Annotated in this window: 46 protein-coding genes (1 of these 46 running past the window's edge); 19 read left to right on the forward strand and 27 right to left on the reverse strand. The window is 52.2% G+C overall.

Annotation, left to right across the window (positions count from 1 at the left end; translation table 11 throughout):
• Together tsaB and tsaE are read right to left on the reverse strand one after the other, a co-directional pair.
• A partial coding sequence (gene tsaB, locus PBA01S_RS03250) for a tRNA (adenosine(37)-N6)-threonylcarbamoyltransferase complex dimerization subunit type 1 TsaB (RefSeq protein WP_127575325.1) occupies positions 1 to 397 on the reverse strand: 397 nt, incomplete at its 3' end.
• Positions 394 to 894: a tRNA (adenosine(37)-N6)-threonylcarbamoyltransferase complex ATPase subunit type 1 TsaE gene (tsaE, locus tag PBA01S_RS03255; RefSeq protein ID WP_127575353.1), complete on the reverse strand. Its 501-nt coding sequence runs from the start codon at positions 892 to 894 to the stop codon at positions 394 to 396. The genes tsaE and tsaB, both read right to left, overlap by 4 nt.
• A 696-nt stretch (positions 895 to 1,590) precedes the next feature.
• Here tsaE and ku point away from each other — a divergent pair.
• Positions 1,591 to 2,568, forward strand: coding sequence for a non-homologous end joining protein Ku (gene ku / locus PBA01S_RS03260; protein ID WP_085278424.1), 978 nt, complete (start codon positions 1,591 to 1,593; stop codon positions 2,566 to 2,568).
• Positions 2,569 to 2,617: 49 nt separating this feature from the next.
• On the opposite strand, the gene PBA01S_RS03265 is transcribed toward ku, so the two are convergent.
• Positions 2,618 to 3,565 (reverse strand): ATP-dependent DNA ligase, encoded by a 948-nt coding sequence (locus PBA01S_RS03265; RefSeq protein WP_016313193.1) that lies wholly within the window; start codon positions 3,563 to 3,565, stop codon positions 2,618 to 2,620.
• Between the two features lie 212 nt (positions 3,566 to 3,777).
• On the opposite strand from PBA01S_RS03265, the gene ligD reads away from it, so the two are divergent.
• Entirely contained in the window at positions 3,778 to 4,677 is a 900-nt protein-coding gene (gene ligD, locus PBA01S_RS03270) for a non-homologous end-joining DNA ligase (RefSeq protein WP_016313194.1), read from the forward strand.
• Between the two features lie 34 nt (positions 4,678 to 4,711).
• Here the strand turns inward: ligD and cls are convergent, their stop codons facing one another.
• Entirely contained in the window at positions 4,712 to 6,142 is a 1,431-nt protein-coding gene (gene cls / locus PBA01S_RS03275; protein ID WP_127575326.1) for a cardiolipin synthase, read from the reverse strand.
• A gap of 181 nt (positions 6,143 to 6,323) precedes the next feature.
• On the opposite strand from cls, the gene PBA01S_RS03280 reads away from it, so the two are divergent.
• Positions 6,324 to 7,322: a M23 family metallopeptidase gene (locus PBA01S_RS03280; protein WP_016313196.1), complete on the forward strand. Its 999-nt coding sequence runs from the start codon at positions 6,324 to 6,326 to the stop codon at positions 7,320 to 7,322.
• A gap of 32 nt (positions 7,323 to 7,354) precedes the next feature.
• The gene (locus PBA01S_RS03285) at positions 7,355 to 7,768 is read left to right on the forward strand and encodes a bactofilin family protein (protein ID WP_016313197.1); all 414 of its coding nucleotides are present in this window, start codon (positions 7,355 to 7,357) and stop codon (positions 7,766 to 7,768) included.
• 95 nt (positions 7,769 to 7,863) lie between these two features.
• Here PBA01S_RS03285 and PBA01S_RS03290 read toward each other — a convergent pair whose 3' ends face one another.
• From PBA01S_RS03290 to PBA01S_RS03320, 7 genes are all read right to left on the reverse strand, one after another.
• The gene (locus tag PBA01S_RS03290) at positions 7,864 to 8,634 is read right to left on the reverse strand and encodes an ABC transporter permease (protein WP_127575327.1); all 771 of its coding nucleotides are present in this window, start codon (positions 8,632 to 8,634) and stop codon (positions 7,864 to 7,866) included.
• Positions 8,627 to 9,541 (reverse strand): ABC transporter ATP-binding protein, encoded by a 915-nt coding sequence (locus PBA01S_RS03295; protein ID WP_127575328.1) that lies wholly within the window; start codon positions 9,539 to 9,541, stop codon positions 8,627 to 8,629. The genes PBA01S_RS03290 and PBA01S_RS03295 overlap by 8 nt, the downstream gene beginning before the upstream one ends.
• 266 nt (positions 9,542 to 9,807) lie before the next feature.
• Positions 9,808 to 11,679 (reverse strand): ABC transporter ATP-binding protein, encoded by a 1,872-nt coding sequence (locus PBA01S_RS03300; RefSeq protein ID WP_127575329.1) that lies wholly within the window; start codon positions 11,677 to 11,679, stop codon positions 9,808 to 9,810.
• On the reverse strand, positions 11,676 to 13,394 hold the full coding sequence (locus PBA01S_RS03305; RefSeq protein ID WP_174844453.1) for an ABC transporter ATP-binding protein: 1,719 nt from the start codon (positions 13,392 to 13,394) through the stop codon (positions 11,676 to 11,678). The genes PBA01S_RS03300 and PBA01S_RS03305 overlap by 4 nt, the downstream gene beginning before the upstream one ends.
• A gap of 235 nt (positions 13,395 to 13,629) precedes the next feature.
• Positions 13,630 to 18,228, reverse strand: coding sequence for a glutamate synthase large subunit (gltB, locus tag PBA01S_RS03310; protein WP_127575331.1), 4,599 nt, complete (start codon positions 18,226 to 18,228; stop codon positions 13,630 to 13,632).
• A 517-nt stretch (positions 18,229 to 18,745) separates the two neighbouring features.
• On the reverse strand, positions 18,746 to 20,935 hold the full coding sequence (locus PBA01S_RS03315) for a YhgE/Pip domain-containing protein (protein WP_016313203.1): 2,190 nt from the start codon (positions 20,933 to 20,935) through the stop codon (positions 18,746 to 18,748).
• A 55-nt stretch (positions 20,936 to 20,990) separates the two neighbouring features.
• Positions 20,991 to 21,578 (reverse strand): TetR/AcrR family transcriptional regulator, encoded by a 588-nt coding sequence (locus tag PBA01S_RS03320; RefSeq protein ID WP_016313204.1) that lies wholly within the window; start codon positions 21,576 to 21,578, stop codon positions 20,991 to 20,993.
• Positions 21,579 to 21,897: 319 nt separating this feature from the next.
• Here PBA01S_RS03320 and PBA01S_RS03325 point away from each other — a divergent pair, with 319 nt between their 5' ends.
• A complete protein-coding gene (locus PBA01S_RS03325) occupies positions 21,898 to 23,079 on the forward strand; it encodes an MGDG synthase family glycosyltransferase (protein WP_016313205.1) in 1,182 nt (393 codons plus the stop codon).
• On the opposite strand, the gene thpR is transcribed toward PBA01S_RS03325, so the two are convergent.
• The gene (gene thpR / locus PBA01S_RS03330) at positions 23,076 to 23,642 is read right to left on the reverse strand and encodes an RNA 2',3'-cyclic phosphodiesterase (protein ID WP_127575332.1); all 567 of its coding nucleotides are present in this window, start codon (positions 23,640 to 23,642) and stop codon (positions 23,076 to 23,078) included. The genes PBA01S_RS03325 and thpR overlap by 4 nt on opposite strands.
• Positions 23,643 to 23,797: 155 nt before the next feature.
• Between thpR and PBA01S_RS03335 the strand changes: the two genes are divergently transcribed.
• Positions 23,798 to 25,495, forward strand: a complete 1,698-nt coding sequence (locus PBA01S_RS03335) for a methyl-accepting chemotaxis protein (protein WP_016313207.1) — start codon at positions 23,798 to 23,800, stop codon at positions 25,493 to 25,495.
• 68 nt (positions 25,496 to 25,563) lie between these two features.
• Here the strand turns inward: PBA01S_RS03335 and PBA01S_RS03340 are convergent, their stop codons facing one another.
• Positions 25,564 to 26,028 (reverse strand): Dps family protein, encoded by a 465-nt coding sequence (locus PBA01S_RS03340; RefSeq protein ID WP_016313208.1) that lies wholly within the window; start codon positions 26,026 to 26,028, stop codon positions 25,564 to 25,566.
• Between the two features lie 256 nt (positions 26,029 to 26,284).
• Positions 26,285 to 26,665, reverse strand: coding sequence for a DivIVA domain-containing protein (locus PBA01S_RS03345; RefSeq protein WP_016313209.1), 381 nt, complete (start codon positions 26,663 to 26,665; stop codon positions 26,285 to 26,287).
• Positions 26,666 to 26,866: 201 nt separating this feature from the next.
• On the opposite strand from PBA01S_RS03345, the gene PBA01S_RS03350 reads away from it, so the two are divergent.
• Positions 26,867 to 27,826, forward strand: coding sequence for an MraY family glycosyltransferase (locus PBA01S_RS03350; RefSeq protein ID WP_028539018.1), 960 nt, complete (start codon positions 26,867 to 26,869; stop codon positions 27,824 to 27,826).
• A 139-nt stretch (positions 27,827 to 27,965) separates the two neighbouring features.
• On the opposite strand, the gene PBA01S_RS03355 is transcribed toward PBA01S_RS03350, so the two are convergent.
• Positions 27,966 to 28,193, reverse strand: coding sequence for a twin-arginine translocase TatA/TatE family subunit (locus PBA01S_RS03355; protein WP_009226252.1), 228 nt, complete (start codon positions 28,191 to 28,193; stop codon positions 27,966 to 27,968).
• 160 nt (positions 28,194 to 28,353) lie between these two features.
• On the opposite strand from PBA01S_RS03355, the gene ytaF reads away from it, so the two are divergent.
• The 3 genes from ytaF to PBA01S_RS03370 all read left to right on the forward strand — a co-directional run bounded on the left by ytaF (position 28,354) and on the right by PBA01S_RS03370 (position 30,384).
• Entirely contained in the window at positions 28,354 to 28,971 is a 618-nt protein-coding gene (gene ytaF, locus PBA01S_RS03360; RefSeq protein ID WP_009226251.1) for a sporulation membrane protein YtaF, read from the forward strand.
• 128 nt (positions 28,972 to 29,099) lie between these two features.
• Entirely contained in the window at positions 29,100 to 30,041 is a 942-nt protein-coding gene (locus PBA01S_RS03365) for a hypothetical protein (RefSeq protein ID WP_127575333.1), read from the forward strand.
• A gap of 97 nt (positions 30,042 to 30,138) precedes the next feature.
• A complete protein-coding gene (locus PBA01S_RS03370) occupies positions 30,139 to 30,384 on the forward strand; it encodes an NHLP leader peptide family RiPP precursor (RefSeq protein ID WP_009226249.1) in 246 nt (81 codons plus the stop codon).
• A gap of 43 nt (positions 30,385 to 30,427) precedes the next feature.
• Here the strand turns inward: PBA01S_RS03370 and PBA01S_RS03375 are convergent, their stop codons facing one another.
• The 6 genes from PBA01S_RS03375 to PBA01S_RS03400 all read right to left on the reverse strand — a co-directional run bounded on the left by PBA01S_RS03375 (position 30,428) and on the right by PBA01S_RS03400 (position 41,086).
• Positions 30,428 to 32,347, reverse strand: a complete 1,920-nt coding sequence (locus PBA01S_RS03375; RefSeq protein ID WP_127575334.1) for an ATP-binding protein — start codon at positions 32,345 to 32,347, stop codon at positions 30,428 to 30,430.
• A 269-nt stretch (positions 32,348 to 32,616) separates the two neighbouring features.
• Positions 32,617 to 33,936 carry an MFS transporter gene (locus PBA01S_RS03380; RefSeq protein WP_127575335.1) on the reverse strand — a complete coding sequence of 440 codons (1,320 nt, stop codon included), beginning with the start codon at positions 33,934 to 33,936 and terminating at the stop codon, positions 32,617 to 32,619.
• An 88-nt stretch (positions 33,937 to 34,024) separates the two neighbouring features.
• On the reverse strand, positions 34,025 to 35,176 hold the full coding sequence (locus PBA01S_RS03385; RefSeq protein WP_127575336.1) for a winged helix-turn-helix domain-containing protein: 1,152 nt from the start codon (positions 35,174 to 35,176) through the stop codon (positions 34,025 to 34,027).
• A gap of 133 nt (positions 35,177 to 35,309) precedes the next feature.
• A complete protein-coding gene (locus tag PBA01S_RS03390; RefSeq protein ID WP_127575337.1) occupies positions 35,310 to 38,543 on the reverse strand; it encodes a cellobiose phosphorylase in 3,234 nt (1,077 codons plus the stop codon).
• 36 nt (positions 38,544 to 38,579) lie between these two features.
• Entirely contained in the window at positions 38,580 to 39,923 is a 1,344-nt protein-coding gene (locus tag PBA01S_RS03395; protein WP_127575338.1) for a glycoside hydrolase family 30 protein, read from the reverse strand.
• A gap of 158 nt (positions 39,924 to 40,081) precedes the next feature.
• Entirely contained in the window at positions 40,082 to 41,086 is a 1,005-nt protein-coding gene (locus PBA01S_RS03400) for a LacI family DNA-binding transcriptional regulator (protein ID WP_127575339.1), read from the reverse strand.
• Between the two features lie 248 nt (positions 41,087 to 41,334).
• Between PBA01S_RS03400 and PBA01S_RS03405 the strand changes: the two genes are divergently transcribed.
• A complete protein-coding gene (locus PBA01S_RS03405; protein WP_127575340.1) occupies positions 41,335 to 41,631 on the forward strand; it encodes a hypothetical protein in 297 nt (98 codons plus the stop codon).
• A gap of 58 nt (positions 41,632 to 41,689) precedes the next feature.
• Here the strand turns inward: PBA01S_RS03405 and PBA01S_RS03410 are convergent, their stop codons facing one another.
• Together PBA01S_RS03410 and PBA01S_RS03415 are read right to left on the reverse strand one after the other, a co-directional pair.
• Positions 41,690 to 43,675, reverse strand: coding sequence for a methyl-accepting chemotaxis protein (locus PBA01S_RS03410; protein ID WP_127575341.1), 1,986 nt, complete (start codon positions 43,673 to 43,675; stop codon positions 41,690 to 41,692).
• A gap of 82 nt (positions 43,676 to 43,757) precedes the next feature.
• Positions 43,758 to 44,822 (reverse strand): GGDEF domain-containing protein, encoded by a 1,065-nt coding sequence (locus PBA01S_RS03415; protein WP_127575342.1) that lies wholly within the window; start codon positions 44,820 to 44,822, stop codon positions 43,758 to 43,760.
• A gap of 192 nt (positions 44,823 to 45,014) precedes the next feature.
• On the opposite strand from PBA01S_RS03415, the gene PBA01S_RS03420 reads away from it, so the two are divergent.
• A complete protein-coding gene (locus tag PBA01S_RS03420) occupies positions 45,015 to 45,773 on the forward strand; it encodes a threonine/serine exporter family protein (protein WP_127575343.1) in 759 nt (252 codons plus the stop codon).
• A gap of 28 nt (positions 45,774 to 45,801) precedes the next feature.
• Complete coding sequence (locus PBA01S_RS03425; RefSeq protein WP_127575344.1) at positions 45,802 to 46,263, forward strand: threonine/serine exporter family protein; 462 nt, start codon at positions 45,802 to 45,804, stop codon at positions 46,261 to 46,263.
• A 4-nt stretch (positions 46,264 to 46,267) separates the two neighbouring features.
• Here PBA01S_RS03425 and PBA01S_RS03430 read toward each other — a convergent pair whose 3' ends face one another.
• Positions 46,268 to 47,128, reverse strand: coding sequence for a GNAT family N-acetyltransferase (locus PBA01S_RS03430; RefSeq protein WP_127575345.1), 861 nt, complete (start codon positions 47,126 to 47,128; stop codon positions 46,268 to 46,270).
• A 226-nt stretch (positions 47,129 to 47,354) separates the two neighbouring features.
• Between PBA01S_RS03430 and PBA01S_RS03435 the strand changes: the two genes are divergently transcribed.
• From PBA01S_RS03435 to PBA01S_RS03445, 3 genes are all read left to right on the forward strand, one after another.
• Positions 47,355 to 48,278, forward strand: a complete 924-nt coding sequence (locus PBA01S_RS03435; protein WP_016313224.1) for an AEC family transporter — start codon at positions 47,355 to 47,357, stop codon at positions 48,276 to 48,278.
• A gap of 485 nt (positions 48,279 to 48,763) precedes the next feature.
• Complete coding sequence (locus PBA01S_RS03440) at positions 48,764 to 49,519, forward strand: hypothetical protein (protein WP_127575346.1); 756 nt, start codon at positions 48,764 to 48,766, stop codon at positions 49,517 to 49,519.
• A 930-nt stretch (positions 49,520 to 50,449) separates the two neighbouring features.
• Complete coding sequence (locus PBA01S_RS03445; RefSeq protein WP_127575347.1) at positions 50,450 to 50,704, forward strand: DUF4190 domain-containing protein; 255 nt, start codon at positions 50,450 to 50,452, stop codon at positions 50,702 to 50,704.
• A 36-nt stretch (positions 50,705 to 50,740) separates the two neighbouring features.
• On the opposite strand, the gene PBA01S_RS03450 is transcribed toward PBA01S_RS03445, so the two are convergent.
• From PBA01S_RS03450 to PBA01S_RS03460, 3 genes are all read right to left on the reverse strand, one after another.
• Positions 50,741 to 52,072, reverse strand: coding sequence for an extracellular solute-binding protein (locus PBA01S_RS03450; protein ID WP_127575348.1), 1,332 nt, complete (start codon positions 52,070 to 52,072; stop codon positions 50,741 to 50,743).
• A gap of 140 nt (positions 52,073 to 52,212) precedes the next feature.
• A complete protein-coding gene (locus tag PBA01S_RS03455; protein ID WP_127575349.1) occupies positions 52,213 to 53,010 on the reverse strand; it encodes a response regulator transcription factor in 798 nt (265 codons plus the stop codon).
• The gene (locus tag PBA01S_RS03460; RefSeq protein ID WP_016313227.1) at positions 53,007 to 54,764 is read right to left on the reverse strand and encodes a sensor histidine kinase; all 1,758 of its coding nucleotides are present in this window, start codon (positions 54,762 to 54,764) and stop codon (positions 53,007 to 53,009) included. Before PBA01S_RS03460 ends, PBA01S_RS03455 begins: the two co-directional genes overlap by 4 nt.
• Positions 54,765 to 54,965: 201 nt before the next feature.
• Here PBA01S_RS03460 and PBA01S_RS03465 point away from each other — a divergent pair, with 201 nt between their 5' ends.
• The 3 genes from PBA01S_RS03465 to PBA01S_RS03475 form a co-directional block, all read left to right on the forward strand.
• Positions 54,966 to 55,688 (forward strand): HAD family hydrolase, encoded by a 723-nt coding sequence (locus PBA01S_RS03465; protein ID WP_085278443.1) that lies wholly within the window; start codon positions 54,966 to 54,968, stop codon positions 55,686 to 55,688.
• Positions 55,689 to 55,838: 150 nt separating this feature from the next.
• Positions 55,839 to 57,332 carry a spore germination protein gene (locus PBA01S_RS03470; protein ID WP_255315283.1) on the forward strand — a complete coding sequence of 498 codons (1,494 nt, stop codon included), beginning with the start codon at positions 55,839 to 55,841 and terminating at the stop codon, positions 57,330 to 57,332.
• 9 nt (positions 57,333 to 57,341) lie between these two features.
• Positions 57,342 to 57,671, forward strand: the beginning of a protein-coding gene (locus PBA01S_RS03475; protein WP_127575350.1) for a GerAB/ArcD/ProY family transporter. Its footprint extends 753 nt past the window's final position; only the first 330 of its 1,083 coding nucleotides appear in the window; the start codon lies at positions 57,342 to 57,344; its stop codon lies off the right edge, out of view.

Here is a 57,671-nt window from a genome sequence, read left to right on the forward strand (position 1 = left end):
TTCGCCGCGCGGCGAGCTCGCCCAGCGCGGCGGCGTCTTGCCCGCTGGCGCTGGCCCAGCCGCCCAGCGCCAAGGCGGCCAGGCTCGAGACGCCGTAGACCGGCAGCCGTAACGACCACGCCAACGTCTTGGCGGTCGTGACGGCAATCCGGATCCCGGTGTAGGAGCCTGGCCCCACCCCGACGGCGATCCCGTCCAGATCCTGCTTGGCGAGCCCTGCCGCCTTCAGGCAATCCCCGATCGCCGTGACCAAATATGCCGAATGGTTCCGTTCGGCATGGATCGTTCGTTCGGCCAGCACACGGCCGCCCTCCATCACCGCCACCGCCAGCGAAGAAGTGGCGGTGTCCAGCGTCAACAGCCGCTGCGATGGCTGTATATTTTCATGTTCGCTCATGATTCAGATACTCCAATCTCTTTCAGGGCCGGCACCCATGGCTCATAGGTTGCCCCCTGCACGTTGATATGCATACGCCGTCCCGTGGCCGACACTGTCTCGATGTAAATCTGCAGCTTGTCCTCCGGGAGCAATTCCTCAATCAAGCTGGCCCACTCCACCAGCGTCACGCCGTGGCCGTAGAAATACTCATCCAGCCCCAGCTCATCCGCCTCATCCAGCGACAGCCGATAGACGTCCATATGATAAAAAGGCAGCCTGCCCTCATACTCCTTAATTAAGGTAAAGGTCGGACTGTTCACGGTGTCCTTCACGCCGAGGTGCTTGGCGAACAACTGAGAAAACGCTGTTTTTCCCGCACCAAGATCCCCGTCCAGGGCGATGACCGTTCCCGGCTGGGCCAGCTTCGCCAGCGCTTCCGCCAGCTGCTCCGTCCCCTTCAAATCCTCGGCTTCGTAGACCCACCGTGCGGAGGTGCTGCCTTTATGTTGATCCATGCTCACTTTAGCTTACCACCTTTTATCACGTTCCAACGAAATTGCCATACCTTTGAGTCACAACGCTTCGAAATCGAGCACCTGAGTTGCTCAGTTGGTCTAAATTGAACTTAGTTGATTGGCTTAAGCCGAACTCACTCGACAACACTTCGCTGAGAATTGCTGAACCATGATGAGCAGTGCTGCATCACTGAGCAACGCTGAGCTTTATCGTGCAACGCCGACCCAAGCTCCCCAGCCCTGCTCCACTAACGGACCGAGATGACCTTATTTGCTGATTTCCCGGACATTTCCCGCGCTAACGGACTCAGAAGGCGTTAATCCGACGTTTCGGAAGAAAAAGTTGATCATTTCCGTCAAATAAGGTCTTTCCTGTCCGTTAGATTCCTGATTTCCTTCCCTGCAGGCATATAACGTCTCTGGTGTCCGTTAGAAAGTCATGGTATCTGCTCCAGCAACCTGCCCACATCACCACGTCCACAATATCCGTTACAGCAACATTTCGTGCTGCCTCAAATCCTTGCTAGGCCTGTCCTCATTATATCGGTCCACTGCACCCCCCGCAACCGCAGAACACCGGAACGAAGATTCACTCCTCTAACGTAAATAGAAAATAGATTTCAAACCATACTACGGATTAATAGCAAATTTGCCTGCGACGATTATGAAGGATACACAAAGAAAGGGGTTTACACGATGCATACCGTCTGGAAAGGAGCGATCAGCTTCGGGCTGGTCCATGTACCGGTCAAAATGTTTTCGGCCACCGAGGACAAGGACATCTCCATGAAATACATCCATAAAGTGTGCGGCAGCCCGATTTCGTATGTACGGCGTTGTCCGGCGTGCGACGTTGACGTGAATTGGGAAGATATTTCGCGCGGTTATGAATACGAGAAGGGCAAGTACGTTCTATTTGAAAAAGAAGAATTGGAGCAGCTGTCTGCCAACGCCGAAAAAACGATCAAGATCATCGATTTCGTGGATTTGAAGGAAATCGATCCGATTTATTTTCAGAAGACGTATTACTTGGCGCCGGATCAAGCCGGAGGGAATGCGTATCAACTGCTGCTTGAAGCGATGCGGGATACGGGGAAGATCGGAATTGCCAAAATCGCCATTCGCTCCAAAAGCAGCTTAGCTGCCATCCGCGTGATGGAAGGGTGCTTAGCGATCGAAACGATCTTCTATCCAGACGAGATCCGCCCAATCTCCCAAGTGCCTAACTTGCCAGAGAACGTTCAAGTGAACGACAAAGAACTGACGATGGCCAAAATGCTGATCGAACAGCTGTCCACCCCGTTCGAGCCGGAGAAATACACCGACGACTACCGCGAGGGGTTACTGCATCTGATTGAGCAAAAAGTCGCCGGCGAGGAAATCAGCCTGGCTCCGGCCAAGCCGGAGACCAACGTCATCGACCTCATGGCAGCGCTGCAGGCGAGCATCGAGGCAGTCAAGCCGCCGGTGGCGACCGATCCGGGTCCCGCCGCTGCGGCTCCAGCCAAGCGGACGCGGAAGACCGCCGCCAAAAAAGCCAAGGCCGAGGACGAAGCCGCCTCCGCTGCAGGAAAGACCAAAAAGGCCGGGGCGGATCACGAGACCGTAACGCCAACCGTTGCCGTGAAGCCGAAGCCCAAGCGCCGCACCACCACCAATCCGGAGGCAAAATAGAGCTAAGGCCTCATCGTCACCGCTTGTTGCTCGAACCAGCCAGCCGTCACTACACGCTTTGCTCCATATGACAAGCCTCAGGCGGGACATTCGCCCATCCTTGGATAATCGGGTGGCGCATCGTGCCGCCGGGCGTCCACTCCAGGAACTGCACCTTTACCGTTAGGGCCGGCTGAATCCAGACGGCCCCTTTCATGCGTTCAGGGACGTTGGCAAACGGACGGTCCGGGATGATGAGCGGCTTTACGTTTTCAGTCAGGTCACGCCAGTCCGCCGCCCTCCATTTGCCGCTGCCGGCATGGCCGATGTAGATGAAGCGTCCCTCTGGGTCGTACAAGCCCAACAAGATGGCGTTCACCCCGCCGTCCCGGTAGGTCACCCCGCCAATGGCGGCATACAGGTCGCGGGCCAGCTTTTTCTTGACCCAACGAGCATCCTTGCCTCCAAACGCATAGGTGCTGTCGAGCCGCTTGGATACAATCCCTTCCCAGCCCCGTTGCTTCATCAAGTCAAACAGCAGCTCCCCGTCCGCCACATTGGGGACGATCTGCACCCGCTCAGAAGGGATGACCAGCTCCTGCAACAGCTGTTGGCGATGCGTTAACGGCTCTCCATTTATCCACTTGCCGTCATAATGCAAGATGTCGAAGATCATATAGATCGCCGGAATCCGCTGAGCTGCAAAGCGAATCTCCTGCTCTCGCCGCAAGCTGTCCCGCCGCATGATCTCATGAAACGATGGCTTGCCGCCGGAGAGGGCGATCATCTCACCGTCAAGAATAACCGAATGCGCCCGGCAGAATTCCCGCGTATCCAGAAACTCCGGATACTGCATACTTCGATCATTGCCCTTGCGGTTGATCAGTTTGACCTCGCGGCCGTCATTATAGGTTAACATCCGCACTCCGTCCCATTTGACCTGGGCCACCCATTCTTCGCCTTGAGGAATCGACTCGCTGCGAATCGGTTCAAATGGGATGATCGGTTTCCATTCCATGCCGCTTCTTCACCTCCCCGCTCCAATGTGCCCATCCTGGTTCTTACCTTCTCCAAACCCGAACAGCCGCTTGCTCCCCAGTTTGCCCCTGCCTCTCTTGAGCCATTCCGGACGTTCGTTCGCTCATAGTTTCCTCGCCCTCAGGCAAGCCTAGAATCAACAACCCGAAGCAGGCGAACATCTTTCATCGATTCCAGCAAGGAGGAACCGTTATGCCCCGAACGATCAAAGGAACGATTACCGTCGAAGGCGAAGAGATTCCCATCTCTAACCCGGACAAGCTATTGTGGCCCGAAGCCGGCATCACCAAGCAAATGTACTTGGAGAAGCTGGCCGAGCTGTCGCCTTACCTGCTGAAATATTGCCGCAACCGTCTGCTGACGACGATTCGTTATCCCGGCGGCATTCACGGCAAGTTTTTTTACCAGAAAAATGCCCCCGAACCGCTCCCGCCCTTCGTCCACACGGCCGTTCATGAGAACATCAATTATGTCGTGCTTGACCGGCTGCCGGTGCTGCTGTGGCTGGGCAACCTAGCTTGCATCGAATTTCATCCGTCTCTGCATTATGTCGGGGAGGAACTGCCGTGCGAATGGATGATCGACCTCGACCCCACACTGGAGGACGAACCGCGGATTATGGAGGCCGCGGCTTTGGTTGGAGATATTTTGACATCTCTGGGCTTGCAATCGGTGCCGAAGACGTCAGGTGCCACCGGCGTACAGATCATCGTGCCGATCGAATACGGCATCACCTTTGACGAGCTGCGGATGGTTGGGCATTTTGTCGCCCGCTACGTCACCGAGAAGCACCCTCACCTATTTACCATTGAACGGCTCAAAAAAGACCGCGGCGACAAAATCTACTTCGACTATTTGCAGCATTACGCCGGCAAAACGCTGGCAGCTCCCTATACCCCGCGCGCCCGGGAAGCCGCCAGCGTATCGACCCCGCTGACCTGGGATGAGGTACGGCAGAACCCGAGGCCTGCGGATTTTAACCTGCTGAATATCGGTCAACGCCTGAAGGAGCGGGGAGATTTGCTTGAGACCGTCCCTCCCCAGTCCCTTCAGCTGATTTTGCAGCATTTAAAATCTCCTGTCCGGGCCTAACGATGGAACCTATCGCCGCAATCGCTGCTAACCGCTACAACAACGGCGACAGCAGCCGTGCCAGCAGTTCCAGCATTTTCTGCCCTTGCGGCCGCTGAGCGAATTCCTCCAACACCACTGGGCTCGAATCGAGCAGATCTTGCTTGAAGTCGCTCTCCAGCCGAGCGATGGTCCCCGGATCCAACAACAACGCTGTCATTTCGAAGTTATAAAAAAAGCTGCGCATATCCATGTTCGCCGTCCCGACCGAAGCGAGCAGATCGTCGATGATCATCACTTTGGCATGAATAAAGCCCTTCGTATATTGATAAAACCGGACTCCGGCCTCCAGCAGCTCCTCCACGTAAGACAAGGAAGCCAGCTTCACCAAGCGACTGTCCGAATGGTAAGGCATGAGGATGATCACTTCGATTCCGCTTAATGCTGCCGTTTTCAGGGCGGAATATACGCTGGGGTCGGGAATGAAATAGGGTGAAGCGATCCAGATCCGGCGCTTCGCCACCGCAATCGAATTAAAGCACATTTCATGAATCGGGTTGCGCAGCAAATTGGGTCCGCTGGTCAAGATCTGCACCTGCTCCTGACCAGACCCTTCATGGGGCGGAAACAGAGCGAGGTCTCCAAGATCCTGCCCCGATGCCAGCAGCCAATCCTCCAGGAAGGTGAGCTGCAAATAATAAACCGAATCTCCATTCAGCTGCAGATGCGTGTCGCGCCAGTACCCCATTTTTTCATAAAGACCGAGATAGTCGTCGCCCACATTTAATCCGCCTACGAATCCGAACTTCCCATCCACCACAAGAATTTTCCGATGATTGCGATAATTGACCCGGCGGTTCAGCATAGCCACTCGGGCCGGCAGAAAGAAGAAGACCTCCACCCCGGCTGCCCGAAGCCGCTCAATAAATGCATGCTCCAGCTTAAAGCTTCCCAGACCATCGCAGATCATCCGGACCTTGACCCCTTCCCGGGCTTTCCGGATCATCACTTCGGCAAAGGCCGAGCCAATCATGTCGCTGCGGAAAATATAAAATTCCAGATGAATATGATCTCGTGCTTGTTCCATCCGCTCCAGCATTGCCCCAAACGCTTTTTCCCCGGAGGAATACACTTGCGTTTGATTTCGGCCAGTGATCGGATTGGCCGCATGGTGCGTCAGCAGCTGATACAGCCGCTCCTGATGATGCATATCCGGGTTGCTCATCTCCTGCAAGCGGACCGGACTTGCCAAGTGATTGCGCAGCAGCATCCGTAAGCTAAGGAATGGGACGGGACCCCGGTGCAGCAGTTTTTTGCGCTTCCGATAGTCCCGGGCCATGAAATAGTAGAGGACGGGACCTAAGGGTGGGCACAAAAACAAGATAAACATCCAGGCAACCGCTTTGGCGGGATTGCGGAATTCCAGCAGCAGGATCAATGCAACGTGTACGATAAAAAGAAGTAAAATGCCAATCAGCCAGAGCATGCCTTCCACCCTCCCCTGCCATCATCATTAACCATCCGGCCTACGGTTTATTCATGTTAGGTTTCGAAATTTAACGGATTCCGCCGTATTTATATTAGACAGGACCCGTTTTTTTGACATGTTTTAAGAATCATAGGAATAGATAAGTTATAGAACCAACGAAGCGTAGGGAGGGGATGCCATGAGGAGCGTAAGCGTACCGAATCCCAACCGGATGACGCTGCTTGTCCTTCGGGATGCCAATCGGCCCGTCAAACAGATGCAAGTCTCCAAGCCGCTTGTCGTTGCCGTGCCTTTGCTGGCGCTGCTGTCCATTTCCGGGCTGATCGTCAGCCTGCAAGTTCGCTCGGAACAGACCGTTTCTCGCCTGGAACATCAGCTTGAGCAGCAAACCCTGGCCTTTGAAGCGGTGGTGACCAACAAGGATGAAGCGATTCAGCGCTTGCAGAACGAAGTGATCTCCTTATCAAGCCAGTCCAAGGAAATGATGGAACGGATGGAGCGGGTAGCCGAGCTTGAAGCCGAGCTGCAGAAATTTATTGATAAATACGGAGATGGGGATGCGAAGAATCTTGGCAAGCTGTCTTCGTTGTCCTGGGACGAGACGCTGGACGCTCTAGGGGACAGCGGGGTTGGCGGTGAGTTCATCGCTGTGCATGACAATGAGATTGAGAGACTCGCAGCGAGTACGCGAGACGAATTTGCCGCGATGAACGAAATGCTGGACGAGATGGAGAAGCACGTTCCGCTCACCTTGAAAAAAGCGAAGCAGACCCAATACTCCCTCTCGGGCACACCGTCGGAATGGCCCACGCTGTCCACTCGGCTAACCTCGAATTTCGGGTACCGTACCGATCCCTTTACCGGCCGAGCCGCATTTCATGCGGGCATCGACATTGCCGGTAAAGTCGGAGACCCTGTGTATGCCGCTGCGGCCGGCAAGGTCATCACTGCCGACCGGGACGGGTCCCACGGCAAATACATTGTGATTGAGCACCCGGGCGGCCTGCAAACCTGGTACATGCATCTCAGCGACATTGATGTTTCCGTAGGGGATGAGGTGAAGAAGGGGGCCAGCATCGGCAACTTGGGCAGCACCGGACGCAGTACCGGACCCCATCTGCATTTTGAGATCGTCAAGGGCGGCAAAGCCGTTGACCCGATGCCTTATTTGAAGTAATCCGCATGTGGAAAGGAAGTTGATGAAGCGCTATGTTCAAAGACAAGAAAGCCCCTCGTCTGACCGATACCCTGATCGGTCAGGGCAGCTTGGTGGAAGGCAAGCTGGAGTGCAAGTCCAATCTGCGTGTGGAGGGTCAAATTCACGGAGAAATTGATTGCAAGGGACAGGTCATCATTGGCGAAACCGGCGAGGCTATCTCCAATATTAAAGGCGCCGATGTCATCGTCGCTGGCAAAGTGGTCGGTGATATCACCACCACCGGGAAACTCACGATTACGGCCAGCGGTCAAATCGACGGCAACGTGGATGTGGCCAAGCTGATCATCGTCGAAGGCGGGCTGCTGAACGGTTCGAGCAAAATGGAACGGGTGGCCGCCGCTGCTGCCCCAACGGCCTCTAGCGGCAAAGGCAAGGTCAAGAAAGCACGCCCTGAAGCAGGTTAAAAGTGAATCCGTGATAGATAAAGAAGCTCCCGCCGATGAGAAAGGCAGGAGCTTCTTTTATGTGCTACTTATGATGCTCATACAGCTTGCGCAACTTACGCCGCTACGTCGCGTTTTTTAAATACAAGCCAAGCCACCGCCAGGAACAGCAGGACGTAAACTGCCAGCACCGTAATAGAGAAGCCCAGCGTCATTCCGGCCGGCCCGACCTGCCCCCCGCGGTATTGACTTAAGTCCATATTGGTAAACAGCAAGTATTTGGCCCAAGCATAACGCGACGGATGGAACAGCAACGTAAAGATGTTGCCTGCAAACAAGATGAAGATCGACAGCCCGATCGCGATACCGCTGGAGCGAAAAACCGTCGACAGCATAAACGAAAATGCTGCAATGACCAGCAGATCAACATAGCTGTACAGCAGGCTTTCCAGAATCCGGCTTAAGGGGCTGTCCCCCAGATATTGCGACGGCTCATTCGAAAAGATCAGGAACGAAACAGCCAGCGCGATGACGAAAAATACCGCGCTCATCGCCAGCGTAAATAACAGCACAGCCAGCAGCTTGGACAGCAGCACTTTCGTCCGCGTCCATGGTCGGATCAGCAGCAGCTTGATCGTTCCCCAGGTGAACTCGCCGGCTACGATATCAGCGGCAATCACAGCCGCATAGATGCTGACGAGATAATACAGGAAGCTCAGTTGGTCCAACGCATCCCAGGCGCTCATCCGCTGGCTTCCGCCGTCCAGCGAGAACAGCACCCCAAACAGGATCGTCAGCAAGACAAGCAGCCCGAACATGATCCAGGTGCGAACCCGCCGATAAATTTTCATATTTTCGTTTTGGACCAGCGCGAGAAAATTATTCAATGTCCTTCCCTCCCGTCAGCTCCAAGAATTGATCCTCCAGCGAACGCGTCACCGCCTGGATCGCGTACACGTCAATGCCCGCCATGACCAGCTTCGCGTTGATCTCCGCCACTGCTTTCCGGTCGGCAGATACGATCAGTCGGCCGCCTTCGAGGTGTCCGCCTTCGACCAGTGCCGCTGCGCGCTGCGGATCGCTTACGTCGAAGGCCGTTTCCAGTGCCCGGCCTTCGGCAGCTTCCGGATGCAGGGACTTGACATCCACCAGTCGTCCCTGCTGAATGACCGCAACCGTGTCGCACATCAGCTCCATTTCCGACAGCAAATGGCTGGAGACAAACACGGTCGTTCCTTCCTCCCGCGCCAGCGCCCGCAGATAATCGCGGAGCTCGCGGATGCCTTGCGGGTCGAGCCCGTTGGTAGGCTCGTCCAGCACCAGCAGCTTCGGCCGATGCAGGATGGCCTGCGCTACGCCCAGCCGCTGGCGCATGCCCAGCGAATACGTCTTAACCTTGTCATGGATACGGTTCTGCATGCCAACCCGCTCGACCGCCTCCCAGATCCGTTCTTTCGTGACTCCTGGAGACATGCGAGCATAATGCAGCAAATTCTGGTACCCGGTCAGGAACTTGTACATCTCCGGGTTCTCCACGATGGCGCCGACATGCGAAATCGCCTCTTCGAAACGCTCCTTGATGCTGGCTCCCTCGATCAGAATATCGCCTTCCGATATCGACATCAGGCCAACCATCATCCGGATCGTCGTCGTCTTCCCGGCTCCGTTAGGCCCCAGGAAGCCGTACACTTGTCCTCTCGGGATGTCCAGCGTTAATCGATCGATCAGCGTCTTACTGCCGATGCGCTTGGTGACGTCCCGCATGCGTACGACGGGTTCCTGCGTCAACTCCATAGGATACTCCCCACTCTCTTTGCGAACTGTATCCCGTTCAATCAGGATAATTTCCCCTATTCTACCATAAGGTTTCCGTCAGCTAAAGCTCCGGGCAGTGATGAGGGACTGATAGCAAGCTGACATAGGTCCATCGCCCCAGCGAAACATCCGGACGATTAACCCGGGCGATCAACTCGAAAATGACCCGGGATTGACCCGGGTCATCATAACCACTAGCTGCCCTTCAGACCACCAATGAGCGCCTGGAGCTAGATTCGGACGTCTCATGCACCGTCTGTCTGCGGCTCCTCGCCGTACCAAAGCTGGCGGAAGCTGGCGCTGGTGGCGAGCAGCTGCTCCGCCGTGCCTTCGGCTTCAATCGTGCCGTCCTTCAGCACGATGATATGGTCCGCGTGCGAGAGCGCGGCCTTGCGGTGGGACACCACGAGGCAGGTGGCCTCGCCTCGGGATTGGAACAACCGCTCCCACAGCTTCCGTTCGGTCTCGACGTCGAGTGCGCTCGACAAGTCGTCGAACACGTACAGCTGTGCCTCGCGCACGAGCATCCGGGCGGCCGCGGTCCGCTGGACCTGGCCGCCGGAGAGCTTGACCCCGCGCGGTCCGACCATCGTGTCGAGGCCGTGGGCGAGCTGCGCCACGTCGTCTTCCAGCACGGCGACGTGCAGCGCTTGCGTCAGGCTGCTCTCGTCCTCTGGCAGCCCGAGCAAGATGTTGTTCCGCAGCTTGTCGCTGTACAGGCGCGGGATTTGCGCCGTATACGCACTTTGCGGCGGAACAAAAAAGTCAGCCGGCGTACGGACAAGGCGGCCGTTCCAGCGGATCTCCCCGGCTTCCGCCGGCAGGAGGCCGAGCAATGCCCGCAGCAGCGTCGTTTTGCCGGAGCCGATCATGCCGGTCACGACCGTAAACGAGCCGCGCGGCAGCCGCAGGCTGATGTTCTCGATGCCCCGGCCGGTCTCGGGATAGCGATACGTCAGTCCCCTTGCCTCCAGCAGCTGCAGCGGCTCCACCGGCAGATGGGCAGCCATCCGATGTGGTTCCCCCTGCACTAATGCGAGTTCCGACAGAGACGGCTCCAACCTCGAGCCGCTTAACGCCGTTGCCGCGCTCTTCATCCCGTGATCGGCTTCGGACGCTCTCCGCTTGCCGATCCCGATGTATGCGGGAGCCGTCAGCAACTTGGCGGGGGCGCCTTGAAGCATGTGCTTCAAGCGGGAGAAGCTGATCGCCATCTGCTTATAAAACGTCATAAAGTTCCCAACGTTCGAAATCAACTGCGTGACAAAGGTTAAGTAATAAATGAACAGCGACAAGTCACCGACGGAAAACGAACCGCTCCGCATCTTGTAACCGGCCAACACCAGAATCAGTCCGGTACCGAGATTAACGGAGTTCGTAAACACCGAGGACAGCGATTCGGTAATCAGCTTATCCTTGACCATCATCTTCCGGCGCTCATCGCTCAGCCGTTCGAACCGCCGGACGATCCGCTCTTCGGCTCCCGCGACTTGAATCGCCTGCACGTTGGCGAACATCTCGCTGATAGAGCTGGTCACATTCGCCGTGGCAGTGCGGCTGGCAGCCCGGTACTTCTGAATGCGCGCTGTCGCAATTTGCGCCGCGGTCACAACCAGAATGAGCGGGACGAAGACGAAGAACGTCAGCTGCGCATCGATCGAAATCAAAATATAACTGGAAATGATCACAAAGCCCATCAGGCCAAACATATCCACCGACCAGCTCATCGCTTCTTCCGCTTGATCCACGTCGTCCCGGAAGTTGCTGATCGCTTCCCCCGGAGCGCAAGGAATTGCTTTGGCCCCGGGCTCCCGGAGCACATGGGCCAGCATATTCCGCCGCAGCAGCATGCTGATCCGGAATCGGTAGCTGCCGTCCGTAAAGCAGCCCACAGCGATCATCGCGATGCGCGCCAGCGCCACACCGATCAGCAACGCCGTTAGACCCTCCACTCCAAACGGGAGGTTGACGTTGCCTTCTAGGTTATCGAAGAACGCCTTCGTAATCAGTCCCGGAAGCAGCGGAATCATATGGATGATCGTCCAAGAGAGCAGGTTCGCGATATAAATCGCCGGTCGATTCAGCAGCAATTTCCAGAAAAAATGCCGCGTACTCATGCCAACACCTCCTCCAGACCAACGGACAACATCCGACTGAATCGAGAGCCCGGATCAGCCGCCAGCTCTTTGCGTGGTCCATATTCTACGATTCGTCCGTTCTCCAGAATGAGGATATGATCGGCGCGTTGTACCGTCGATAACCGGTGTGCGATCATCATGCACGTCCGCGACTCCAACAGCCGATTGATGGCGGTCTCGATTCGTTGTTCGGTCAGCGGGTCGAGGCGCGAGCTGGCTTCGTCCAGAATCACCAACCCTGGATTCGTCAGGAATACCCGGGCAAATGCCAGCAGCTGCGCTTCACCTGCCGACAGGCTGCCCCCTCCGGAGGAGAGCACCGTATCCAGCCCATCCGGCAAGGCCGCGTACCATTCCTGCAATCCCAGCTCATTTAACACGGCGATGATGTCCTCATCTCGGATGCTTCCATCAAACAGAGCCAAATTATCGCGGACGGTGCCTTCCATAATCTCGATATTTTGCGTCACCATCGCCACCTTGCTCCGCAGCTCGTGCAGCTTGCACTCACGGATATCGATGCCTGACAGCTCGATCTTGCCTTGCTGTGGATCGTAGAAGCGCAGCAAAAGCCGTGCCAATGTCGATTTGCCGCTGCCGGTGCGGCCCAGCAAGCCCAGCGTTTCCCCCGGCTTCAGCATCAGATCTATGTTCTGCAGTGTCGGCTCCCCCTCTTCCTCGTACGAGAACGTCAGCCGGTCGATTTTTACGGATAATGGCCCCTTCGGCAACGGTGCACCTGGACCGTCAGTAATCCGTGATTTCGTATTCAGCAGGTCCCGGACACGGATCAGGCTGGCGTCGGCTTTTTGCAGATCATCCAACTGAGTACGGATCTTCTCGATTGGCTGAGCCAACAGTTCCGTGTAATAAAACACGAGGTAAATCGAACCGATCGTCAGCTCCCCTCGTCTCCATAACCAGGCGCAAACCAGAAAAGCAGCGGCATTACCCAGGGCGAATACGAGAATCGTTGTCCCCCACATCATGCCGAAGCCCACTGATGCGCGAACGCGTACCGGCAACATCCGCCGTGCCATCGCATAGAAGCGCTCCAGCACGTAACCGGCAGCTCCATTCGCCCGGGTATCCTCGGTACCTTCCAATTGTTCGCCGATAAAGCCGTAAAGCTCGGCATTTTGGGCGCGCCATTTGGTCCACACCGGAACCATAAATTCGCGAATTTTCCGAATCATGAAGATAGCGCCAACGACAAACAAGCTCATGGCCGCACCAATCCAGATGCTTTCACGGAACAACAGCAACAGGATGCCCGTCATCAGCAGTAAATTACCGATCATATGGATCAGGAAGCTGGAGAAGAAGTTGGCCAGCGCATTGACGTCCCCATCCACCCGTTCAATCAATGAGCCGGAGGTGTTCGATTTATGGAACGACATATCCAGCGATAGACAATGTCTGACGAGGTCTGCCCGCAGCTTGTTCGTCGTGGTCCAGCCCAGATTCTCACTGAAGTAGGACGCACACACCGATACGAGCTGCTGAACCAGCGAGAAACCGATGAAGAGTCCCGCCGCGATATATAACGGCTTCAAACTTCCTTCCCCTTGGGCAGTGTCGATAAAATAACGAATGACTTGCGGATTGATCAACTGCAGAGCAATCGAGATCAACAGCAGCGCAGCCATTTTAATTAGCAGCTTGCGTTGCGTGAACACGTATTTCTCCAGCATTTCGCGATAATGCCCGAGAGGTCTCGTCCTTCGTTTGCCGCTTTGCGATGCAACAGATTGTTCAGCCAAAAAGTCGCTCCCCCTTCCACGTTCACTTCCTAATTATCTCCAAATCATATTACACCAAAAACATATGTTCGCACAATCGATTTATTCTATACTGAACAAGACCGCCCCGCTGTCTTGTTCAGACAACCGGGGCGGTCCATACTATCATCGCTATCGCTAAAATTTATTAGTTGTTGCCGGCACGGGCCAGCTCGCGTGCATTTGCTTCAAATGCGGCCAGCAGCGCGGCTTCACCCTTCAGCCCTTCATTTTCAACTTTGCGGATTTGCTCTAACATCCGCTTGTAGTCCTTCGGAATAACGCGGACGAATTTCGGCAGATACTCGTTCCAACGATCCAACACGCGGCGCCCAACCGCACTATCCGTATACAGAATGTGACGGCTGATTAGCGTGCGCAGTTGATCGATCTCCGCCGGATCTTCTACCGACTCAAGCAGCACCATTTCTAAGTTACAACGGCTTGCAAAGTCTCCGCTCTCGTCAAGCACGTAGGCGATCCCGCCGGACATCCCAGCTGCAAAGTTCCGGCCAGTTTCACCCAAGATAACGACACGTCCGCCGGTCATATATTCGCAACCGTGGTCGCCGACACCTTCAACGACAACGTTGGCACCCGAGTTCCGCACCGCGAACCGTTCTCCGGCAATCCCGCGGATGTAAGCCTCCCCGCTGGTTGCACCATAGAACGATGTATTGCCGATGATGATGTTCTCCTCAGGAACAAACGTTGCACGCGGCGACGGCTTCACAATGACCTTACCGCCGGACAGCCCTTTGCCGGTGTAGTCGTTAGCATCGCCTTCAACGGTGAGCGTCATGCCTTTCGGGATAAACGCCCCAAAGCTTTGACCCGCAGAACCTTCAAAATGGAACGTGATCGTATCCTCAGGCAATCCCTGCTGTCCATAACGCCGGGTAACTTCGTAGCCCACAATCGTCCCGGTTGCCCGGTTCACGTTGCAGATCGGCAGCCGGGCGCTGACGGCTTCGCCGCGCTCCAGTGCAGGCAGTGCCAGCGGCAGCAGCTTCGTCATATCCAATGTCTCTTCCAGCCCATGGTTCTGCTGTCTTGTACAATAGCGGCTGCTTCCCTCCGGAAGCTCCGGCATATGCAGCAGAGAATTGAGGTCGACGCCTTTCTTCTTCCAATGATCCACCGCCTTCACCGCATCCAGGCAATCGGTACGTCCGATCATCTCTTCCAGCGTGCGGAAGCCCAGCTCGGACATCCATTCGCGCAGATCCTCTGCCACGAAGGTCATAAAGTTGACCACATGTTGCGGATCTCCGGTGAAGTTTTTACGCAGCTCCGGATTTTGCGTGGCAACCCCCACAGGGCATGTATCCAGCTGGCAGACGCGCATCATGATACAGCCAACCGCTACCAGAGGGGCAGTCGAGAAGCCAAATTCCTCGGCGCCAAGCAGTGCGGCGACAGCAAGGTCGCGACCGTTCAGCATCTTGCCGTCGGTTTCCAGCACGACGCGGTCGCGCAGGTTGTTTAAGATCAGGGTCTGATGCGTTTCAGCCAGTCCCAGCTCCCACGGCAGACCTGCATGGCGGATCGAGCTTTGCGGGGAAGCGCCGGTGCCTCCGTCATAACCGCTGATCAGAATGACGTCCGCACGGCCTTTGGCAACGCCGGCAGCGATCGTTCCGACGCCGGCCTCAGCCACCAGCTTCACGTTGATACGCGCCTGCGGATTGGCGTTCTTCAAATCGTAGATCAGCTCCGCCAAATCCTCGATCGAATAGATATCATGGTGCGGCGGCGGTGAAATCAAGCCAACCCCCGGCGTGGAGCCGCGCACTTCCGCTACCCATGGATACACCTTACGGCCCGGAAGCTGACCGCCTTCACCCGGTTTCGCCCCTTGCGCCATCTTGATCTGGATTTCATCGGCGTTCACCAGGTAATGCGACGTAACGCCAAACCGTCCCGACGCTACCTGCTTGATCGCGCTGCGGCGCAGATCGCCGTTCGCGTCCGGTACATAACGCGCCGGATCCTCGCCGCCTTCGCCGGTGTTGCTCTTGCCGCCGATGCGGTTCATAGCGATCGCAATCGTCTCATGCGCTTCTTTGCTGATCGAGCCAAACGACATTGCCCCGGTCTTGAAGCGGCGCATGATCGAAGCCGCCGATTCAACTTCCTCCAGCGGCACCTTCGGCCCAACCGGCTTCAGTTCCAGCAAGGAACGCAGCGTCAAATGCTTGTTGTTCTCGCCTTGCACCAGCTCAGCGAATTTTTTATACAGCTTATAATCGCCCGTACGGACCGCCTGTTGCAGCAAATGCACCGTCTGCGGGTTGAACAGATGCTCTTCCCCGCCGCTGCGCCACTGGTATTCTCCGATGGAATCCAGCACTTTATCGTTGCCGTCCTTGTCAGTAAAGGCCCGGAAATGATGGGCGAGCGTCTCGGCAGCCACTTCTTTCAGGCCGATGCCCCCAATCCGCGACGGCGTCCACGTAAAGTAACGATCGACGAAGGAAGGCTCCAGGCCAACCGCTTCGAAAATTTGCGCCCCGCGGTACGATTGAATCGTCGAGATGCCCATTTTGGACAAGGTTTTGACGACCCCTTTGGTCGCTGCTTTGATGAAGTTGTACACCGCTTTTTCATGCGAAATGCCTTGCAGCATGCCTTGGGCAATCATATCCTTTAGCGATTCGAACGCAAGATACGGATTCACTGCGCTGACGCCGTACCCGAGCAGCAACGCAAAATGGTGTACCTCACGCGGCTCGCCCGACTCCAACAGCAGGCTGACCTTGGTCCGCGTCTCTTCGCGAATCAGATGGTGATGCAAGCAGGACACTGCCAACAGCGCCGGTATCGCGGCGTTCTCCGCATCCATCCCGCGGTCGGACAAGATCAGAATATTGTGGCCTTTGGCGATGACCCGATCTGCTGCTTCGCATAACGTATCCAACGCCTTACGCAGCCCCTCCGCTCCTTCGGCAGCCGGGAACAGGATCGGAATCGTGATCGCCTTGAAGCCTGGCCGGTGCAGATGGCGGATTTTGGCGAAGTCCTCATTGGACAAAATTGGCGAATCCAACCGAATCTGACGGCAGCTCTCCGGCTCTGGTTGTAGCAGGTTGCGCTCCGGACCAATCGTCGTAGCGGTCGAGGTAACGAGTTCCTCGCGGATCGCATCGATCGGCGGGTTGGTGACTTGCGCGAACATTTGCTTGAAGTAGTTGTACAGTCGTTGCGGATGTTCGGACAAGACGGCAAGCGGCGCGTCGTAACCCATCGAAGCGATATTTTCCTGACCGGTTAAGGCCATCGGCTCAAGCACCTTCCGCAGGTCTTCATACGTATAACCAAATGCCATTTGACGGCGTGCAATGTCTTCATGGCTCTCCGGCGGCAGCTCCTTCGCTTCCGGCAGATCTTCCAGCTCAACGAGATGTTCGTTCAGCCATTCACGGTACGGATGCTCCTTCGCGATTGCTGACTTCACTTCCTCGTCGGAAATAATCCGGCCTTCCTGCGTGTCGACTAGCAGCATCCGGCCCGGACGCAGCCGATCCTTATAGAGTACGTTCTCCGCCGGGATATCCAGTACGCCGACCTCCGAGGAGAGGACGATCAGGTCATCCTTCGTCACGTAGTAACGCGATGGGCGCAAGCCGTTCCGGTCCAAAATCGCCCCGATCTGAACGCCGTCGGTAAAGCCCATCGCTGCAGGCCCGTCCCATGGCTCCATCATTGTGCTGTGATATTCATAGAACGCCTTTTTGTCCGGGTCCATGTCCTCCCGGCCGACCCATGGCTCAGGCACCATCATCATCGCTACGTGAGGCAGGGAGCGTCCGCTCAAGTACAGGAATTCAAACGTGTTGTCAAACATCGCCGTATCTGACCCGTCCGGATTGATGATCGGTTTTACTTTCTCCAGATCGTCGCCAAACTTCTCGGTCTTAAACATCGACTGACGTGCATGCATCCAGTTCACGTTGCCGCGCAGCGTATTAATCTCGCCATTATGAATCATAAAGCGGTACGGATGCGCCCGCTCCCAGCTTGGGAACGTATTCGTACTGAAGCGCGAGTGAACCATCGCAATGGCCGACTCCAATCTCTCGTCTCGCAAATCCAGATAGAATTGTCCGACCTGCTCCGTGGTCAACATCCCTTTGTAGACCACCTTCCGGCACGACAAGCTGGATACGTAAAAAGCATCCCCCTGCTCTGCGCCGCTATAACGGATCGCGCGTTCAGCCCGGCGCCGGATCACGTACAGCTTGCGCTCAAAGTCCAGATCCTCCTTCAGATCTGCGGAACGCTCGATAAAAATCTGGCGAACGAACGGTTTAGCTGCTTTGGCCGATTGACCCAGCATATCGTCGCGAGTTGGCACCGTACGGAAGCCGAGGACGCGTTGTCCTTCCTCTTCGGCGATGCGCACGAGCTCTTCCTCCTGCTTCGTCCGAACGGCTTCGTCATGAGGCAGGAACAGCATGCCAACGCCATACTGTCCTGCCTCTGGCAGGGTAAATCCAAGCTTAGCTGCTTCAGCGGCAAAAAAACGGTGCGGGATTTGCAGTAAAATACCTGCGCCATCCCCCGAATTCGGCTCGCTGCCTTGGCCGCCCCGGTGCTCCATATTCGCTAGCATGGTCAACGCTTGGCTTACGATATCGTGGGAAGCTTTCCCCTTGATATGAGCCACGAAGCCCATGCCGCAAGCGTCTTTTTCGAAAGCGGGATCATAGAGTCCCTGCTTGGGAGGTAATACGGTATGTTTCATCATCTGACGCAACCTTTCTATTTAGAGGTAGTTCAAACATCGTTAGCGAATAGAAATAGATCAGTCCCTATGTCCTGCGACTACGCCGGATAAGCCCGGTTCAATCTTTCTTTTTATTCTAACGGAAAATGTCACATCTGTTTTTGCATTATATTCTCTTTATTTTGCACTATTGATTAGAACTTTTAGGCCGTTGCAGGGCGGTTTTGCCACGAAAGCGTCACCATATGGAGATGTATGGTTGTCTTTGCCTGTCTATTTGCACCATTATCCCTTTTGATCAGAGAAAATAGTCGAGCCTGCCATCCGTTGCTCATAGCGTCCATAACCCGATCGAGAACTTAGTTACCTTAGTTACTATAGAGTTTATGTCCTCGCATAAAATGTGTCCCGACCCAACTCGACTGATGATTACGGGATCATCCTGCAAAAGGCTCGGTGCCGGAATATCTCCCCTACAGAAAAAGACCCGCCCTCCAGAAATCCAGAGAGCGGATCTTCTATATTTATGATTCGATTAGTGCGACTGTACGCTCAGGTTGGCTTCAGGACTGCGCTCTGTACTGCGTTCGTGGCGCAGGAAGTACACCAGTGTAAACACCAGGAATACAACGCCAAACACGGCCAGCCAACCAATGTTTTCCCAAGCCATCGCCATATCGCCGGTGGAGATGACCGCCTTGAAGCCTTTGACGCTGTACGTCATTGGCAGGATCGGGTTGAAGGCTTTCATCCAGTTCGGAATCAGTTCGAGCGGGAACGTTCCTGCGCTGGTCGTCAGTTGGAAAATCAGCATCAGGATCGCCAAGAACCGTCCCGGGTTCTCCATCCAGGTGACAAGTGCTTGAATGATCAACATGTAGCACAAGCTAGTAACAAAGGCGAAGAGATAGAAGAGCGGAACACTCTTAACCTCAAGCCCTAATCCGTAAAGAACCAGTGCAGATGCCAGCAAGGACTGAAGCAGACTCATGCCGGCAAAAGTCAACGTACGGCTTACGAAGCGGCTCCAGCCACTGGCTTCCGCCACCGAACTGCCTCTGACCGGCACCACCAGCGTCGAGATCAGCGCACCGACGAACAGGCCCAGCGACAAGAAGTATGGAGCAAAGCCCGTGCCGTAGTTAGGTACTTCATTCACCTTCTGCTCATTGATCTCGATCGGCTGAGCATACATGTTCACAAGCGCATCGGTTTTCTTCACGCCAGAGGTTTGTTCTGCGGCATCGGTCAGCTTTGAAGCCAGCTCGCCCGAGCCCTCCGTCAGTTGGGTCATGCCGTCCTTCAGTTCACCCGCACCTGCATCCAGTTGCTTCGAACCGTCGGCCAACGTACCTACGCCGCCAGATAATTGCTCAACGCCGCCAAGCAGTTGTTTGGCGCCTGCGCTCAGCTGCCCGGCACCGCTTGCCAGCTTCTTACCGCCAGCCGTTGCTTCCGACAGCTTGCCGTTAAATTGCTGCAAGCCGCTCGCCAGTTTCTCTTGTCCGGCGTTCAGCTCAGTCATGCCTTGCAGCAACTGTTCTTGGCCTGCCGTTAATTGCTTCCCGCCTTGCAGCAACTGCTGTTGAGCGTTGTGCAGGTCCTGGCTGCCTTTCAGCAATTGTTGATTCCCTTGGTGCAGCTGCTCACTGCCTTGGGCAACCTGCTTGCTGGCTGCGATCAACTGCTGAACCGCTGCGTTCTTCGCGAGTTCCGGATTCGCTTGGGCCAGCTGTTCTAAACCTTGCGCCACGCTGTTCGCTCCTGCAGCCACCTTCTCGCTGCCTTGGACCGACGCTTCCAGGCCAGTTTGCAACTGGGCGCTGCCTTGTTCAGATGCAGTCAAGCCAGCTTCCAGCTTCTTCGCGCCTTCCAGCGACGATTGAAGCCCTGTCTGTAGCTGGGTACCGCCTTGATGCGCTTGTTTAGCGCCGGCTTCCAGCTGTTGGCTGGCAGCTTCCAACTGCGTCAAGCCGCTGGCCAGGCTGCCCGCTCCGTCTTTCACATCATTAATGCCTTGGTATAAGGACTGTGTACCTTTCTCCAGCGGAGCAACGCCGTCCTCGAGTTTCATCGTGCCGTCAACGAGTTTCGCCAAATTTTCTTTCAGCTTCTTGGTTCCATCATCGAGCTTCACCGCTCCCTCGTTGAGGGTGCTGGCCCCGTTGCCGGCCTCGCTGAGACCGCCCGAAATTTTCTCCACTTGGTCAAACAAGGTCTCCGTATAGGCTTCCGTCACTTTGGCGGACACCTTGGATTTGATCTCTTTCACAGCCGTACCGCCGATTTGCGCGGCCAGGAAGTTGTAACCTTCGTTTGGCTCGAAGATCAATTGAGCCGGCGAAGGATTTTCATCCATCAATGTGGTCGCTTGTGAAGAGAAATTGTCCGGAATGATGATCGTCATGTAATACTCATTATTCTTCATTCCAGTTTCCGCTTGCTCACGGGTGACGAACTTCCATTGGAAATCGTCACTCTTCTTTAGTTCAGTAACGAGGTCCTCGCCGACCTTAAGGTCCTTCCCCTCGTATTGTGCGCCTACATCCTCGTTCACCACCGCTACCGGCAGCTCGTTCATCTTCCCGTACGGATCCCAGAAGGCCGTCAGGAACATGCCGCTATACAGTACGGGAATGAACAGCACTACAAGAATCGGGATCAACACTTTAGGATTCTTAAAGGTGGCCCCCATATCCTTGAAAAATACACTTAATGATTTCATTTTTGCTTTCTCTCCCCTTGGTGGCTTCTTTCTCTAATAGTTAAATGTAATTCCTTTAAACTTCCCTTGGCAGAAGCAAGCCTCCAGCTAGAAAATCGTGGATAAACTCCTTGATTTGCTCTTTGCTCAAAGGCGGATTATTCTTGTTCCAGTCCGAGGTTAACGCGATATAGAGCTTAAACACGACGAAAGCGAGCAGCTTGGGATCATACGAGCGAATCTCCTCCCGCTCAGCTGCCCGGGACAGATGACGCTCCAGATATTCCAGAATCGCGTTTTCGATTTGCTCCAATCCCTCCTTGGCTTTCGGGGTGCCGAAGTCACGAACCTCTTGGGACAACTTAATGAGCAGCTCATGCTCACGGCGAAATCCCAGCAGTGCATCCATCGCCCGGTGCAAATTCTCAAAGAAGGGCTTCTCCTCATCAATCTCCGGCTCGATCACCCGCTTCATCTCCGTAATGACGGAACGCAGAATTTCATCGAACAGTTCTTCTTTGTTCGTGAAGAAGGTGTAGATTGTTCCTTTCGCCACATTTGCTATTTTCGCCACTTGGTCCATTGTCGTCGCTTTGTAGCCAAATAAAGCAAAGGACTTTTCAGCTGCTTCGATAACGAGCTTACGGCGATCTACTACAGCCATCCATGTCACCTCCCTGCGCTTGGAATGAATAATGGAAAAACATTTCCTGGCCAAAAAAATGACTGAAATTCATTTTTGGTCATTTGGTCAATTCATACTTTACTCCACTTGCTATAGAAATGCAAGATGTTTTTTTCAGAATGTTTCATTCACTTTCACCAGCTTGTTCCATATCCCGTTGGCTCTGATTCTCCCCGACCTAGGTCCAGTGGATCGACCCGTCTCGAGCCTCTTTAATCCGGAATATAATCAACATAAACTTAGTATTAGGAAGCCATGAATCGGAACGATCTATATAGAAGAAGCAGGTGATATCCTCATGCGAAAAAGAAGAGTGTTGATCCTATCGGAAGGTTTTGGAAGTGGACATACCCAGGCCGGACACGCGCTGGCAGCCGGATTAAAGCGGAAGAACCCGCAAATCCAGACGAAAGTGATGGAGCTGGGCTCGTTTCTGAATCCGACAGTCGCACCGCTTATCCTATCCGCATATCGGATGACGGTGAATACGAGTCCTGCACTGGTAGGCCTGTTTTATAAGCACAAATACGAGAAGCCGGTTGGCAAGTTTGCTCGCCTGGCTTTGCATAAAATGTTCTATACTCATGCAGCCGAAGTAATCGCGCAGCTTCAGCCCGACCTGATCGTCTGCACGCATCCGATTCCCAGCGCTATCGTGTCCTACCTGAAGCTTAATTCAGATGTGAATGTGCCGCTGTGCACGCTCATCACAGATTACGATGCCCACGGTTCCTGGATGAGTCCCGGCGTGGATCGGTACCTCGTCTCCGCACCTGAGGTCAAAGCTTTGCTTGTCCAACGCGGAGTCGCTCCCACCAAGGTACAGGTGACGGGCATTCCTGTGCACCCGGATTTCTGGAGCAAGCAAGAGAAGGCGTCCGCCCGGGAAGAATTAGGGTTAAAAAATATGCCTACCGCCCTCGTCATGGGCGGGGGTTGGGGATTGTTGCTTCGTGAGGAGCTACTGGACAAACTAGCGGCTTGGCGAGAGGACATTCAAGTTGTCTGCTGCACCGGCAGCAACGAGAAGCTTGCTGCTCGACTGCGTGCACATCCAACATTTCATCATCCAAACATGAAGGTGATCGGGTTCACGCGGCAAATCGGCAAATGGATGGATGCCTCTGACCTTCTGATTACCAAACCCGGCGGAATGACTTGCACCGAGGGAATGGCCAAAGGCATCCCGATGTTGTTCTTTGAGTCGATTCCAGGTCAAGAGGAGAAGAATCGCGAATACTTCGTGCAACACGGCTATGGGGCGGAGCTGACCTCACCGGACGTGTTGGACGAGTGGTTTGATAACATTCGCCATCAGCACGCTTCGAATCTTCAACCTTGGCCGGAGCCTGCCTTGCAGCACCCCGGTTATCAGCCCGAACGCTGCGCCGAAGCCGTGCTTCATCTGCTGTATCAGGCTGCCGCTCCGGTCCGCATACGCCTGCAGACGGCCAGCCCTGCTGAGCAGCAGGCCAACTAAGTCAGCAGCGCAGATCCAACCACCTCATACATCGGACGCTTATGCATATGCGTACGATAAATGACCAGACGATCGGCCGTCCAGCGGCCGAAGTCCGGTTGGGTCTGCAACACTGCAGGATCTAATCTGGCCCCTTCCCGAAATTTCCGGGCCAACGTAATATGCGGACTGAAACGTCTTTCCTCCGGCACAAAGCCAAGTGCCTGGTTCTCTGACGTCACCCGGCTATGCAGACTCTCCAGCCCGGCTACCTCATCTCGGACGCCAGCCCATAACACACTGGGACTTGCCGGACGTCCGAAGGTGCCAATCCCCGCCGCTTCCATTTCCAACGGCCCGCTCCCTTTTGCTGCCCGCGTCAAAGCCGCCAGCAGCTCATCCAAACGCCCCGGAGCTAGATCACCCAGAAATTGCACGGTAATATGGTAGTCTTCCGTGTGTACCCACTTTTTGAAATCCAACCTCGTTTTTTGCTCGCTGCACCACGTCTCCAGCTTCTGCTTGATCTCTGGCGGAAGAGGGACAGCGATAAATAATCTCCATTTATCTTCGTTAATTGACATGATTCATCACCTTTTGTGATTTTTTTCTCAATTTTTTACTTAATTCGACACGCCAACGTGCGATTAGTTACATCCAGCACATTTATTCTCTATATAATGTGTCTTAGTGCTGCTAGCATATACACTCTTCAAGCTTGGGAGATAGGAGATGGAACATGAGTTTTGCTCAAAAAATCACCTCTGTCCTGATCGGACTACTGCTTTTAGTTGGTTCACTCATCGGGATATTTGCTTATCAGACGTCGTATCGTGAGGTCGAGACATCCGTCGGTATTGAAACGGTCGGCTGTGCTAATATTACCACCGGCCTGGTGGATCCGGAAGCGGTTTCCCGTCTTGCCTCCGGTGACCGCAGCGGCCTTGCGGAGCTGGAGGAACAATTAAACTGGACGGTAGAGCATAAATCGTTATTTAAGGAAGTGTTCTTGATGTCCCTGGACGGCACCATTCTTGCGGCCGACCAGAATCTCAAAAGCCGTGGGTACCAAGCAGGAGACGCTTTTTATTTCAATGAGCAGGACCGGAATATGATTCTTGAGATGAAGCATCCTGTATACACCAAGGTCTATTCTTATGATGGCGTAAAGCTGCTCACCGGTTACGGCCCGATCTTCAAAAATCATGACCCTAACGAAGAGATCATCGGTCTTATGGTCATTAACTTCGACGCCTCGATCATCGGCGAGAGAACTCGTGACATTCTGCTCCTGCCATTCATCATCGGCATCGTCGTCCTGCTCGCCGCAGTTGTATTTGTGTACTTCTTTATCCACCGGATGATTCGGCCGCTGGAAACGTTGTCCCGGCAGGTAGAACGGGTTGCCGAGGGCGATTTGACTGTGCAGACTAACGTGCGTCAAGGTAAGGACGAGATCGGCAAATTAACTCAAAATTTTGCGAAAATGGTTAGTAGCCTGCGGGAGTTGATCACCGAGGTGAACGGAACTTCGATGCATGTGGCCTCGTCCTCTGAGCAGCTCTCCGCGAGTGCACAGCAAATTGGAAAAGCGGGTGAACATGCGGCAGAAATCACCCAATCCCTTGCCGACGGGTCGGAGCGGCAGCTCACGAACCTGGAAACCGGGGCAACCATGCTGCATGACATGTCCGAACGGATTGGTCAGATTGCTCGCCATGCCGAAGGCGTCTTAGCATCGGCGCAGCAGGTCTCCGATGCATCCAACCAAGGGGAGCAAGCCATCCAGTCCAGCGTAGCACAGATGTCCACCATGGAAGCCAAAATCATTCATCTCTCTGCGATTGTTGAGGAGCTGGGCAGCCGCTCCAAAGAAGTGCAGAGCATCCTGGACATTATGACCGACATCGCCGCTGAAACTAACCTTCTCGCGTTAAATGCTTCAATCGAAGCAGCCCGCGCGGGAGAATACGGCAGCGGATTTGCCGTCGTTGCCTCCTCGGTCCGCAAGCTGGCGGAACGTTCCGCTGCCTCGGCGCAGCAAATCAGTGAGCTGATCACCCACATCGTTGGGCAGGTTGAGCTCACCAGCAGTGCAATGGATGAGACCGTCCGTGAAACGAAGCGAGGCGTCGAGCTCGTGAGCAGCGCTGGAGCTTCCTTTAGTGACATCGCAGCTTCAACAGAAATTACCGCTGCATCGATTGCGGATATCAGCGAAGCGGTTCGGCTCCTGTCAAACAACTCACAACGACTGGTGAAGTCGATTGACGATATCGTGAAGTTCGCCGGCCAGACTGCAGTCAGCGCACAGGAGATGTCTTCATTCTCCCAACAACAGTTGGCTGCGATGGAAGAGGTTGATGCTTCCGCCAGCTTCCTGTCCAGCCTAGCGGAGCGGCTTCATTCCATGATCGAACGTTTTAAAGTCATGTAATTGCTAAAAAAGACCTTGCCCAGCAAGCCATCTTGCTGGGCAAGGTCTTTCATGTATTCGGCAAGAACTTATTTGCCGAGGTAAGCGTTCAGCATCCAACGATGTTTCTCCAGCGAGGAGACGATACCGAGCAACAGATCACTTGTTGCTTCATCTTCTGCTCTTTCTGCCGCTTCCATGCCTTCCTTCAGCTCGCTGTCCAATTTTGCAAAGTCCGCCACGACGGCTGCTACCATTTCTTCAGCACTTTCCTTGCCGCTGGCTTCGGTGATGCTGGCCGTCGCTAGGGCTTCACGCAAAGTTGCAATCGGGGTGCCGCCAATGGCCAACAATCGTTCAGCAATATCATCAATATAACCAGCTGCTTCGTCATAAAGGGCTTCGAATTTCTCATGAAGTGTAAAGAAGTTCGGACCTTTTACAAACCAGTGGAAATTGTGCAGCTTCGTATACAGGACCGTCCAGTTTGCGATTTGCAGGTTCAGTTGTTTCTGAAGTTCTTGATTTGCTTGGGTTAAGGTTTGGTTTGCCATTGTGAATTCCTCCATTCAACATATGAAATATTTAACGTACCATTGTGACAGTTACCTAAAACTTGAACTAAATTAAATTTAGACTAAATCTAAATCTTGTTTATATCATACCACTCCACTTTTAGATATGCAACCATCATTTTCATGAATATTGCATGAAATACCAAACAACATCAGGTTTATTTTGTACCTCTTTTCCCTTACCTATGCAAAAAAAAACGAACCGGTAGTATTCTCCGGTTCGGTTCAACTCCATTTACCGCTCGCCGCGCAAATGCAGCTTAAATTGCTCCAGGCTTCGTTCCACTTGGCGAATGCCGTCCTCCACCAGTCTGCGGTCCACCGCATTTTCCATGTCGAAGGAAGGTCTGCGGGCCAAAGCCTTCTTCTCCTCTTCCCAATACGCTTGCCGACGCTGGATTTCTTTATATTTGTCCAGCAGATCGGTAATAATATCGTAGAAGCGTTCATAATCAACGATAATGTCATCGAGGAAGCGGTCAACTTCCTCCTTATCGTAGCCCCGCATTTTGGCGTCAAAATCTTTTTCGTGAATGGAGAGCGCATCCAGCTTGATTCCTAATTGTCGAAACAAGCTTTTCTGGTCTTCCAGCTTGCGCGCGTAATCGTCTTGCATTCCAAATCCCTCCGTACCTGCCTAAAAGGTTATCCAGCGCAGTTAATCTGCAAAAGCAGTCGTATCTACTCTAATGTACCACATTATTGCCCTTTCGTTCATCTCCACGTTAGGATGCGGGTGATACAAGTATTCGACATTGTCCCGTTTTCTTTTTATAATAGTCAATAGCCTGAGTCTAACATCTGGTGGTGAGTAGCGATTTTATACTTATGTACTTTTCTGTTATCGTTTCTGATCGTGTATTTTCTGATTCCCCCGCTCGGCAAGTTGGCCTTCCGTCTGGATTTCGTGGACAAACCCCGAGCGGACGTCGAACGCAAGATCCATCGTCAGCCAATTCCGCTTACAGCCAGCTATGCGATATTTGCCGGATTCTTTGTTGCATACCTGCTGTTCACGCGCAACTTCTCCTGGGAGACGGGAGCATTGTTTGCAGGCGGAGTGCTATTGCTGGCCATTGGGACCGTCGACGACTGGTACAAAACGAAAGGCAAAGACTTTCCGGCACTGCCTAAACTGATCGTTCAAGTGTCTGCTGCGGTGCTCGTTTATGCATCCGGCATCACCTTCAGCGGCTTCGTGAATCCCTTTAGCGGCGACTATGTCCTGCTGCCGGCATGGCTCCAGTTTATCTTAACGATTCTCTGGATCTTTGGCGTCACCACCGTCATCAATTTCTCGGACGGACTGGACGGTTTGGCCGGAGGATTATCCGCGATCTCGGCCGTGACGCTGTTTGTAGTGGCATTAACCAAAGGGCAGACCAACTCGGCGATGCTTTCGGTTGCCTTGATCGGGGTGACGCTGGCCTACCTGCGGTACAATAAACCGCCAGCCAAAGTCTTTATGGGCGATGCGGGAGCTACGTTCCTTGGGTTTATGCTTGCGGTAATCGCATTGGACGGCGCATTCAAGCAGGCTACCGTCCTGTCCCTGTTTATTCCGGTGCTGGCCCTTGGCGTACCGATTTTCGATAATCTGTTTGTCGTGATCAAACGGATGCTGCAAGGAAAATCACCTTACGTCGCCGATGCCAGCCAAGTCCATTATCGGTTGCTTCGGGCCGGATTAAATCAGAAGCAGGTGGTTATGTTCCTGTACCTGATCAGCACCTGTCTGGGACTGTCGTCCATCATTCTGCTGCTGTTGCAAGTCTAACGAAACGAAATGAAAGCGAACGGCCTTCTAGTCGTTCCAACCCAAAAGCGCGTGCCCGGTTCTTCCCGGTAGCACGCGCTTTGTATTGTACGGAATCCCCCACAAAAAAAGACCCCAAACAGGGTCTTTGTTAATGGCATCAGGATGATTTATTCGTATCTGCAGCGGGTTGAACTTCCGCTTTCTGCGGCTGCTCGTCTTCGAGAATGTCCCCACGTGCGCCTCTCTTAAACTCCTTGAGCATCGTGCCAAAGCTGCGCCCTAATTCCGGCAGCTTGCTGGGACCAAATAACAACAATGCTGCGATAACTAGAAGCAGCAAGTGAGACGGACGCAACAAGTTTTCAAGCACATTTATCACTCCCATCGAGTATCCTTGTGGACATTATACTACTTTCTTGAATACAATGGAAACCCTTTATCAACCGTTCCGGGTGTCTCAGCAAACAAGATGATGCTAGGCCATAAACCATTTCCCTCTTCTGGGCATATGCTGTGTCATCATGTATTGCAAAGGAGCGAACATCATGGGTTCTTACAGTCTGTTGGCCGTCATCGCCATTGGACTCGCGTCCAACTTGGATAATGCGGGAGTCGGTATCGCCTATGGAGTACGAAAAATCCGCATTCCTTGGTATTCCAATCTGGCCATCGCCGCCATTTCCTTTTTGGCCACTCTGGTGTCGGGTTATTTCGGAAGCTGGTTATCCTCGTGGGTCCATCCCTGGATCGGACAGTTGCTCGGAACGATTGTGATCGTTGGGGTTGGTGTATGGGTGCTGTTGCAGCCATTTCTGGAGAAGAAGAACATTTCGATTCAGGAAGAGGATGATGTCAATCCGCTGACCCGCCTGCTGCGCAATCCTGAAGAAGCAGATAAAGACAGCTCCAAATCCATCAGTCTTGGCGAATCGATTGTCCTCGGGATCGCTTTAGCCATGAATGCGCTGGCCGGCGGCTTTAATGCCGGTATCACCCAACTGAACATCTGGTATACTTCGCTGTCCGTTGGTTTGTTCAGCTACCTGTTGCTGGCCGCATGCGCCGGTCTGGCCGAGAAGGTCGCCGCAGAGAAATTTGGGAATCGGGCCACCGTCATTTCCGGTCTGCTGTTAATTCTCATCGGCATTCATCAACTTTTCTAACCTTTACTAAAGATAAGGCAAAGCCCCTCGCATCCTAAGGGGCTTTGCAAGAGTTTCTAGCAAACTACCTTGTCTACAAATTTTCCTATATAATGAAGAGGATGGTTCCTATAAAGGAGGTTCGATTTGTGAACTGGAATTGGTTTCATAGCTATGAAAAAGATTTAGAGGCGGCTTTCGATCAAACTGAGAAGGTTCTATCCGAGCTGCCGGAAGAATTCCGAGGACATGCTCTCAATTATTTGGGGAAATTTCACGCGTTAAAAAAGTCTGGCTCCCAGAACTACATATGCTATTTACTTCCATTCTGGATGCAGGAGGCTGCCGGTGCCAAGCCAGAGCTTAGCCGCGAGTTGACCGCAGCCATGATCTTGGTCATGCTGCATTACCATTTAATCGATGAAGTGATGGACAATCCAGAGGCGGGGGACAAGTGGAGGTTGCCGCTGGCGAATTTGCTTCAGCTTGAATTTTCTCGGATTTACGCCGCCTTGTTTACTTCCGAATCCCCGTTTTGGAGTTATTACCGGAAGTATACTGCCGAATGGGCAGAAGCCGTCTTGCTAGAAAATCAACATGACTTCTTCCAAGACAATCCGGTTTGTATTGCGCATAAAGCCTCCCCTGTGAAGCTGTCGGTGGCGGGCATGCTGCTCCTAACCGAACACGACCAACTGATTGCTCCTTTCGAATCTGCCGTGGATGCCGTGCTGGTGACGCTGCAGATGCTGGATGATTGGGAGGATTGGGAGAAGGATTTGCGAGAAGGAAGCTATAATTCTCTGATTTCCGTTGTACAGCATGAACTGCAGATTCCTTCCGATCGCAGACCTACACCGGATGAAGTCAAACACGCGTTGCATGTTCGGGATATCCTGTTCATTTTTGCCGAACGAACGGATCAGAACGCAGCGATATTAGAGGCAAACGCCCCGGGTCTAACGCACCTGCACGAGTTCCACGATTATCTCAGAACCAATCTCCGCCAAGGAGCTGAAAGTTTAAAAGATGAGCGAAGTTTGCTAGCCCAGGGCGGTTTAGCCTATTGGTTGGCGAATCAGAAGATCTAAACCTAGCAATCAGAAGATCCTATCCTAGCGTTCTGGCGAATTCCATGTTATAGTAATAAGGAAAATATAACTATTTTTACTGAGAAAGGGTGATCTTATGACATCAGGAGCGCTCCTTCAAACGCAAGTTGTGGAAAAAGCTTGGCAAGATCCTAGCTTCAAAGCGAAGCTGCTTGCCGACCCGAAAGCTGCGATCCAGGAGGCACTAGGTGTAGTTCTCCCGGATCACATCAAAATTAAAGCGGTCGAGGAAAGCACCGACGAATTTTACGTCGTATTGCCGCCTCAACCGGAGAAAGTTGTCATGAGCAAAATTAAACCAGCAGGAATCTGGGGCGAATAACCCCTTACGATCTTCGCTAGCACCCGAGCAGGGGCCGAACGACTTATCCCAAAGCATACTCCTCCACTTGAACGGAAGGGAAGCGGATAACGACTTCGGTCCCTGCTCCTTTTTTGCTCGTAAAATGAATTTGACCGTTCATTACTTCTATAATCCGGAACGTCACCATCAAACCTAGGCCTGTGCCCTTCGTTTTGTTAGAGAAATATGGCTCACCCAGGCGAGCCAGTACTTCTTCGTCCATCCCCTCGCCGTTGTCCTTGATATGGATCACCACATCATCGTTTTCTTCATAGCTCCAAATTTGGATGTCCCCTTCGCCCCGAAGCGCTTCGATGCTATTCTTGATGATATTAATAAATGCTTGCTTAAATTTAGAAGAATTGCCGCGCACATATAGATTTTTAGGAATATGAACTGTGATCTTGCCCCCCTGCAGGTTTGCCAGAGGGATCAGGATCCCTTCGATATGAATAAATTCCTCCAGCACGTTCAGCGTCGTCACCTTGCCGCCCTCCGGCTTGGCAAACGTGAGGAAATCCGTAATAATCGCCGAAGCGCGATCCAGCTCTTCCAACGCCATGCTTAAATACACCTTGTCCGAATTCTGCTGCTTCTCAACTAGCAATTGCAAAAAACCTCGGGTGACCTGCAACGGATTGCGGACCTCGTGGGCGACCGAGGCGGCTAATTCACTGATGATCTCCATCTTCTCCGAACGCTGCAGCTCGTTATTAAACATCTCCAACTGCTTGGAGTATTCCACGACTTGCCTGTGATTCTCTGCAAATCTTCGGCCCAGGATGATAATCAACGAGGTCAGGAAGCACACGATACCTAATTTCCACAAAAATAGCTTATAGTACCCGTCGTAAAAGTAATACCAAATCAATTCACCTGCGGATAGCAGCGTAAACGAGAGGACCCCGGCCAGAAAGATCAGAGCCTCTTTGTTCCCTTTCGCCACATAAACGGTTAAAATGCCCGCCAAGATCAGAAACTGCGCGATAATGAGATAACCGGCAAATTGAGTCGTAATGAGCTTATAGATATCATAGTAACGATTACCGGACAACTCGTTGGCTAACAGCAACAGGATGCAAAGCGCGGAGAAGGCCACAAACACTTTGCGCGAGCGCCGAATTAAAGCAAAATAACCAGGACCAAAGATTTTTTCAAAGAAAAAGATAAACGAAGGAAGCAGAATAAATAAAGCCAAGTCAAACATGACCACCAGTATTCTGCCCGCCGTCGTATAGTCAAACAGCCAAAAAACAAACGGAGAATACGTCAGCACAAGCAAGCCGCTGGAGAAAATAACCGCGCACAGCGAGAACCACATCGGCATGTTCACATATTTCAGGAAAACCGAACAGAACAACATAATTACCGAGATGAAGATCAGCGTGCTGCCCAAAATTAAGTCGGTGATGTTGCCGCGTACAAAGCTCTTGATCAATTCCTGGTTATTTCCGATCCGAATCGGATCAAAGATCCCGATGGTATTTGTCGTTGAGGATACGCCGATATACAGCGTCTGACCCGAATTTTGTGGAGATACCGGTACCAGCACACTATTGATACTAAAGTTAAACTTGCGCTGGGATTCGAATACTTTCGCTCCGTCCAAATTTACCGTAATGTGTTTACCATATATTTTATCGATCAATACGACCTGGGAATTTTCGGTGATTTGAGGAAGGATGATTTTGATCCACTGAACACTACCCTTCTCCGGCTTCACCGGGCTCTCTTCTCCCGCGCTTACACTCGTCCAGCCGTCCAGTGCCTCTAGCCATTCCTTGCTCGGATTGGGATCCAACTGATCCGTCCAAGTGACCTGCCAGTTTCTAATTTGCTGTACCTCCGAGCCCACTGCACTCGAATTTCGAAAAATAATACCGTAAAATGCAGCAATGAATATGACAAACAAGACGACAAATCCTTTGATCAAAGACTTCATTAGACACCTCTGGAGATATTCTAAAGTGTTAACCCGGTTGACGCGCCTCAGTTCGAAAGGATCTGAGCAGGGCTACTTTATACCATTCGATTAAAATCTCGCAATAACCTTCAATTTATGGAAATAGTGATAATTTTTTTTAGAAGAGACGTGCCACAGTTATTTTACCGTGGATAGCTAGTTTTATCTATGAATAGTTTTAATTTTCTATCAAAAAAAACGCAGGAGCTGTCTCCTGCGTTACAATGTTCGCCTTCCGGCGAACAGATCTATATTCCCTCTATTGCTCGGTTCGCGTCACTTTGCACAACGGACACTTCTTCCGAACGCCACAGTACTTTCCCCAACGTGAGCACCAACAAGCCAAGCGCTGCGATGACTCCACCTAAGTATATGAAAGATCGGCCTGGTCCGATCCATTCGACTAGAAGTCCTCCGAGTAAAGGAGCTACGAGCATCACTAAGCCCAAGAGGGAGGTTTGGATACCAAAGACACGGCCGATCATGTCCGCTGGCGTTTCTTTTTGTAAGCAGTAATTAAACGTGACGACCACCAGCCCATTGCCGACGCCTAATCCAAATCCCAGCAACACGATGGGACCTGCCGAACTCCCCGTAGGAAGCAAGCCCAGACCGCCGACAGCCATTCCAATCAGCCCGTATCCGGCACTGAATTTCCAGGCGTAACCCGCCGCCCCCTTATTCCAACGGTTAAGCACCGCTATGATCAACACAGCACCCATTCCCGCCGCAGCAACCATCCAACTGAGATAAGCCTCCTTCAGAGGGGCAATTTCCCGAAATAGGCTGGTGAATTGAAAATCGATCATTTGGATCGCTGCCGTCGCGACAAAACCAAACAGAAGAGTTACTAGTAAAAGCCGGGTTTTCAGGATAAAACGTAAGCCTTCGATCCACATGTTACGGAGGGACGTATCTTCAACCGTTTCCAGAGCCGAGGAGGAAGATCGATCAGGATTTCGTCCGGCCTTCTGGTTTTCAACTTCCGCCTTCTTGATCGTGAGCAGGATCAGCAATGAAAACATCCGAAAGCAAACATTCAGTAGAATGCACCATTCGGGGGTTAACAGAGCTAGTGCAAAGCCGCCAAGCAGCGGACCGGCGATTTTAGAGCCCTGGTTGACGAAGCCGTTCAGCGAGGTCGCTTGAAATAGCTGATCTTCCCGAACGATACTGCGCGTCAATGATTGCTGGGCGGGAATTATAAAGGTAGAGAGAATTGCGCGCAACGTTAACACCGGAAGCAACCACAGCATGTTCGGAGAGAGCAGAATCATCAGGGTGAGTGCTGCTGTCAGCAGATCGCAAAGTCGCATCAGCTTCAACTGATGGATGCGGTCGGCGACCACGCCGGCAAAGGACCCAAGCAGGACACTAGGTAGAGCGTTGGCTACGGGGATCAGCGCTAGCATAAGCGGTCCAGCCTCCCAGCGGTATCCCACCAGCACCTGAATCGCCAGCATGTCAAACCAATCGCCAAATGTCGCCGCCGTATATGCCGCATAAACGCGCATAAAAGTTTTGTTGCGAAGCAGACCCGCAGGTCCGGCCTGTACATTACCTGTCATGATTATTCCTCCAACCAACCTAGTTTCGTATCAACTAAGATCAATGTAGCGGAGGAATGTCAGAAGAATATCAGAGCGACTTCCCAGATCAAGCTAACTCTTCACGAATGACCGCATCGAGCCCAGCCGACAAGCGGGTGACGCCTATCCGATCCAGTTCCAGGTTGTATAATTCCAGGTATTTTTGCTGCAACGCTACGGGGGGCGGGAACATGGCGAAAACATTCACGATTCGGTATAGGGAGTGTAATCGAAGCGGCACGAAGCCAGACCGTTCCAGCACCGTCAGCCCTTCGTCCAGCTGCTCTTCCGCCTCCGTCAATTCCCCTTTCCGCTGTAGCCACAACCCTTTTACCACCCTATAACTGCCGATCTCTCTTAAGAAGGGTTTCTCGTTCAACATCCCATTTTCTACGGCATCCGCCAGCTTCGCAATTTGGGGCTCCGGTGATCCTGCCACCACATGAGCCAGCATCTCAGCGATCGTGATTTGCGGGATGAAGCTGTCATATTTCAACTCCGCGATGACGCGATAGCTGAAGCTCACGCGTTCCAGCGCTTTGTTCGGCTCACCGGCCAGCGTATAGACGTCCAAAATCGTCAGAATCTCCATCTCCCTATGATAAGGGGGCGGCAGCAACTTCAGGGCAAGCACGCGCTCGCATACCGGCAAGGTCTGCTCCGGACTCTTTGTCAGGCAGAAGAACACCAGCAAGTAGAACAAGCGGTCCCGCAAAGGGGCTTCGCTCTTATTTAAGAGCCAGTCCAAATCGCCTTGAACAAACTGAATGTACACCGAGTAGAACGGGTCCAGTTGATAACCCAGCACATCCTGTTGGCGCGCCAGCGTCAGCATCGAACGCCCCTGGCCATAGAGCTGGTATTTACTGAAAAGCGCTCGCATCGTCTCATGCAGCTCCGGGTCCGCTAAGGTTGGAATGACTCCCTCTGCGGGATGAGGAACCGGAAGCACCAGGCTGTAGCCTAAGCCCCGAACGGTCCTGATCTCCAGCCCATGGATAGGCTTTAGCTTTTTGCGAAGCCGGTAGATATGGTCGTCCACCGTACGTTCGACCGGGTATTCCAGAGGCCACACCTTGTCCAGCAGTTGCTCTCGGGTAAATGTCCGGCCCACGTTACGGTACAAGAACTGAAACAGCGCGAACTCCTTCGGTAACAGCTCCACCGTAAGCCCCTCTGCGGTAATCTCGAATCGATCGCTGTTGATGTCTAGATGCATCGCTGGTTCCTGCCTTCCCCGTAAATGATGACCTAATTATACCATCTACACGCATAAAAAAGACGCCGGACAAACGCAAGGCATCGTTACCTCGCGCTCATCCGGAGTTTCCTTGAACCTCAATGATCTCTCGCTAGACTAATTCTGCTACAATCCGACGCACCGTGCCGGTGCGGATCTCCTCGGCCAACTCGCCATCGATGACAGCACCGTCTACCGCAAGCTCCGATCCATCGTGCTTCTGCACCATCAACCGGCGAATCACTGCAGCATTCGGGCCATAAGTGTCCTTCTTCTGCGGGTTCCGGTAGATGACCTCCGTCGTACCCAGGAAGCGGAACGACACCTCGCCTTGCGCATCAAAGAGCCAACCGGGCAGGCGCGGATTCAGCGCAAGCCGGAGCTTGCCTTCATGCAGGCGGAAGATCCGTTTCCCCGCCATCATCGTCATCCACATGCTGAGGAACTCGGCGGTGGATCCGCTAAGCCGGGCGACATACCCGCGGCCATGGGTATCCGGATCCGGATTTACGCTCGTCGCGATAAAGGAGGAGTTCTCCAGCGTGCTGCGGCCATACACTGCCGGATCGAGGAACGGAATTAACGAGGTGCGAAGCTCGGAGAAGAACTCCTCGGTCAAACCGCTCTTAAGCAGCGCCAGTAAGTACTTATAGCTCATATGCAGGAACACCGATTCCCGTTCCAGCCACCCCGGCGTAAAGGCGCGAATGCGGCCGATCTCATGGGTCTCCGTATCCAGGCTGACGGAGGTTTTATACATTTGAAGCTGGGTGTCGAACAAGTCGCTGCGGCGAATTTGCTCATAAGTCCGCTTGGCTTCGTTAGGGTCCTCAACCGTCTTCAACCATCGAGCAGGACCTTCCAGGAAATGCGGCAGCGGGCGCACTGTAAATTTCTTCACGACCGCCTTCGGCAGACCGTATCCGCTGATCACCGGGTTTCCTTGGGCATCGGTCACCGGCTCAAATTCCGCCGCTTCGTAGGCGAAATACGTAGGTGTCACGCCGCCGCCCAGTCGGATCGCCTCCCGGATGCCGCGCTCGATCTGCTCCAGCATGCGATCCGCCAGCCGGCCGATCGCCTGAAGCTCCAGCGGAGATTCCGTCCCGCTGATCCCGAAACGAATAGCATCCCGGTATTTCTCACGCGCCGTCGTCACCTGATCCCAATAGTCAAACGCCTCCAGGCTCCCTGCCAAACGCGCTTCCAGCAGCCTTTCCACTTCGCTGAGCAGCGCAGCAACTTCCTCGGGCACTTGCACGACTAGGTCGTTGCCAGCGGCTACAGCTTCAGTACAAACTTCCTGAACGAACTTCAGCAGCCGCTTTAACTCAAAGGTTTCGCTCATCCCCGAGCCAAACAGCCCAGGCAAGCCGTTCATCGCATCGTTCCATCCCGGCTTGTTCGCTTCCATCTCCACGCCCATGCCAAACGGATCTAAGGTGGCAAATTTGACCAGTCCCAGCGACAACAGCTTGACGAACAAGGTCGTTCGGTAAATTTCACCGCGGCCGTGTTCGGTTTTTAGCCAGTTGGTGCTCTTGAGTGTCAGGCCGAATTGGGCCATCTTCTCTTCATCGTGCACCAGCGAGCCGTATTGGCGTACTTTACCACCGCTGATGACATATTTCTCACTGCGCGGCAGGACGCGGGCCGGACTGTCGAAGTACGTATACTCCCGTTCTCCAAACAGCAGCTGTTCTTTACGATCTGGAAAAATATCAAGATAACTGTCAATCAAGTCCATATTGTAAGTCCAATGGTCCGTCCAGTAGCCTTCTCCAAAAGAGGCTTCAATTTGCTGTTCAGCGAGCGACAGCACGCCGGTCAACAGCTCATTCTCCTGTACAAACAGCCTTACGCCACGATGATTCACGAGCGAAATCAGCTTGCCCGGAGTAAACGATCCCAAGCACAGAGCAGCCAGCTCCTCTCGATGATCGGCCGCCGCCTTCTCCAGGAAGGCGGATAGCTCTGCCGCCCGTTCATCCGGAACCCGGAAGGTAGTGCCTTCCACGCCCAGCGGATTATAACCATCTGCCTGTATCAGGCTGAAGAACGTGCGGATATTAAACGTTCCAACCCGAGGATTAAAATAGACATCGTTGCGCCGGTTTTGGTTGGCATCGCGGAAATTGCCGTTGCCCTGCGAATAATATTCCGGCGCGATCGAGAAGAAGTTGTAGTCCCGCTCCAGATCCCCGTGCTTCCGGGAATACAAGTGAACCACGAACCCTTCCCGGCCATTCTCGAGAATAAACGGATACCCGCCGCGCAGAAAATTGTCCAGATAGCTCTGCCGGCAGTAAGCATCAAACAGCGGCAGAGCTGTCTTCGTGGCGATGTCTGCAGTCAAATCCTCGGTTAACTGGCTGGCCTCTGCATGCTTGCGGGCAATGTAAGCCGGGCTGGCAATCTCGGCCGCTTTGCGTTTTAACCGTTCCACGCTTTCGATATGCCCGATCAACGTGTAAATGCGGCGGCTTTCGCCGGGGGCAAGCTCGGCAGCGAATGCCGAAAATCCGCAAGGCACCTTATTGGTGCAATACTGCGGTGCCGCCGTTAATGCGGCCAGCGGCTGCTCGGCAAAACGGTCGGGATACGCCAGCGACGTATTATCGCCGAAAATAACCGCAATGTCGGCTATCGTCTGCAGCAGCTTCCCGTCTTCTCCAAAGGTGAGGTAGAAATGTCCGCTTTGCACCTCGCTCACTTCGGCCTCATCATGGGTGCTGGAACGGACCCGATAGAACGGAATCCCATTCTCGATATTGTCGACCTCCATCCAGCTGCGCAGCAGATTCCCGATTTCCTTGTAGCCGGCGTTCTCTACCCCATACGGAAGAATCTCCGGCATCCCATCCAGCATTTCCAGCTGCACCGGCGTTCCGGAAATATTCGTGACCTCCACCTGACGGACCAGTGCCGCATAATCATCATTAGGAACCTGAAAATAACTTACCTTCACCCGCAGCCCCTGCGCTTCATGGGTTTCCTCAATCGTCAGCTCATTGGTTAAAATGTGCATACGGCGAACGGCTGACGCATCAGGGAAGGCACTTTGGAACGGCTCATAGATCCCCGCTTTCCCTGCGGTTTTGATAAACGTCCGGAAGCCTTTCATCGCAACCGATTGATACGTAATGCTGGCCGGGGAGAATTCCATGATCGGGCTGTTTTTGTCCCGGATCCCAAAGCTGCAGACCGACTGCCCCCGGTTCACATAAAACGTCCACATCGGAATCCCCTTCATGCCGGCAAGGCCGGGAAGGAAGCTGGAGAACGGTTTCGCCCGGTCAAACTGCTCGATCACGAACGCATTTCCCTCAAAAGAATAATTCGACATAAGGACTATCCCTCCGTTCATTAAATAAGGATGTAACTAGCCTTGGATGATATATGTCGCAATCGAATGCGCCGGCAACGTTTCGCTTGCAGCCTCACCGCCGAACTCCAGGGCAAACGGCTGCGCTACATCACATTCGTTCTGCACGACAACCGCGATGCTGCCGTCTGGATTACGGAACGCAGTAGCCAGCAAGTCCGGAGCTTGGGCTTCCAAGCCAATGCGGGTAGCTCCCGGTTTGATATATTTACTGAAATGCCCGATGTAGTAGTACGAGCTGTTGTAGTGAAGGGTATCGGTTGTCGTATCCGCGATGATGGGCGCATCACACAGGTTGCCTACATGGTTCGGACCGCCCGTTTCATCCAGCACCAAATTCCAATCCAAGAACCCTTCATTCCAATGGTTCAAGTCACCGATAATGTTCCGGCCGTAGCGTTCGCCGGTGAACCACTCGCCAAGCTTTACGCCGCCTTCCTGGCAGCCTTCCGTGAACAGAAGATGCTTGTCGGGGAACAGCTCATGTACTTTGCCAACGTTCTCGAACGCTTCGCTGACGTACCAGTGGAAGCCGGTGCCCCATACGTATTTCGCCGCTTCGGGATCGCTCAGTACGGCAGAGGCACGCTCAACCATAATATCCCGATTGTGGTCCCAGATGAGAATATGGACGTCCGACAGGCCTTCCCGGTGCATCACCGGACCCAGGTAATCGCGTACGAAATCACGTTCTTCCTCGCCACTGTAAATACAGGAATCCCAGGTTTGCACCGCCGCCGGTTCATTTTGTACCGTGATGCCCCAGATCGGGATGCCAGCCTCGCGATAAGCTTTGATGAACTTCGTATAATACAACGCCCACACCTCGCGATATTCCGGCTTCAGCTGGCCGCCGTGATTCATATCGCCGTTCGTTTTCATCCAAGCCGGAGGGCTCCAAGGAGAGGCCAGCATGGTGATGTTCTCCCCGGCAACTTTCGCCGCATCACGAACGAACGGGATCACCCATTTGTGATCGCGGGAAATATCGAACGTTTTCAGCTCCACGTCGCCATCCTCGATATACGTGTAGTTCTCCAGCGCGAAGTCGCAGCTGTGGATGTGCACGCGACCCAGCGTATATCCCAGCCCCTCCTGCGGATCGAAATACTTGCGGATCACTTCTTCCCGCTTCTGCGGGCTAATCCGAGACAACGTATAAGCGGCCGCTTCGGTGAACGCACCGCCAAATCCCATCACCGTTTGGTAGGTCTGCTCCGGCAGAACCTTCAGCTTCTGTTCCGTGCCAGCTACTGCGCTGGATTGAACCGCCACTTCCCCTTGCGGCTGCAAGCGGTCGGCGGAATCACGCGAAGTGAGCACTTTCACCCATTTTGCCATCGTAATCCTCTCCTTGGTTTTTGATTTGGTGTTTCTGTAATCGATTTCAAAATCAACAAGAGCAGTACCGGAAAAGCGCGCCGATCTTCAATAAATCGAAGAAATACAAGGAACGAAACCGGTTTCGATCTCTTGTAAAAAAATAGAGGCCGAGCGGTTTACAGCGATCGGCAAGAATCGCGAATAACCAGCTCTACCGGGATGACGCCTTGTTGCACGTCTTCCCCGCCTTCTATCGAATAGATTAACATGTCAGCCGCCCTGCTGCCAAGTACATCTGTATTTTGTCGTACCGTCGTTAACGCAGGAGTTAGATATTTCGCCATTTCTATATCGTCAAAACCTAGCAGCGAAATATCTTCAGGCACACGCAAACCGTGCCGCTTGATCGCCATCATAGCCCCGACTGCCAAATTGTCGCCGGCTGCAAACACAGCTGTAGGCCGCTCGTCCGCCTGCAATAGCTCCTCCATTGCTTTGCTGCCGCTCTCTACGGTATAGTCGTAGCTTCCTTGTACGATATGCTGCGGATGAATCGTCAGCCCTAGCTCTTGCATCGCTTGCCGAAATCCGTTTAACCGCTGCTCACCGGCGAAGGTTGGACCGCCGCCGATATGCGCGATCTTCCGGTGACCCAGGGAATGCAAATATTTCACGGCCTGACGGGCGCCTTCTATATTGTCCGAGTACACCGTACTCTTGACGGAAGATTCCTGATCCAACAGCACGCAAGGAATATCCGACTCGAGCAACTCCTCATAATACGGATCGGTAGCATCCGGCAGCACCACAACCACGCCGTCAATGCCGCGGATTTTACAGTGTTCCAGATAACTGCTTTTCTTGCCGCCGATATCCTTGGAAAGAAACATCAGATCGTATCCCTTAGAAGTAGCCACCCGCTTGAAGCCTTCGATCACGCCGCCAAAAAACGGATGCAGGATACCCGCACCGGAAGGCTCAATAAACAGCACGCCAATCGTCCAAGAGCGTTTGGTGGTCAGCGAACGGGCGTGAGCATTGGGCAAGTAGCCAAGCTCGTCCGCAGCATCTAAAATTTTGCGGCGCGTCTTCTCACTGACATCGGAATATCCATTAAACACCTTAGATACGGTCGTAGGCGAAAAGCCGGTCTTTTGTGCAATATCATAGATCGTGATCAACGTTCTCATCTCCTCTGCCCGGATCCGAGCCTGCTCGAAACCGGATTCACAGGCCATTGTAGCCGCAGGGGCGCTGGAAGTCAACCATATCAAGCGTTATGAGTCCTATTGGTCAGAAAAAAAAATCACAAGGCTCAGGAATGTCCTGAACCTTGTGATTGAGTTAAATTTGCCGGATTTGCTGAATTATTTTGGGGCAAACTTTTGGGGGAAATCGCAACTTTGAATAGGAAAGGCGCTGATCTGACATGGACGGTATCAACAAAAACTCCGCGGACTTCGAATATGAACGTTACAAGCTGCTGAAGGAGTATCGCCCGGAGAATGACATTCCCTTCGATGACTTGCTGCCGCACGATACGCGAATTGTCCAAGGCATCAGTGAACCTAAAGGTACGGTCAACAGCGAAGATGATCCGTTTCCTGATGTACCCGATGCGGATGCGATCCAGAAGGACAGTCCCGTCGACCCGGTCGCTCCCGATCCAGATGCCATGCACGGCACCGATTTACTTAACGGCTTTGATGGCGACGAAACCGAATAAACCACACAACGTAAGAAGCCTTCCATGTCCTATGGAAGGCTTCTTCAACCTAATCACGTTAATCTTTATAAACTTTAAACTTACCTACCAAAGCCTGCAGCTGTTCAGCCATCCGGCTTAAATCCGCTGAGGAGGAAGAGATTTCCTCCACAGACGCCAGCTGTTCTTCTGCCGCCGCAGAGATCGTTTGGGTGTTGCCCGCAGTCTGCTCCGAAAGCATGCGAATTTGCTCAATCGCATCTCGGGCGGCCTCACTTTCCCCTGCAACCTCCTGCATCGTGGCAGCAGCAGCTTCGACGGCTTCCGCCGCATTCATCACCGATTGGCTGATCGCAATAAACGATTGTCCCGACAAATCAACGGCTTCCCGGCCTTCGGTTACTTTATGCTGAATGTCGATCATCGCAGCCGCCGCATGATTCATCTCGTCCTGAATGCGGGTGATCAATTCGCGGATTTGGTCTGCCGAATGGCTTGAGCCTTCGGCCAGCTTGCGAATTTCGCTCGCAACTACCGCAAAGCCGCGACCTTCTTCCCCGGCTCGCGACGCTTCGATTGCCGCGTTCAGCGACAGCAGGTTCGTCTTCTGTGCAATCTCCGCCATCACAGCCGCGATGCCGCCAATTTGCTCCGCACGTTGGTTTAATGAGTTGGTGATGTCTGTCAGCTTCGTAACCGTTTGTTCAACGTCACGGATCTTATGTTCGGCGCCTTCCACTAGTTGGGTTCCTTCTTGAGCTGAGTTGGCCATTCCTGCCATTGTCCGATTAATTAGCTGCATATTGCCGGATACGTATTCCACCTGCTGAACCATCGTATTTACGCTGGTTGCGCCGCGTTCTACGCTTTGCATCTGCTGCTCGCTGCCGGCAGCAACGTCCTGGATCGCTACTGTCACATGTTCAATCGCCTTCGTGGTCTGCTCGGATCCAGCGGAGAGTTGCTCCGCTGAAGCGGAAACGTTATCGGTCATCTCCCGGACTCCTTCAACCATTTCACGCAAACTATCAACCATCTTCTGGAAGTTAGCGGCAAGTTCTCCGATTTCATCCCGGTTAAATCCATCCAACTTTTCCGTCAGGTCGCCATGGCCAAGGACCGCAGTCGCCTGATTTAATTTACGGATCGGAAGCAGAACCGAACGGATATTAAAGATGATCAGGAGGGCTCCTCCAACTATCGAAAGGACGACAACAAGGATGGACGTATTGCGAATGGCTGCCGTTTGCTGGGTCACCTCGTCTTTATTCATCGTTCCGCCAATTTTCCATCCCGTCAGTTCATTGGTCAGGAACTTCATTTTATATTTTTGGCCGTCCATGCCGTATTCGAAGGTTCCCTCATCCGCTGCGAACATTGGAGCTGCAATGGTATCATCCGCTGCTTCTCCGAGGCCGCCCTTCGGATTCACAATCACATTCTTGGTATTGTCCAGAATCAGGATGTATCCTTCTTCTCCTACTTTCATGCTTGCCAGATTGGAGATGCTGGTTAAGTTCAGGTCGAGTGAAAGAACGCCTTTCCCATCCCGAAGCTTCTTCGCAACGGATACGACGGTATTCCCGTCAGCGGAGAGATAGACGGGTGTAACCACGGCCTTGGAGCTGTCCATCGCCAGCTTATACCAATCCCGCGTTCTCGGGTCATAATCAGCTGGCAATTCCTCATCTTTACCAAGCAACATCCCGCCTTGATTAGTTCCAACATAGATATTAATAACTTCTTTATGCAAGCCCAAGTACTGACTAAGTCGATTCTTCACCGCCGTTCCACCCGACGCCAGGTCCGCCTCAACAGATGCCGTTTCGAGCCCAAGTTCGTTCACGAAATAATCCAGATCCGATCCTACGCTCTCAATCTCATTTGTGATCAACGAATTTGCCGTAGACACGCTTTCTGCCGCGCTGTACATAATCTCCTCTTCGATGTAATCACTTGCTTTCCAATAGGTTGTACTTGAGATCACCAGGCTCGGAACTAGCAGGATGATCACAAACGTGATGATGAGCTTTTGACGAATGGAAAATGATAACTGTCGACTCACGATGATTTGCCCCCTAAAATCGCTTCAATAGTCATTGGAATCCGCCTTGAACAGGTAAGGTAATGCTTACTTAGCGCATGGTCTATGTCACGTATACCCGGTTTCGTCCTGCCTCCTTCGCTCGATAAAGTGCCTGATCTGCCCTGAGGAATAACTCCACCTCATCAACACTCGGATAGGTTGCACTTCCTCCCGAGATCGTTAGCTTTAATTTCCCCCCATCCGGCAAAACAAAAAGATGGTTCTCCACATTGCGGCGCAATCGTTCGGCAATCACTTTGATTTGGTCCGCATCGCAACGATCTACCAAAATCACGAATTCCTCGCCGCCCTTGCGGGCAATGTGATCTCGCTGTGAGAACGTCTCTCGCATTACATCAGCGATTTGCAGCAGTACAGCATCGCCCGCCAGGTGACCATACTGATCATTGACACGCTTGAAGTAGTCAATGTCGATGATTAGCAGAGTGAACGGAATGTTGTCGCGCTGGGCGGCCGCGATTTTTTGCTCCATTTTCTTTGCAAAAGCCCGAGAATTGTATAAGCTCGTCAAGAAATCTCGGTTCGCCGCTTCCCTCATCTTACGAATGGAGTCGTCCTTGTTCCGGAGATAATGCAGAATGGAAAATGCGATCACACCCGCAATAATGAACAGAGGCAAATATAACCCCATCTCCAAATAGGGAAAGCCGTCGTACAGAATCCAAGCGATCACCACCATACTCACCGAACTTAACCCAAGCACCAGGAAGAGACGCGGCATCGTTGTCTTTTCCTGGCGCAAGAAGAGAACCCCAATGAGAAACGTCACCGGCGAATTCAAGGCAGCGATCACAGCGTGCGTTCCGAACTCATGCAGAAACAACCGATAAATCATGATCAACAGCGTCGTAATCGCTCCCGAAATGCCGCCTCCCAAATAAACGGAGATCAGGATGGGCAACTGCCTGAAATCGACCACTATATGCCTGGAGATCTGAAAATGGTAATGCATCAGAATCACGCCCAACAGCCCAGAAGCAATACCCAGTGCGAGCCGGGTCCCTAACGCCTTTTGCAGGCGTTCGGTTAAGGCGCTTTTTACTATATGTCCTAAAAGGATTCCCGTCGTCAGCAGTGTCAAATTATTAAGTAAGCTCTGCAGCATCAAATGTTCCTCTCAGATGTATATAAAGCATTATATAAGTAGTGCTAGCATAACATATAAATGCGACAAAAATAAGATACTTCTGCTATTTTTCGATTTTATTCGACATCTTTAGACACCTTCAGACGACTGCATTTTTCTGTCCTCCTGGTCATGATATAATGGCGTCAGATTGTTGAAAGGGTGACGGTAATGAATGACATGGCTGCGGTCCAAGGACAGGAGCCGGTACAGGTGTGTCTATTGGCGGGAAAAATTATGCTCCAGAGCGGAGCGGAAACGTATCGCGTGGAGGATACGATGAACCGGATGGCCGATGCGCTGGGTCTCTCCGGCTCGCATAGTTATGTAACTCCAACGGGGATCGTCTTTCAATCCGGCGAAACGGAGTCTGCCAAGCTGATCCGCATCGTGGAGCGGACGACCGACCTGCAGAAAGTGTCTGCAGTGAACGACATCTCCCGGAAGCTGCACAGCGGGGATATCACAGCGGCAGAAGCTCATGCCTTGCTCCGCGAGATTGAGTCGGAGAAGCACGCTTATCCGATGCCGCTGCAAATGGCGGCTGCGGCCTTGTCTAGCGGCTGCTTCACCTTGATGTTCCGCGGCCAGGCGGAAGATTTCCTGCCAGGCTTATTGTGCGGCGGAGTAGGATTTGCCGCGTATCTGCTGTTCCATCGGTTGGTGAAGGTGAAATTTTTCGCCGAGTTTACCGCGGCGCTGATCATCGGCCTGTTGGCCACGGGGTTCGTGCAGATATCGTTAGGCCGGGACTTGGATAAAATCATTATCGGTTCGGTGATGCCGCTCGTGCCGGGACTGCTGATCACCAATGCGGTCCGGGACCTGATGGCTGGGCATCTCGTATCCGGGTTATCCCGCGGAGCGGAGGCTTTTCTTACCGCCTTTGCCATAGGAGCCGGGATTGCCGTCGTCTTCACATTGATTTAAATCGCACTTAAAGGGGACCTATCGTCCGATGTACATACTCGTTCATCTGCTAATTAGTTTTATCGCTTCAGGGGCTTTTGGCATCCTCTTCAACGCCCCCAAACGAACGCTCCTCCAATGCGGCCTGTCCGGTATGCTTGGCTGGCTCGTCTACATCCTGCTGGAGCCAAGGATGGAGAGCGTATTTTCAACCGTTGCGGCTACGTTCTTGGTTGGCGTCTTGAGCCAGATGTTTGCCCGCGTTTACAAAAAGCCGGTCATTATCTTCAGCGTAGCCGGGATTATCCCGTTGGTTCCGGGCGGGCTCGCGTATGATGCGATGCGGCGGTTCGTGGAGAATGAATATAATTTGGCTGTGGAGCTCGCCGCCAAGGCCTTCCTCCTATCCGGTTCGATCGCGATAGGGCTTGTCTTGTCTGAAGTGCTCGGCCAGCTCTTAATTCGGCGGATCCCGCGGCAAGCGAACAGCCAAACCTTAAAACGGCGCTAACCGCTTATCGCGGCAGCGCCGTTTTCATCCAAAACATATTCATATACACCAGCTCAAAACCGCACTTCAACATGTTCGCATGGCTGACCGAAGCAAACTCCACATCGGTGTAAACCCGTTTCAGTCCGAGCTTCCTCGCCGTTTGCAGCCGATGCCGAATCAGCGATGTTTGGATACCGCGATTCCGGTACGCCGGGAACGTATAATCGTTGGCTAAATACCCGGTATCGCCGCGCACAAACAAAGACCCCATTCCTGCCGGCTCTCCTCCAAGAGAGGCAACGTAATTTCGAAAATCGTCCCGATAGTAATACCGGATCTTCCGCTTCACCATTCCTTCGTCCAGCGATGAACCGTCCCCGCCGCGTGATCGCTCGATCAACTGGATAAAAGCAAGAGCCTCTGCTTCGTTAGAGACCCGAGCCATGTGAATTCCTTCCCTCGATTGAGCTCGTTCCGAAGACTCTAATCCGAAGTTTTCCTTATCGAACTCATGCTTGAGAAAAGCGAGCTGAAGCCTCGGCACGAAGCCTTCAGCGGCCAACGCCTCCGCCACTTCGCTGGTTTGCCGGTCCGGGCTCAGGTCAAAGCAAGGATCGATACCAAAGGCAGCATACTTCCCAAGAATCTCCGGCAGCCGCTCCAAATCGGCAGGGCCAAAGCCAATCACGCGATTGTAATAACTTGATAGCGGGGACAACTCGTCAGACAGCAGCGTCGTCCCGCCGACTTGTGTCACTGTAAAATGAGATTCCTTCAAATACAAAGAACGTTCGTTATTAAACTTCGTCATCTCCATCTCCAGTTGAATCAATCGTTCCACATCGCGAAGAACAGGATGAGGTTGTCTGGAAGGAGTCATCATAGGCGCTTTCTCCTTTTCACGTTCTCACTTCATTCATTTTGTACTACAAGTCTTTATCCGCTCAAGCGGGGGCTATGATAACCTACCTGCAGCAGCAGATCAATTTGCATCTTCTACACAGCCGCAGGCGTGATATAATAACTAGCGACTGCCATTAAACGGTATTCGATTCCAGATCCGCGTCTAATTCTAGATTAGCGCATCAGAAAGAAGTGAACAGCAAGAGATGATCGGCGAGATTGTATTAGATGTCGTTTTGCCTATTTTTATCCTCATTGGATTAGGCGCCTTGATGCAACGAGCCTTTAAGCTTGATTTGTATACACTGGCCAAAATCAACTTCTACTTCGTGACGCCTGCCGTCGTCTTCGTCAGCATGTACGAATCGGAGATGTCCGCCGAGCTGCTGGGAAGCGTGACAGCATTTTACGTTTTGTACGTCCTGCTGCTCTATGGGGTCAGCCGGCTCGTCAGCTGGCGTCTGAAGTTTAGACCTGGCATGCGGGCCGCCTTCACCAACAGCTTGATCCTCGACAACTCCGGCAATTACGGATTGCCGATTAATCAGCTGGCCTTTAAAGGCGATCCGTTGGCTACTTCCGTTCAAGCGCTGGTCATGACGTTCCAGAGCCTGGTCACGTTCACCTACGGCGTGATGTCCGTGCAACGGGCCAAATCCGGCGGTACGCTGAAGGCCGCGTTGATCGGGTTTCTCAAGATGCCGGTACCTTACGCCTTGGTGCTTGGGATGGCGCTGCACTTGCTTCAATGGCCGATCCCTTATTTTGTGTCTAAGCCGCTTGGCTATATCGCCGACTCGATGGTAGCCATCGCCCTATTGACGCTTGGCGCCCAAATTGTCAAATATCCGTTGCGGCTCGACCGGATTGATGTCTATGTGAGCGTCGCTCTGCGTCTGTTGATTGGCCCGGTGATCGGATTCATCTTGGTGTGGGTGCTGGGCCTCAAAGGAATTCCGGCCCAAGCCCTGTTGATCGCTTCCGGTATGCCAACCGGCGTTAACAGCACCATCCTGGCGGAGGAGTACGACAACGAACCCGATTTCGCCTCACAAACCGTGCTGATCTCCACACTGCTGAACATCATTACGATGACGGCGCTGATTTCCTTATCCAAATACGTCGGATAAACGTGTAGGAGGGGGTGACTATCCCCGTCCTACTTGATTATTTCCCTGTAACCCCCATATACCCCAGATACTCTTTTAATGTTGCTATTGTTTTTAACGTTGTTTTTTTATGTTTATGAATCTTTACCATAAAAACTAAAACAATAAAAAAAACTAAAAAATTGATGATTGTATACAAATAGATTACTGGAACAGCAAATGACCAAGAGCCTATGTGAACCTCCCCCTATCTTTTCTTTATTATCCCCAAAACATTTTGTAATTCTCTATCGATTTTATTCTTACTAAATAGATAAATAAACAGGAGAATGAAAACAACAAATAATAATACTTCACTTGCTAGTAGTAGATAAATTGATAATTCATGTAAAAGCAAACTATAATTCATAATAATCTCACCTTTCCCATATTTTAGTTGATAATAATTATATATTATACTATTATTTTATTTGTAATTATTTCCATAATCAAGGAGGTAAAATTGCATGAAAAAGTCATTGGCTTCTATTATTTTGTCGACAGTTCTAGTATTTTCATCTGTACCAGCAGCATTTGCAAATGAAGTAATCCGGCCTACAGGAATTTCTAATGACGTCTTGTCGGAGTTGACTTTAAAAATGGATGAACTTGGAATTCCAAGAGAAACTCAAACGTCATTAGTTAACAAACTTGAGTCAGGTCAAATGATTGATTCAGATAATCCTGAAATGAGAGATCAAGGTGTTACTGAGCAGATCAAGATTTCTGATAAAGAGACAATTATTAGAACCACATTTCCTGATGGATCAGTTAGACAGTCAAAGATCGACAGTACTGAGGCGGAAATAATTGAAGTAGAAAATACTGAGGATCAAGAAATTACTCCTTTTGCATCAGTAGGAGGAGGAACAACGACACCTGGAACAGGCTATACAATTTATAGAAATGTTACCGTAGCAGAAGATACTACACTTATTAAGTGCCATTATAAAGCCGATTTTGTCAAAGTAGCATCTGGTTATGGATATTCTTACATTAACGAAGTTTACGATCCTTTTATTAGTGTAGCTGGTGGATCTTATGATCGGCTTTACTTTGGGGTTGACAATCCGCAGGAAACTTCCGGAATTAATGGGAGACCTGCTCGAGCAACTCTTATGTTTGACGCAACTGTCCTCGGATACTTTAAGAACACTTGTGCACTTTACTTATATGTTTCCACAGTAGCTAATGTTATCACGGCACAGTATGAAACTACTTAAACTTTTGTCTTTAGTAATAAACAATATTGAGTAGAAGGGGCGGTCAGCTTCCGTCCTTTCACTAACTAGCTTGTGAGTTTGCACTAGCCAATACCAAAAAAGGCTAACGAAGTCCAGATAACGAGAAAGCAAACTTTTCAGCCCTTTCGCTTCCTAGTAGGAAGTCGGAAGGGCGTTATTTGTGTTACAGACATTCTCATGCCCTCAGATTAGGCTTGCTATTGCTTTACAAGCCCAATATGGACTCTCAAGTGCTTGAGGTTTAAAATACGGGAACGTATTCAATTCGATTGACTTCCAGAGTTATATTCGGAGTCTTGTTCGAATCCACTTGTCGAATTTCTCTCAATAGACTCTGGCTGAAGCTAAACGAATTGTTGCTTGTTTGTCCCTGAGGAAGCCAAGTCCGAGAACTTCCGGTTCCAAGGTCTAATCACTGTGCTTTTATCCCACGACTCACGTTCAGTTTTAGCTTTTTTCTACAATATCGTTCACCTATAAATTCGAATGATTTCTGGTTTACTTAATCAATAAAGGTAGGGGGCCTTGCCTTAACTCCAGTTAGAAGATTGATATCAATCAGAATCTTTTACAATTCGTTTCGTCTTAATAGGTTAAACAAATGATTATTAACTAATTTCATAAGCATTATCGATCAATTATCATCTATAATGGTTCAATCATAATTCGACCCATAAATACTGGTAATTGGTTAGGATTTCAGCAATTCTTTTCTTTAGACAACAGCCGTATGCCCTCGGAGATAAAGGAGGCAGTATGTTGTCTAGTTTTTATCAATGCCCACTAAACAAAGTCTTGACCACTTAGCAGAGCTTAAGTTATATTATACAGATCACTATTTTACATAAATAAACAAATTATTATAATGTTAGTTAGAAAAGACAAAATATAAGAAGGAGGATATGAATAATGTATATACACTCACCGGAAGGGATTAATTCTAAATCAATAGCTTCTCTAATTTTAGGTATTTTATCTTTAGTAATACCATTTTTGGGATTTCTTTTAGCAATAATTTCTATTATTCTGGGAAGACAGGCATTAACTGAAATTACTAGGTCCAGTGATTCCGGTAAAGGCTTGGCACTGGCAGGACTAGCCTGCGGAACACTTAGCCTAACATTTTATTTTATTCTAATTTTGTATTATGTGATTTTTTGGTAGTCTGCCCAGCTTTACTGGACAGACTTTTTTCCGGGATTATTCATCTTGCTGCAATGCGGCTTCATGCTCCTTCACGAATTGCTCCGGCGTCACCGCTTTACCGAACAAGGCTTGGATCATATTTAAGTGCGTCTGGGCCGCGTTCCCTTTCATTTGGACGTCGGCAAATAAGGTCAGGTTGCTGGCATTGTTCAGCTCATCCAACAGATCAATGTAGAGTTTGGGCAGATCCGAAACTGTCGTATCCACCTTCGTTGCCGGAACGACCCCGGCCGTACTTACCGAATCAGCTCCCCACTTGCTAATGAAATACTCCACGAACTTCTTCGCTTCGTCTTTGACCTTGGAGTTCTCTGCAACGAACAAGCCGCCCCCAGGTCCGCCTACCCAGCTGTTAATGTCCCCTTTACCGCCGGTAAAGGTCGGGAACTTGAAGAACCCGACATTGTCTTTAAATTGCTGAGGGACGTCCGGGTTACTCGTAAAGTTAGGCACCTCCCAGGTTCCCGCCAAGAACATGGCGGCCTGTTCCTTCATGAAGACCGTTTTGCCTTCCTCATTAGACAATCCGTTAAAGCCTTTATTAAAAGCGTTCATATCCACCAGCTTCTGTATTTCAGCGGCTGCCTGAATCAGCGCTGGATTCTCGAAGCTGCCCGTACGGTCAATTGCCTGCTTTAGCGTTTCGGGTCCGCCGATCCGGTCTGCCAGGTACATATACCAGATTGAGCCCGTCCATCGGTCCCGATTCCCCAGCGCGATCGGGGTGACCCCTTTGCTGTTCAGCGTACGAATCACATCCAGGAACTGATCATAGGTTTGCGGCTCTTTCAGATTATATTTATCAAAAATTGCCTTATTATAATAAATCGGCGAAATATTCAGTTCGAGCGGTAAGCCGTACGTTTTGCCCTGCACCGCATAGGCATCGGTCGCCCCTGGCACGAATTGGTCCTTCAAGCCGCTGTCCAACAAATCATCCAGCGGGGCGAACAGGTCTCCCTTCACATAAGGGTCCATGAATCCGGCTGCCCAAGTAATACCAACGTCAGGCAGCTCGTTCGCCGCAGATAGTATTTTTAATTTGTTTTTGTATTGCTCATTTTCCATCACTTCTTGCTGTATTGTGATATTCGGATGCTCGGATTGATATTGGTCAATGATCTCATTTACCAGTTTATTTTGCTGCGGAGAGGAACTGGCCGGCCACAAATGCATAAATCGGATCGTGACCTTGTCACTGGCCGCCGATACTTCTTGGCCATCCGCCCCGCCGCCTCCTGCCGCCTTGTCGCCTACGCAACCGGAAAGTCCCAACATCAGGAGAAGCGCAATCCACAGGATGGATGCTGTTTTCTGGTTGGACATGCTTTAGCCCCCTAATTATCTCGGCTATTCGTGTAACCGCTTCAATCCAAGTTTATCATGTTGATGATTCCGCTTCCATAGCACACGAAGCTGAACACCTCATTTTTCGCCGCAACGATTTGTGACAAATCGGCCAAGGCTCAGGTGTCATCTCCTGTCTCTTTCGTCTGGCTGCGGTATTTGCTGGGACTCATTCCTTCGTAGTTTTTGAACACCTTGATAAAGTATTTGTCGCTTTGATAACCGACACGCTCCGCGATCTCCCCGACGGACATCGTCGTCCGCAGCAGCAGCTCCTTGGCACGGAGCACCCGCAATCGGGTGATATATTCGCTGAAGGTAAGCTCGGTCTGCTCTTTGAACAGCACGCTAAAGTAACTTGGATTCAGATGCAGATGATCGGCCACCTGACGCATCGTAATCGGCTCGTGCAAATGTTCGTCCAGGTAGTTCAATGCCTCCTGGACCTGAGGCGTATATTGCGTATCCGTATCCTTGGTCTCCAGCAACCGTGGATCCACCAGTTTCTCCATCGTTTCGATCCGATGCCGGTCGTCCTCTACCCGCAGCGCCTGCTCTACGGCTTGAACCAGCTTATGCTTGTCCACTGGCTTCAGCAAGTAATTAACGACGCCGAGCTGCATCGCTTTTTGCGCATATTCGAATTCCGCATAACCCGAAATGATGATCGCCACCGGCTTGAAATGCTTATGGCGTTGCTGCATCTCAATCAACTCCAGCCCGCTGATGCCAGGCATGCGGATGTCCGTGATGAGCAGGTGAGCGACATTGTGTTCAAGCCAAGCCAGCGCCGCCTGTCCGCTGTCCGCTGCCTCGATCCGGTATCGGCCGGCAGACCAGGCTTCCAATGTTTTCGTAAAGCCCTGTCTTGTTCTCGGTTCATCTTCCACCACAAGTATGGTTTTTGTCTGCTTCATACCGTTCCCCCGTAATCACTAGGTATTTCAAAGCTCACGGACGTTCCTTCGCCCGGGCGGCTGGTTACTTGCAAACCGTGCTTCTTCCCTTGCTCATCATAATACAAACGCAACCGCCGGTGTACATTCACAATCCCGACGCCTGTCCCCTTCGAGGAGATGGAAGGCCCGCCTTCCATCGCTTGCATTAAGCCGCTTAACGTCTCCTCATCCATGCCGGGACCGTTGTCCTGCACAGTGATTTTTAAGTACCCTTCCTTGTTTGAGGGTTCAACACATACGCTGACTTTGCCCTGGCCGAGTTGCTTTTCAACCCCATGCCAAATCGCGTTTTCCACGAGCGGCTGAATCAGAAGCTTAGGAATTTTCACGTGGCGGAATTCGCCGGCATCAATGGACCAGGTTAAGCGTTCTGCAAGCCGAATATCCATCAGCTGCAGATAACGTTCCACATGCTCCAGCTCGTCCTCAATCGTCACCCACTCGTCCTGGTTGGGACTGCTGATAATGTACCGGAACAAGCTGGACATGCCGACGACCAGGTTGGCCAACTCCTCCTCTCCCTTATCCTCCAGTGACCAATAGAAGGCCTCCAGCGTATTAAACAGGAAATGAGGATTGATCTGAGCCTGCAGCGCTTTTAATTCGGTTCGGCTCTGCAGAAGCTCCTTCTCATAAACGACGCGGATCAATTCGTTCATATTATCGACCATTTGGTTATAGGAATTGTTCAGCTCGTTAATTTCCATCGTGCTTGAGAACATCGGGTTCCGCTGAAGCACCCCGAATCTCGCCCCGCGCATCGCCTTGATGAGCCGGAAGATCGGGCGGGTAATCATCGTCGACAGCGACAGCGACATGATCAGGAACAGCAGCACCCCGATGGCTCCCGAAGCGAGGACAGCTGTGCGCAGCGCGGAAATCCCGCTGGTGACGTAGCTCATGGGTGTGAAGAAGACCAGCGTCCACCCGGTTGCTTTAGAGGCTTGCTTGACCTCGATAAACTTCTGTTCGCCGATGGTGATATTTTTCCCCTCGTTGCTCAGCAGTTCCTTCACATTTAATTCTTCCGCAGGGAAGCTGAAGTTGGTTGCCACCGGACGTTGATTCCCGTCGACCAGCAGAATATACTCCCCCACATCCTCGTCGATCTGATCATGAATTTGAAAATAAGTCCGATCGAGCCGCACCATCAAATATCCCCCGGATGAAAACCAGCGGTCGAGCAAGCTCACCCGGCGCAGTGCCAGCACGGTGGACGGATCGCGCGGATCGATCCCGATCCAGACAAGCGAACCTTTGCCCCAATTCGCTGCATTAATCCATTCCGAGTCGATCGTGTCAATCAACTGGGTTTCGTTCAGCGGGAACAAACGGCGGTAATCATTGGTATATAATTCCAGCGACTTGATGCCGGTCACATAAGCCTGATAGTCACTAAACAGCGGCAGCAGCGATTGGCGCGAACTAAAGGGCGTCTCCTTCCCTTGCACCTCAGCGAGCAGCAGCCTCTGAACGTAAGCATCGGTGGCGACCTGCGTGGTCAGCGTATTGATCTGGGCAATCAGTGCATCCAATCGACCATTAGCCTGCATCGCGGTTTGACTGATATGCTTCTCCGCATTGGTTTGCAGCAGCGCGGACATCCGATAATAAGTGAGTACGCTGGCGATGCCCAGGACAAAAATCATCAGCAGCATAAAACTGATGAAGATTTGATTTCTTAAGGTAAACCATCGTTTCGGCTTTTTCACGTCCGCTCCAAACCTTTCCACCCAAAGTATACAGTCCGATCCCATCATATCCGAAAAGGACCGGTCGAACTATGGATTTTTCGAAATTGTCACGTATAATGGGAAGGCGACGGCTCCCGCAGCCAGGACAATACATAAGCATTTTATAGGAAAAGGCCGCGGTTTTCTACTGCGGCTGGTAAAGAGAAGGGGATCATCACAATGAACGCAATGACTTCAAACCGCGCCATTTTTTTTGACGTAGATGATACGTTATACGACCACCTGCAGCCTTTTCGCGAGGCACTGGAAGAAATCCTGCACACCGGGCCGGACTTCCCCTATGAATCAGCGTACCACCGAATGCGTTATTACAGCGATTATCTCTCTGCCCAAGTCGGGGGGACGCCCACCCACGGACATGAGTTGGAATCAATGCGCACCGAACGTTTCGTACGTTCCTTAGGGGAGTTTGGGCTTTCGCTGACAACCGATCAAGCCGCAGCGGTACAGGCCGCTTACCTAAGCCGTCAATTTGACATTCGGCCGTTCTCCGGAGCGCTGGAGCTGATCGGCGAACTTAAGGCGCGCGGCGCTGTTGTCGGAATCATTACGAACGGGCCGCCGGACCATCAATGGCGAAAGATCCGGGCACTCGGGGTCGATCGGCTGATTCCTGCCGAACGGGTCTTCATCTCAGGGGCGGTAGGTTTAACGAAACCGGATGCCCGCTTGTTTAATCTGATTGCCGGGAAGCTGGAGATGGCACCGGATCAGTGCTGGTATATCGGAGATTCCTGGCGTAACGATGTCGTGGGAGCGGCCGGCGCCGGCTGGCACTCCATTTGGTTTAATCACCGCGGCATCCAGCCCGAATCAGATCCGCATCTCCCCCATACCCCGGTTATCAGTTATGCTGAATTATCCCGGCTGTTGCTGAAGTGAATCCATAGAATAACCATACATAGAATGCTGCGAACCATCGCAGTATTCTTTTTTTTGCACTTGTTCTGCAACCCATCCCGTCAAAATCTGCATAGTTCGATCAATGCTACACACAATAGAAGAAAATACCTCAGTTGGAGGAATTGCGCCTTGAACTCCCGATTATTGAAAACTATCATGACGATGGTAAAGCATAAACCAGAGCAACAAACATCACATCTTACTGAGCCTCAAGCCCCTGGTCCGCTCACTTTGGAGCGGGTGTTGGAGGAATTTAACGGGTGTTCCGATCTATCGCATCGGTCGTATCCGTCCATCCAGGCTGACATTATCTACTTTGATCATTTAGTCGACAACCACAAGTTTATCAACAACGTGATCATTCCGCTGGAAAATATTCAAAGGGAGGAACTGGGAGCTCTCTTGCAGCAATCCCAGTTCGTGCGCGAAGAAGAAACGAAGAACGTGATTCAAGGGATTTTGGAGGGCGAAGCCGCTCTATTTGTACCTCAGGGGGTTTATTTAATTTCGGCTTACGGTCCCGACGTCCGATCCATCGAGCAGTCTGAAACGGAATCTGTCATCGTCGGCCCGCATGATGCCTTTAATGAATCGCTGGATACCAATCTGTCCATTATCCGCCGCAGGCTGAAGAGCAATCGTCTGAAAGTTGTACAATTTGAAGTCGGCGAAGTGTTCAAAACGAAGGTATGTATGCTTTATATCGACGGATTTGCCAATATGGACTTCGTCAATCGGATGTCGGAGCGGATTCAGGGCATCGAGTACAGCGGTGTTTTGGATGGCAGTATGTTTTTACAGATGATCGAAGACTACCCTGCCACCATTTTCCCTCTTTATCTGAGCTCGGAGCGGCCTGACGTTGCCGTATCCAAGTTGAACGAAGGTCGGGTGCTTGTGCTCTTGGACCAGAGCCCGTCGGTCATCATTGGGCCTACAACCGTATTTGAATTTTTTACCTCCCCTGACGACTATTACAGCCGCTGGGCTGTGGGGACGTTTCTTCGACTGTTGCGCTATGTCGCCTTTATTCTTACGCTCACCTTAACTTCGATGTATGTATCAATCACAACGTACCATTACGAGATGATTCCGCAAAATTTGCTCGCTTCGATGTCTGAATCGCGCAGCCGCGTCCCCTTCCCTCCCGTCCTGGAGGCGCTGATGATGGAAACAACCTTGGAGTTGCTGCGAGAAGCTGGGGTTCGTCTGCCTACCAAAATCGGGCAAACGATCGGTATCGTTGGCGGTATCGTGATCGGTACTGCAGCGGTGGAAGCCGGGTTTACCAGTAACATTCTGATCATTGCCGTTGCAATGTCCGCCATCGCTTCCTTCGTCATTCCCAGCTACACGATGAGCGGTTCGATTCGACTGATTCGATTCTTGCTGATCATCTTATCCGGGATGCTCGGGAACTTCGGATTTATGTTCGGCCTCGGGCTGGTGATTATCCATCTGTCCAAGCTGACCAGCTTAGGTGCGCCGTACACCCTTCCGCTCGCGCCGATTAAACCAGGCGATTGGAAGGATACCTTTATCCGGGGCCCCTTCTGGATGTTGTCCAAACGCCCAACGCAATCCCGTACTCCCAACGAAACGTCCAACAAAATGAAGAAATAGGTGACTCCAGTGGAACGGGAAAAACTCAATCGCTTCCATATCGCCCTGATGGTGTTCAATACTCAAAGCGGTGCCGTCCTGTTCACTCTGCCGCGCCTCACGGCCCACGATTTCGGGAGCAACGGCTGGCTGATGATCCTTCCTATGTTCGTGCTGGTGACGCTGAACATTATGCTGATCTCTGCGGTGTACCGAATGGGCCGGGGCCAATCAATATTTGACATTCTCAGCGCTTCACTGCCGCGATTCCTGCTAATCCCTCTATATGTGCTGTTATGGGGGTTATTCAGCATGATCGGCTGCCTTGTCATCAAGCAATACGCTTTGATATATCAGATG

This window comes from Paenibacillus barengoltzii NBRC 101215 (genome assembly GCF_004000745.1).
Classification (GTDB): Bacteria; Bacillota; Bacilli; order Paenibacillales; family Paenibacillaceae; genus Fontibacillus; species Fontibacillus barengoltzii.

Coding starts and splice junctions, on each gene's coding strand:
- tsaE (WP_127575353.1), bottom strand. CDS start 894: ATGGATCAACATAAAGGCAGCACCTCCGCACGGTGGGTCTACGAAGCC.
- ku (WP_085278424.1), top strand. CDS start 1,591: ATGCATACCGTCTGGAAAGGAGCGATCAGCTTCGGGCTGGTCCATGTA.
- PBA01S_RS03265 (WP_016313193.1), bottom strand. CDS start 3,565: ATGGAATGGAAACCGATCATCCCATTTGAACCGATTCGCAGCGAGTCG.
- ligD (WP_016313194.1), top strand. CDS start 3,778: ATGCCCCGAACGATCAAAGGAACGATTACCGTCGAAGGCGAAGAGATT.
- cls (WP_127575326.1), bottom strand. CDS start 6,142: ATGCTCTGGCTGATTGGCATTTTACTTCTTTTTATCGTACACGTTGCA.
- PBA01S_RS03280 (WP_016313196.1), top strand. CDS start 6,324: ATGAGGAGCGTAAGCGTACCGAATCCCAACCGGATGACGCTGCTTGTC.
- PBA01S_RS03285 (WP_016313197.1), top strand. CDS start 7,355: ATGTTCAAAGACAAGAAAGCCCCTCGTCTGACCGATACCCTGATCGGT.
- PBA01S_RS03295 (WP_127575328.1), bottom strand. CDS start 9,541: ATGGAGTTGACGCAGGAACCCGTCGTACGCATGCGGGACGTCACCAAG.
- PBA01S_RS03300 (WP_127575329.1), bottom strand. CDS start 11,679: ATGAGTACGCGGCATTTTTTCTGGAAATTGCTGCTGAATCGACCGGCG.
- PBA01S_RS03305 (WP_174844453.1), bottom strand. CDS start 13,394: ATGCTGGAGAAATACGTGTTCACGCAACGCAAGCTGCTAATTAAAATG.
- gltB (WP_127575331.1), bottom strand. CDS start 18,228: ATGAAACATACCGTATTACCTCCCAAGCAGGGACTCTATGATCCCGCT.
- PBA01S_RS03315 (WP_016313203.1), bottom strand. CDS start 20,935: ATGAAATCATTAAGTGTATTTTTCAAGGATATGGGGGCCACCTTTAAG.
- PBA01S_RS03320 (WP_016313204.1), bottom strand. CDS start 21,578: ATGGCTGTAGTAGATCGCCGTAAGCTCGTTATCGAAGCAGCTGAAAAG.
- PBA01S_RS03325 (WP_016313205.1), top strand. CDS start 21,898: ATGCGAAAAAGAAGAGTGTTGATCCTATCGGAAGGTTTTGGAAGTGGA.
- thpR (WP_127575332.1), bottom strand. CDS start 23,642: ATGTCAATTAACGAAGATAAATGGAGATTATTTATCGCTGTCCCTCTT.
- PBA01S_RS03335 (WP_016313207.1), top strand. CDS start 23,798: ATGAGTTTTGCTCAAAAAATCACCTCTGTCCTGATCGGACTACTGCTT.
- PBA01S_RS03340 (WP_016313208.1), bottom strand. CDS start 26,028: ATGGCAAACCAAACCTTAACCCAAGCAAATCAAGAACTTCAGAAACAA.
- PBA01S_RS03345 (WP_016313209.1), bottom strand. CDS start 26,665: ATGCAAGACGATTACGCGCGCAAGCTGGAAGACCAGAAAAGCTTGTTT.
- PBA01S_RS03355 (WP_009226252.1), bottom strand. CDS start 28,193: ATGGGAGTGATAAATGTGCTTGAAAACTTGTTGCGTCCGTCTCACTTG.
- ytaF (WP_009226251.1), top strand. CDS start 28,354: ATGGGTTCTTACAGTCTGTTGGCCGTCATCGCCATTGGACTCGCGTCC.
- PBA01S_RS03370 (WP_009226249.1), top strand. CDS start 30,139: ATGACATCAGGAGCGCTCCTTCAAACGCAAGTTGTGGAAAAAGCTTGG.
- PBA01S_RS03375 (WP_127575334.1), bottom strand. CDS start 32,347: ATGAAGTCTTTGATCAAAGGATTTGTCGTCTTGTTTGTCATATTCATT.
- PBA01S_RS03380 (WP_127575335.1), bottom strand. CDS start 33,936: ATGACAGGTAATGTACAGGCCGGACCTGCGGGTCTGCTTCGCAACAAA.
- PBA01S_RS03385 (WP_127575336.1), bottom strand. CDS start 35,176: ATGCATCTAGACATCAACAGCGATCGATTCGAGATTACCGCAGAGGGG.
- PBA01S_RS03390 (WP_127575337.1), bottom strand. CDS start 38,543: ATGTCGAATTATTCTTTTGAGGGAAATGCGTTCGTGATCGAGCAGTTT.
- PBA01S_RS03395 (WP_127575338.1), bottom strand. CDS start 39,923: ATGGCAAAATGGGTGAAAGTGCTCACTTCGCGTGATTCCGCCGACCGC.
- PBA01S_RS03405 (WP_127575340.1), top strand. CDS start 41,335: ATGGACGGTATCAACAAAAACTCCGCGGACTTCGAATATGAACGTTAC.
- PBA01S_RS03415 (WP_127575342.1), bottom strand. CDS start 44,822: ATGCTGCAGAGCTTACTTAATAATTTGACACTGCTGACGACGGGAATC.
- PBA01S_RS03420 (WP_127575343.1), top strand. CDS start 45,015: ATGAATGACATGGCTGCGGTCCAAGGACAGGAGCCGGTACAGGTGTGT.
- PBA01S_RS03425 (WP_127575344.1), top strand. CDS start 45,802: ATGTACATACTCGTTCATCTGCTAATTAGTTTTATCGCTTCAGGGGCT.
- PBA01S_RS03430 (WP_127575345.1), bottom strand. CDS start 47,128: ATGATGACTCCTTCCAGACAACCTCATCCTGTTCTTCGCGATGTGGAA.
- PBA01S_RS03435 (WP_016313224.1), top strand. CDS start 47,355: ATGATCGGCGAGATTGTATTAGATGTCGTTTTGCCTATTTTTATCCTC.
- PBA01S_RS03440 (WP_127575346.1), top strand. CDS start 48,764: ATGAAAAAGTCATTGGCTTCTATTATTTTGTCGACAGTTCTAGTATTT.
- PBA01S_RS03445 (WP_127575347.1), top strand. CDS start 50,450: ATGTATATACACTCACCGGAAGGGATTAATTCTAAATCAATAGCTTCT.
- PBA01S_RS03450 (WP_127575348.1), bottom strand. CDS start 52,072: ATGTCCAACCAGAAAACAGCATCCATCCTGTGGATTGCGCTTCTCCTG.
- PBA01S_RS03455 (WP_127575349.1), bottom strand. CDS start 53,010: ATGAAGCAGACAAAAACCATACTTGTGGTGGAAGATGAACCGAGAACA.
- PBA01S_RS03465 (WP_085278443.1), top strand. CDS start 54,966: ATGAACGCAATGACTTCAAACCGCGCCATTTTTTTTGACGTAGATGAT.